The sequence below is a fragment of the Methanosarcina sp. MTP4 genome (assembly GCF_000970045.1).
GTDB lineage: Archaea > Halobacteriota > Methanosarcinia > Methanosarcinales > Methanosarcinaceae > MTP4.
Genome location: NZ_CP009505.1, coordinates 2,652,885 through 2,710,555, shown reverse-complemented (window position 1 = coordinate 2,710,555; position 57,671 = coordinate 2,652,885). Strand labels below are relative to the sequence as shown.

The following is a 57,671-nucleotide window of genomic DNA, read 5'->3' as shown; positions in this document are numbered from 1 at the left end:
GTCGGTTAATGATACCCCACAGGAAAATGTTTCTGAGTCCTGGACGGAGAATTTACAGTCGGTTTATGAGGCTACTTATAGTAAGGACTTGACAAAGATCTTATTCTGGCCAGCTCCTAGAGTGATCCTGGCGGTCGTAGTTTGTATAGCACTATTGGCCATGGTCGGCTTTTCCATGGTAAGTTATGATGTAAACCCCGATCCAGTCAGCCCGATCTCCCCTGGAAAAAGTATAGATTCAAATATTGATTCAATAACATTTCTTGATGCAATAACCGTTCTCGAACAAAGAAAAATAATAACAGTTCCCAAACAAGGAAAAATAATATCAATTCCCGAACAAACAGAAATACCTGTCGCAAATTTCAGTATCAATGTCACCGATGGTTATGTTCCCTTTCCTGTACAGTTTACAGATCTATCTGAAAATGCAACAGGATGGAATTGGGACTTTGGAGACGGAACGAATACAACCTGGAAGAATACAACCTGGAAGAATACAACCTGGAAGAATACAACGCATACTTACTCTACAGCAGGAAACTATACCGTTAACCTGACAGTATCCAATGCAAACGGTACAGATTCAAAACTTGCCAACATAACCGTTCAGAAACCGCCTCCGCCTCCGCCTCCTTCCGTCCTTCCTGTTGCAAATTTCATCAGCAATGTCACGCAGGGTAATCCTCTTTCTGTGCAGTTTACAGACCTATCTGAAAATGCAACAGAATGGAACTGGGACTTTGGAGACAAAGCGAATTCACCCGAGCAGAATCCAACGCACACTTACTCTACAGCAGGAAACTATAACGTTACGCTAACTGTAACCAATGGAATATATACAGATTCAAAGAATGCCACAATAACCGTTTCGAAACCTCCTCTGCGTCCTCCGCGTCCTCCGCGTCCTCCGCGTCCTTCCGTCCTTCCTGTTGCAAATTTCATCAGCAATGTCACGCAGGGTAATCCTCTTTCTGTGCAGTTTACAGACCTATCTGAAAATGTAAAAGAATGGAACTGGGACTTTGGAGACAAAGCGAATTCACCCGAGCAGAATCCAACGCACACTTACTCTACAGCAGGAAGCTATAACGTTACGCTAACTGTAACCAATGGAATATATACAGATTCAAAGAATGCCACAATAACCGTTTCGAAACCTCCTCCGCCTCCTTCCGTCCTTCCTGTTTCGAACTTCAGCAGCAATGTCACACAGGGTTATACTCCCCTTTCTGTACAGTTTACAGACCTCTCTGAAAATGCAACAGAATGGAACTGGGACTTTGGAGACAATGCTCCTTCAACCGAGCAGAATCCAATGCATACCTACTCTACAGCAGGAATCTATAACGTTAACCTGACAGCAATCAATAAAAACGGTACAAATTCAACACATGCCACAATAACCGTTCAGAAATTTCCCGACACTTCCGACCCCGACAAGCCATATGCCTTATATATCACTAACTCTGAAAGCAACAACGTCTCTGTAATTAACACCTCCACAAACAATGTTACAGCCACTGTGCCTGTAGGAAACTGTCCCTGGGGAGTTGCAGTCGCACCGGACGGAAAAAAAGTATATGTAGTGAACCACCGGGGCGATAACGTCTCCGTAATTGACACAGCTACAAACAAGGTTATAGCCACGGTGCCTGTCGGCAGCTATCCCTGGGGAGTTGCAATCAGCCAGGCAGGAACAATTGTGTATGTGGCAAACTCTGAAAGCAACAACGTCTCTGTAATTGATACAGCTACAAATAAGGTTATAGCCACGGTGCCTGTCGGCAGCTATCCCTGGGGAGTTGCAGTCAACCAGGCAGGAACAAAGGTATATGTGGCGAACCACCGGAGCGATAACGTCTCTGTAATTGATACAGCCACAAACACTGTTACATCCACGGTGCCTGTCGGCAGCTGTCCTGAGGGAGTTGCAGTCACGCCGGATGGAAAAGAGGTATATGTGGCGAACTCTGAAAGCAACAACGTCTCTGTAATTGATACAGCCACAAGCACTGTTACAGATAATGTGCCTGTTGGAAGCCGTCCCAGGGGGGTTGCAGTCACGCCGGATGGAAAAGAGGTATATGTGGCGAACTATGGCAGCAACAACGTCTCTGTAATTGACACAGCTACAAACACTGTTACAGCCAGGGTGCCTGTCGGCAGCTGTCCTAAAGGAGTTGCAGTCACGCCGGATGGAAAAATGGTATACGTGGCGAACTATAAAAGCAAAAATATCTCTGTAATTGATACAGAAAACAACACTGTAATAGATAATGTTCCTTTAGAAAGCAATCCTATTGCCTTCGGGCAGTTCATAGGCCCACTCCAGTACTGAACGTACTCCCTGTTGCAAATTTCAGTGGCAATGTGACAGGTGGGTCCGTTTTCCTTTCTTACCCTCTTTTTCATTAAATCTAAGTATCTCTTCTGGATCTTTTCTCGGTTTTCAGAACACTCAATTTTTTATTTGTTTTTTGGGCGGTTTTCTGCTTTCATCACTCATGACAGTAACCGAAATATACGAGTAGCTCATAAAATCCATGGGGAGAAAATGATAAGCAGGAGGAGAAAGCAGCTCACCTTAAAGGAGACTCTGAAGAGCTGGCAGTTTCTGGTTTTCGTATCTTTATCGCTTGTCCCGCACCTCCTTTATACGGTTGGGGCGGACTTTGCAGGCATGTTTTCCGTGTATCTCTGCTTCCCGGCAGGGATGGGTTTTTTTGCGCTTTTGCAGCTCTACCTGGTCTTTACTTTTTTCGGGTGGACTTCTCCTCTGGTCTACGTCTCAGCAGTTTTCTTTTCGCTTCTCTGGATTCGAATCGTGCAGAGAGTCGAACTCATTGACAGGTTTCTGGTGGTTGTTTTCTATTTCGTAGTCTTTTTTTCGGTGTGTTGGACGATACTCATGGAGGTTATGCCTCCGGACTGATTGGCTGGCTGACAAAATTGCCGATTTAGTGACTTCCAGATTTAGTGACTTACCGATTTACTGATTTATATTCAAGGACTTAAATTCTTTAACCAATCTCAAGTGAAAGTTTAACCACATAAAGCCCGGAAAACACGGAATAAAGGAAATAGGGGCACAATCCTTCCGTGCTTTCCGCGTCTTCCGTGGTTATAATGTAAGTGTAAATGTTTACGTTCGGGACTATAGTGACTTACTAATTGACTGACGTACTGATTGATTAACGGATTGAAGGCCTGAGGGAAGAAAGAATAACAGACTGTATCAGGGGATTCAAAGGGCTCCGGGGGATGCATGGGAGTACTGGAACTGAGCGAAAAGCAGGCAATGGCTGTGGCAAAGTTGATGGATCTCGACCCGGAATGTAAAATTTTCTGGGATTCCCTGGGGAAATTCCCAAAGTTCATCAAGGGGACGCTTTCGAGGCCATCCCCCGACAGCCCGGAGAGTATTGCCCGCCGCTTCCTTGAAGAATCCCGGGAGCTTCTGGAGAGGCAGGAGGGATTTGATGAAAAACTGGAACTTGTAGTCCTGGAGACCGACTTTATGGGCTTTTTTCATGTCGTTTTCCTCCAGCTTTTAAGCGGGGTCCCCGTATTTGAGGGGTCTGTACAGGTTCACATAAATCCTGCAGGAGAGGTCATTGCATACAAGGATTTTCGGCTGATGGAGCTTTCCGTTTCCCTGGAGCCGAATATCGGAGAACCCGATGCTGTGAAAACCGTTTTTGAAGACATTGGCCCCGGAAAAGGAACCGTTATCCTCAGTACCAGGCTGATGCTGTACAGGGATAGGGAAGAGCAGGTGCACCTGGTCTGGCAGGTCGAATCCCTTTCTTCAAAAGGTCTGGCAGGCAGGTTCTATTTTATCGATGCCCATACCGGGGAACTGCGGTACAAATTTTCCCAGATCAGGGCTGCCCTTTCGAGAAAAACGTATTCCGGGCACAATAAGGAAGTCCTTCCCGGAGAACTGCTGCTTGAAGACGGACAGGCCGGCCCTGACGAGGTAGCCCGGGCAGCCCATGATAATATGGCAACAGTATACTGGTATTTTAAGCACAGGTTCGGAAGGGACAGTTATGATAACCGGGGCTCGCCCCTTGTGTCCACCGTCCATTTCCAAAAGAATTTCAATAACGCTTTCTGGAGCGACCATTACAAACAGCTCGTTTTCGGGGACGGAGACGGGTACAGGTGGCTCCCCCTTGCTTTTGCCTTGGATATCGTTGCCCATGAACTGACCCATGCCCTGGCTGCCTATACTGCAAAGTTCGTGTACAGTGAAGAAGCTGGAGCCCTGGACGAGTCCTTTGCAGACGTCTTTGCGGTCCTGATCTCAAACAGAGGAAAAATAGAGGAATGGGAAATCGGGGAAGGGGTCTACACTCCCTTTTATGAGGGGGATGCCCTGCGTGACCTCTCGGACCCCCCGAAATACGGGCAGATCGACCACATGGATAACTACATGAAGCTCACTTCCGGGGAACTGCCCGATCAGTACAAAAACGACAGTGGTTACGTCCATCTAAACAGCGGGATCCCCAACAAGCTTGCATACCTGATCATAGCCGGGGGGACGCATTACGGAATCAGTGTCGAGGGAATTGCCCGTAAAAAAGCTGAGCAGATCTACTATCTCGCCCTGACCGCATACCTCTGCAGTGCAACCCTGAGCAGGTGGACTTTCAGGGAAGCCCGGTATGCCCAGTTGAATGCCTGCCGTCAGCTCTACGGGGAAGAGGGAGCCGAATACGCCGCAATCAAGAATGCCTGGGCTGCAGTGGGGCTCGGGCAGCCCTCAGGAGCCCTGCTCATAGTCAAAGGGGAAGTATCTCCCGAAACTCCGGTCCCTATCCCTGACCTGCATCCGGAAGGAGTCCTGAGTGCTATTGATGTCGAGGAGGAGGGGCTGGTAAAAGACATCCGGGTGAAGGTGAACATCGAACATCCTTATACAAGGGACCTGAGGATTACTCTTCTCACCCCTGCCGGGGGAACGGTTGTCCTGCATGACCGGAAAGGACTCCCTGGGAAAAACATATCCAGAACATACAACCTGGGCTCAGCCCCGAAGCTCAGGACCTGCATTGGTGAGCGAGTTCACGGGAAATGGCGCTTGTGGGTCGCGGACCACGCCAGGGACCACGCTGGTTCCCTGGTCGGCTGGGGGCTTAAGTTTCTGGTCCAGAAAGCCGAAAAGAAAGAGCTCCGGAGAGAACTTTTCCTGTGGCAGGAAATTCCCGATAACGATTCGAAGGGCATCGAAAGCCAGATCTATATTGAAAGGCCCGGGAAGATTGTAAACCTGGACGTCTCTCTTGGAATCACCCATCCCTGGATCGGGGACCTCAGGGTAATCCTTCTCATGCCTTCAGGGAAGAAACTGATGCTGCACAACAGGACCGGGTACAGCAGAAGGGAAATCAAAAAAGTATGCAGCACCAAATGGGATGAAGATTTACAGGCAGCCGTCAGCAAAGAAATGAAAGGCACCTGGACCCTGAAAGTTTTTGACCTGGCAGAGAGGGACACCGGCACCCTGGACAGCTGGGGGATGTGCATCGTCTATGAATGAAGACATTCCCGCTTTTTGGCTTTGTTTTTCACTTTCTTGTTTGTCATTCAGTCGAAAATCTCTTCTTTATCCTCGTCCCAGGCAGGCTGGTTTATTGCCAGGAACTCAAGGCTTGTGTTTCCCGTGTTGTAAGTGCACTGGATAGAATCTTCAGGGATGTACACCAGCTGTCCGGGCCGGAGTTTTACCGGGACCCCATCTATATAGATCACTCCCCCCCCTTCGAGTATGTAGTAGACTTCAGGGTTGCTCATCAGGTGGGGGGCATTGTTTTCCCCGGGTTCGATGATGGAATGAGCGATGCTGTAGTCCAGATCGAGTTCCCTGTCAAAGTTTTCCGGGTGTAAGAGCTCGGAAACGTAGATGCCTCCGTCGCGGGAGAGGACTTTGCATTCATCGAGGTTTCTGGAAATAAGGTAGTCATCCGCGTAAAAACCTGCTCCGACAAGGTAGTCCTGTCCGTCCCTGTTAACCTTCCTGATAAAGGAATACTTCAAGACAGGCTCGTCTTCCCCGGGTTTTGGCCAATAGTAGTCCACCCAGCCTTCCCTCTCCCCGCTAAGGGCGGTTTCAATGAAAAGTTCTCCTATGGGTTTCCCGGTGGAGTCCTGAAGCTCTTTCAGGTCTTGCCCTTCCATGCTGCTGTCCGGGGGATAGACAACAGCCGTCCCGTCGGTTTTCCAGACAAAGACATAGAAGTCATGGTGGAACCAGGAAGTGCCTTCTTCTCTGAAATCCGGAAATATTTTATCCCCTTCTTCCTCGATAAGCCCGGCTGTGGCTTTTACCCTGGCTTCGATGTACCTTTGCTGGCCTGCCATATCGCTTTTTCCTTCGCCGAACATCAGAGTTCCCGGCAGTTCAGGTTCCGAAGCTGCAGGCTCTGTCGAAGCAATATCTGCCTCCATGCCCTCTCCGGAATCATACCTTTCTCCCGGGTCTTCTGTTTCCATTTCTTCTGCCCGGGAATCTCCTCCGGTTTCGCTGGCAGTTCCGTCCAGGCTGAAGGTAGAGTTGTCCTGATTTCCATCATCCGGACTTCCACTGGTAAGAATTCCCAGGACCAGGGCGACTGCAAGCATGCCGCAAACAAATTTTATCAGATTCATGTGTTTCCCTGTTTTTTCGGCTTAAAGTCCTAACACTCGATCACTAAAAGGCAAAAATTCTGATTCCGAATACGTATAAGGTTATATAAAAAGTTAAATCATTTTTGCATAACTTTCTCAAAAAAGAGCTATTTTCATTAATTTGTAAGACCCTGATTGAATATTCAAAAAGAGATGTATTCGGGGCCTTTATTCTTCTTTAAGGGCCCCGGAGATATATTAGCGGGACTAACACGAATCCAGAGCTTTTCTCGCAGCTTTGATTTGCATCTGAATCGATCCCCCTATTAATTGTTATCTTCGCTCCTGTTACTTGTTATCTTCGGAGCACCACACTGCAAGCAACGGGGTACGTTCGCGCCTCCACTCCATATTTCGTAAAAGGAAACAAATTCGACTGAAATCAAAAAGCTTTTGATATCCGGCCTCCGAGGAAGAGATATACAGTAGCCTCAATACCTGTAATAAGAAAGGAGAAGGGAACAAAAGCTTACAAAATCTAGATCTCACTTCATCCTTCAACTGTATGTTTTATTAAGATAAGACGCATATTTAATCTGTGATATTTACCTGGATGTAAGGCAGTATTTTTATCTTCGAGTGAGGGGGTCATACTGGAGGAAGTAATGATCAAAAAATTAATTGAAAGCGCACAATCAGCAATTCCTATATTCCAACAGACCCTCACTGGCTCTTACGGAGAGAATTTTCTACTGGATACTGCCAATAAATCAACATTCCCTACGAATAACTCAACATTCTCTATTAATAACTTAATATCCTCTACTAGTAATTCAATATCCTCTATTAATGACTTAATATTCTCTATTGTTCAGTTCCTTGTAGCTATAACTCTTTTAACTTTCATGTTCAAAATGATTATATGGATGTCCAGAGAAGATGAAAAAATTGTCGTGTCACCCTTCGACATCCATATCTCCGAAAAGAAATATAATGAAAAAATAATCTCAGATTCCCTTATTCTGGAACTGCGCCGAATTGATCAGATTCACTGTAATGACTACCTCAACATAAACCCCGAAAAAATCATATTGCCAAAAGTGACCCCTAATAGGGAATGTCTTGAAGCTAAAATATCCAGTGTAGGAGAATTTAGCATCGGTGGGGTGAACCTACCGGTAGGAGACTTAGCTGTTATCCTCAAACAATTGTGGCCTCTGGGAGGCCCAGGGAGGCGAATCACAGGAAATCTGCAGGAATGTGAATCAGGTATCCGTGTAACCGCACAGATGGAGGGTAACGAGGTCTTTTATTGGGACACCAGCCGTGAAAATATTCAAAATGGTGATGGGGACCAGATTATAAGCAAAATCCGGGAACTTGCCTTCATGATAGTTTATGACATCTCAAAAGAAGAACTCCAGGCAAAAACATGGACCGGATTAAAGTATTATACAGAAGCTCTTGAAGCGTATTCTCGATACACAAAAAATCAGCAGTTTGAATTCCTTGAACTTTCTGCAAAAAATTGTATTGAAGCAAAAAAAGCTGAATCTGAATATCAGCTTCTTTACAGTTTATTTTACAACCTTGGAATCGCTTATTTTAACAAAGAAAAATATGAGTGTTCCAGAAAAATGTTTGAACATTCCACCGACCTCAACAAAAACCACGAAGGCTCATTTATTGGCCTGGGGGCCTCCCTTTCCAGTCTTGATAAGCACGAAGATGCTCTGAAGGCTTATGACAGGGCTCTGGGAATAAATCAAGAGAATGCAGACGCAATGATTAACAAAGGAAAATCTTTGTTCATAATAGGCAGGCTTGAGGACGCCTTAAAAGTTTATAACACAGTTTTGGAAACAGACCCTGACGACCAAGATGCACTCTACGACCGTGCCTGTATTTACTGTACGAACGGAAAGAAAAAAGAGGCACTTCATGATCTAAAAAACGCAATAAAAGTTAATCCGGAATGGAAGGAATATGCAAAAAACGACGAGGATTTTAAAATATTATGGAAGGACGAGTTATTCATAAAATTGATGAATGAAACTTGATTAATAGAACATATATCCTACATTCAGCACCAGGACACAATAAGGATAATATTAATGCCCAAAAATGTAAAATAGAGGAGTTGCCTCCCCTAAAATGATTCATCTGTACAGATAGATGTCTCATTTATGTATTTCTGCCGAATATGGGCATAATCATAAAAATTAATTATTTTTCATCTTGATCCTTTTCTCTTGACACAAAAAATTTTCCGAGACAAATTATTAAAAGAAACGCTGCCGGCAAAATGGGACCCTGATTCGTTAGCCCATCCGGTAGTACCTTTCCAAAGATTTCAAACCAAGAGAAACCTGGAGTTTCAGCCACAAAATAGATATAATCATCATAATCATTGACTTTTGGAGTTTTAAGAAGTTCCCATATTCCCACTGAATACCTTTCCAAATGGATATTGTCTTCGCTAATGTTGTTTTCTTCAATCGTTGCATTGCTGACCTTTGAAGTGTTAAGAAGGGAAGTGTTAAGATCTTCCCATTTTCCCTCTGAATACCTGCGCATAACGATTGTGGATTCATTAATGTTGTTTTCTTGAATCCAGCTCTTTTCAACCCTGAACTTGATTGTTACATTCTCGAAGTTTTTCTCGTCACTCGAAAATTCAGCATTACCTACCTGAATCTTCATTCCTTTGTAGACGATACCCTTAGGTGGGGCTAAAACCTCAGGGGGGATGTCTTCAAGTATCTTCACTTCAGCGGTCACGTTGTCCTCAGTCTTTCCAGGGTTGAAGGAAATGTCTTCAATACAGTTTTCCTGCTCTTGAAACTCATATTTTACAGTGATATCTTCTTGTAAATCCTCAGTAATTTTTTCAATAATGTAAGTTGAGTTTACTTCTTCAACTACTTCTTCTTCAACTACTTCTTCTTCATCTACTTCATCTACTTCGTCTTCTTCATCTACTTCGTCTTCTTCAACTACTTCTTCTTCAACTACTTCTTCTTCAACTACTTCTTCTTCAACTACTTCTTCTTCAACTACTTCTTCTTCAACTACTTCTTCTTCAACTACTTCTTCTTCAACTACTTCTTCTTCTTCACCTCCGTTATCACCACCATCAACTACTTGGGGTTTTGACGGGTCCTCAGGCTTGTAGGGTGAAGGGATGAGAAGAGGCAGATAATCAATGTTCCCTCCACCCAGGTCATAATCTAGATCACAAATGCCATCTCCATCGGTGTCATCGTGGATCTGGCTGAAGCCGTCCTCGGTTGGTGTTGCCCAGAAGTTTCCACCAAGGTAGGGGCCGCCGATGATGTTTGAGCCTGCGGTTTTGGTCGTGTTCCAGATGTTGCCGGTGTTTGTTCCTGATAAAAAAACGTTATTATTATTGTTGAAGTAGTTGTTGTAGATTAAATTGTCGCTGGAAGATTCTAGATAGATGCCCTCGTAAGTTTCCATTATACTGTTGTTTTCCAGTTTCGAGTCCGTGGTATTGTAAAGGTATATTCCTGTACCTGTTTTCTCGATCTTCAGGTCTTTAACAGTTATATTTATACAGTCAATCAAGTAGACAGTCCCTGCATTTGAAGATGAATTGATCTCAATATCTGAAACTTTAACAAGATAATAAATTGGTTTTCCATCTATGGTGTTATTGCTATGGATAATATTGGTATCCATATGTCCATACCCTGTGTAAAAATTACATGTGTTGTCCTGCATCAGGTTTCCGGATAGAATACTGCTGTTCGAAGAATCCAGCCAGATGCCATATTCGTTGTTAGTTACTGTGTTATTGATAAGTTTGTTGTTGATAAGTTTGTTGTTGTCGCTGGGATTCCATAGATAGATGCCCATTCCTCTATTCAAATCCACTGTGTTATTTTCAAGCGTATTGTTGCTCGAAGAATCCAGCCAGATTCCACTTCCGTTATCCGATGCTGTATTGTTTGAAAGAATGTTGTTGTTGCTCGAATGAGACAGCGCGATGCCGAAGAAGTTGTTCGATACTGTGTTGTTGTTCAGCGTGTTGTTACTCGAAGAAGGCAGCCAGATGCCGAAGAAGTTGTTCGATAATTCGTTATTTTCAATAAGGCAATATTCAAATCCGCCAAGGTAGATTCCGCATTCCGAGTCATTGGCTCCCGTTATGCTAAACCCGCTAATTTTCACTCCGTCTGCCTTAACGGAAAAAACGTGGTCTGAGCTACTGGCTGCCTGAACTATAGTGTCGAAAAAGTTTCCTGAGTAGGATTTTATTGTTATGTTAGCTCTATCCACGTCTACATTTTCCGTATAAGTCCCGGGGTAAACGGTGATGGTGTCTCCGGGGCTTGCAGCATTTACTGCAGCCTGGATAGTCCAGAAGAGTTCTCCTGAGTTTACGTTCTTGACAGGAGCCCACAGGGCAAGCGGGAGGGAATCCGGGCCATTTCCTGTGGAGTACTGCAAATCACAGAAACCATCCATGTCTGAATCTGGAGTTGTCTGGCTCCATTCGCTACCGTCGGGTTTTGCCCAGTAATTGCCTCCGAGGTATGGGCCGCCAACGATATTTGAGCCGGGGGTTTTTGCAGTGTTCCAGATGTTGCCGGTGTTTGTGCCTGAGAATAAAGCGTTATTAGTGTTGCTGAAATAGTTGTTGTAGATGGAATTGTAGTTGGAATCCCTTAGAAATATGCCATATTGGTTGTTCGATGCGGTATTGTTTGAAAGCTTGTTGCTACTCGAAAACTCCAGATAGATACCATCGTTGTTATTCGATGCGGTGTTATTTTCAAGCGTGTTTCTGCACGAAGCATCCAGAAAGATGCCGTACTCGTTGTTCGATGCGGCATTGTTTGAAAGCTTGTTGCTGTCTGAAGCAGCCAGATGGATGCCAAAGTGATTTTCCATTATACTGTTATTCTCCAGTTTTGAATCCGTGGTATTGTAAAGGTATATTCCATTCCCTGACTTTTCGATCTTAAGGTCTTTAACAGTGATATTTTTACAGTTAATCAGGTAGACAGTCCCTGCATTTGAATATGAATTGATTTCAAGATCTGAAACCTCTAAAAGATAATAAATATTCTTTCCGTCTACTCTGTTATTAGCATAGACAATATTTTCATTACCTGCACTCAGAGCTCCACAATCTGCGTAGAAATTATACGTGTTGTCCTGCATTAGATTTCCGGAAAGAATATTGTAGTCCGATACTTGCAGACAGATGCCGTAATCGTTGTTCGATGCTGCGTTATTTTCAAGCGTGTTGCCACTCGAAAAAGAAAGACAGATGCCGCGAGAGTTGTTCGACGCTGCGTTATTTTCAATAAGGCAATCTAGAACTGTTTCAAGGTAGATTCCGGCACAATTGGTGCCACTGGCTCCCGTTATGCTAAACCCGCTAATTTTTACTCCGTCTGCCGTAACATAAAAAACGTGGTCTGAGCTACTGGCTGCCTGAACTATAGTGTCGAAAGGGTTTCCGGATTCGGACATTATTTTTATGTTAGCTTTATCCACGTCTACATTTTCCATATAAGTCCCGGGGTAAACAAGGACAGTATCACCATCTTGTGTATCCGGGTCATCTATAGCTGTCTGGATTGTCGGGAATTCTTTTCCTGAATCTGTGTTTCTTACGTGGGATGGCAGAATTTCAAAAGGCAATGCAACCAGTGGATAATCGTCTGCATTGTCAAAATCAAGAAAGTAAGGGGCTTCTCCCACCCCATCTCCAGAAGTATCGGATCCAGAGTAGTCGGAGAAATAGTTTCCAAGATACCCGTAATGCGGGTTGTCGTCGTAGGTATACCAGACCTTTTCCGTGGTGTTCCATAAGTTACCGGTGTTTGTACCTTCAAAATAAGCGTTATTAGTATTGTTGAAATAGTTGTTGTAGATGAAATTATTGCTGGAATCCCTTAGATAAATGCCGTACTCGATGTTGTTTGATGCTATGTTATTGCTGAGTGTATTGTTGTTACTGGAATACCATAGATGGATGCCGTCGTCGTTGTTCGATGCGGTGTTATTAGAAAGCGTGTTGTTGCTCGAAAAATTCAGAAAGATGCCGCGATCGTTGTTCAAGTTTGCTGTGTTACTTTCAAGCGTATTAGAGTTGCTCGAATCTCTCAGATGGATGCCGTCGTCGTTGTTCGATGCGGTGTTATTAGAAAGCGTGTTGCTGCTCGAATAAACCAGCCAGATGCCATTGGTGTTGTTCAATGCTTTGTTATTAGAAAGCGTGTTGCTGCTTGAACAGGCCAGATCGATGCCGCAGGCGTTGTTCGATGCTATGTTATTAGAAAGCGTGTTGCTGCTCGAAGATTCCAGATCGATGCCGTACTCGTTGTTCGATGCTATGTTATTAGAAAGCGTGTTGCTGCTCGAAACATAGAGATAGATGCCTAGGAAGTTGTTCGATGCGGTATTGTTTGAAAGCGTGTTGTTGCTCGAATAAGACAGATATATACCGATGCCGTCCCCGTTGGCCGATACATTGTTGCTGGTCAGCGTGTTGCCGCTGGAAGAAGACAGATAGATGCCTAAGTAGTTGTTCGATGCGGTGTTATTTTCCAGTTTCGAATCCGTGGTGTTACGAAGGTATATTCCGTTCCCTGTCTTTTCAATAGTCAGGTCTTTAACAGTGATATTTTTGCAGTCAATCAGGTGAACAGTCCCTGCATTTGAAGATGAATTGATTTCAAGATCTGAAGCCTCAACAAGATAATAAATTGGCTTCCCATCTACACTGTTATTAGTATAGACAACGTTGGGATCCAGTTCACCATCTGCGTAGAAATTGTACCTGTTGTCCTGCATCCAGTTTCCGGAAAGAATACTGCTGCCAGAAAAAGTCAAATAGATGCCGTAGGAGTTGTTCGATGCGGTGTTATTTTCAAGCGTGTTATCGTTGCTCGAATAACAAAGAGCAATGCCTTCCTCGTTGTTCGAGTCCGCGGTGTTATTAGAAAGCGTGTTGCTGCTCGAAGAATAAAGAGAGATGCCGTCGTTGGTGTTCGAGTCCGCGGTGTTATTAGAAAGCGTGTTGTTGCTCGAAGACCTCAGAAAGATGCCGTAGTCGTTTTTCGATAATGTGTTATTTTCAATAAGGCAATATTCAACTCCTTCAAGGTAGATTCCGGCGCGCTCGGTGCCACTGGCTCCCGTTATGTTAAACCCGCTAATTTTTACTTCGTCTGCCGTAACATGAAAAACGTGGTCTGAGCTACTGTCTGCCTTAACTACAGTGTCGAAAGGGTTTCCGGATTCGGATCTTATTGTTATGTTATCTTTATTCACGTCTACATTTTCCATATACGTGCCTGATTTGACGACGATTTCATCTTCGGAACTTGCGTTATTCAGGGCTTCTTGAATTGTCGTGAAATTTGCCGGTCCGTCGTCATCCACAGAAAACGTTTCAGCAGCTACATTGCCTGTGATTGTCAGGTTGATTGCAAGCATCAATGCAAAAAAGAGTATAACGATTCTTTCTATCTTCCACATAACAAACACTACAATAAAAGTTATTATTCGTATCAGGCAATTTGTATCTACTGTCTGGATTATGGTTAGCTGCGAACTTATTTTTGATTTTGAACTTTATCTGACTGTGTTTCGAGACATTGAGTACGTACAGGTAATTTCTGGATTGCTATCTTGCCCTTTCTGTTTCAAGGGGTACGGTTATGTACAATCCACTAATGAATAGTACATTCTCAAGAAATTCAATACACAGTGAGACTTTAAATCTTACTAAAAACTTACGATTTTATTTAATAGGTTCTAAATAAATAATTAGAGATATCAATACAAAATTATAACTAATTTAAAAATGATGATCCCTGTTGACTTTCCGGTTTGCAACCTTAGTTCATAGCTGAGATCTTGGTTTTTTTATCCTGTGAGACATCACAAATATTACTGAGTTGCCAGATATATTGAGATACATTGAGATAGTAAACATTGAGGAAACTTGAGGACACAAAAATGCCAGGCAAGTACAAAATCATCTCCTGGAACGTAAACGGGCTTCGGGCTGCTATGAAAAAGGGCTTTCTGGAGCTTTTGCTGGAGCAGAAATTCGACATCATCGGAATCCAGGAAACCAAAGCTTCTCCTGACAAGCTCCCGAGGGAAGCTAAGAACATCCCGGGATACCACAACTACTTCGTTTCCGCCGAGCGGAAGGGCTACAGCGGGGTAGGTCTCTTTTCCAGGGAAAAGCCCCTTAACATTGAGACTGGCATGGGGATCGAAGATTTTGACAGTGAGGGCCGCTTCATCAGGGCCGACTACGAGGACTTCACCCTTATGAACATCTACTTCCCGAACGGCAAAGCTTCCCGGGAGCGCCTGGACTACAAAATGGCATTTTACGACGCTTTCCTGGACTACGCAAACGCCCTGACAGCCGAAGGCAAAAAACTCGTAATCTGCGGGGACGTCAACACCGCCCATAAAGAAATCGACCTGGCAAGGCCGAAGGAAAACGAGACCAACTCCGGCTTCCTCCCCGAAGAACGGGCCTGGATGGATAGATTTCTTGATGCCGGCTACATCGACACCTTCCGGATGTTCAACCAGGAAGATAAGAATTATACCTGGTGGTCGATGCGCACCCGCGCAAGGGAAAGGAATGTTGGCTGGCGTCTAGATTACTTCTTCGTCAGTGAGAACATGAAGGAAAATGTAAAATCTGCCTCGATACTTTCGGAGATTATGGGTTCAGACCACTGTCCTGTGGGGCTTGAACTTGAGTTCTAAAGTTGGAACAGTTCTCTTTTTTCTTTTTAAATCCTTTCTTTTTTATCCCAAAATGATTTTCCTTTTCCAATTTTTTTGTCATGGCTAGATATCGGGTACAGGTGGCCAACTATCTTACTTCAGCTTCAAATTTATTTCACATTATATGATCGTTCCATAGTACCACAATGGAATTGCAATTGCCTCAATGATTAACCTTTGGAGCTGTTCGATGTTGTATCTTGTATTGAACTATCCAGGGGTCTTGAAACTGAGGAATCATTTTGGGATACAACATTCTCTTCATTTCTACGTTAAATATATAAACATCTTCATAATAATTGAGGCAGTTCTTTTTAAAAAAACGGTGTTCAGCATGCCTAATGGAAAAACTCATACAAAAATAAATATCATACTACTGTTTGTTATTTTGTTAAGCTTACATACAAAATTTATGCAAACGTATATTCCTCCCGAGTATCTTGAATTTGATGCTACAACAATATTCTCACTTGCACTCATATTTGGAACATATTATCTTAGTCCCGATTTAGATATTCAAAGTGAACCTTTTAAAAGATGGGGTATTTTGAGATATATATGGTGGCCATACCAAAAAATATTCAAACATCGTGGCAAACTACATCACCCGTTGTTGGGCCCAATCATAATTATTTCTACAGTAGGATTGCTCATCATAGCACCAATTGTCATATTATTCAATTTCAACATCGCATACGTCCCAACAAAATATATTATCTCATTACTAACCGGAATTATCATTTCTATTGAAGCTCACATCATTGCAGATCTAATTTGGACAAAAGTAAAAAGAAAATCCAATAAAATAAAAAAGAAATTAAACAATTCTCACACAACAAAATCATAACAAGGGCTGTCAAAACAAATTAACTCAAAAATAACAAAGATCAAACAAAGTCAACATTATTCACTATTTATTCAAAATCTTTTATATTATTTTTAATAATCAAAGTACTCCTAATGAATCCAGGCCCAATTTAATAAAAGTTAATCCGAATACAATCTGCGCAATTCCCAGAATGCGAATGATAGAAAAATAATATTTACTGTTAATAAAAGATTTCGACCTTTCTACAATTAACGCAATAACTACCTTTGACCCTACAAGAAAAACATAGAAACCGAATACAAACAGGACCATAGCCCAGATATGGGTACTTAAACTCTTGAAAATAATTGGCCCGCCTATTGAGATCCAGAATATGTAAGGGTGCGGATTCCCGAAGTTGACAATAACTCCTTTTTTAAGGGCATCTTTCTTTTCTAAATTTAGTTCAAGGTTACCTTTTTTGATTTTCATCGATTCCATTCCTGAATATATCAGGTACGATGCCCCTAAAAATGCTATAATTCCGATAATGGAATTATAGCTTGTCAGATGTGACAGAATGAACAATACGGATAAAATTATTGGCAAGTCTGTAATCAAAGGAGATATTGCAACCTTTATCCCTTCCCATTTGCCGTGCTGTAGAGTTTCAGAGATAGTTATAGCCAGTAGCGGACCCGGAGACATTCCTGAAGCAAGGCCAAGAAAAGACCCTAAGATTAAAAACTCAATAATATCTAACATGCCCAACTCTTCTACCTCAGCTTTATGCCATTTTTAACTCAGCTTTCTACCTCAGTTTTTTTTGCGTTGTTAATTCAATGAACCTGTCGCCAAATCTGCTGAGTAGGCAGCTAATTCCAGATCAATGAATTCGGCACACACGACCAAATTGTGTATAATTATCCCCTATGGTGCAAATTACTACAGAATAGTATATAATCATACACTATTTCCTTATTTCGTAAGAAATGTTAAACACTTACGCTTCAATCTTCGAGAACAGCAAAGCCCCTATCGTACAGATGAAAGCCGAAAGTGCTGCGATTGCAGCCAGGTCGTAGTACACTCCAAAGGTGCTGACCCCGGTAAGCGCTCCTCTGAGGCCGTCTACGCCGTAGGTAAGGGGATCGATCCTGCTGATGAAGTAGATTGCAGGGGGAAGGTCATTCAGGGGGAAAAGGGCTCCCGAGAGGAAGAATATGGGCATGATCAGGAAGTTCATGATCAGCTGGAAACCGTGCATGTCTTTCATTTTCGAGGCTATGGTCAGGCCCATGCCTGTGAAGAAGAGGGCGATCAGGAACATGAAGAGCAGGCCGAGGGCAAGGCTTCCGAAACCCGAGGCCCTGAAGCCAAGAAGGTAGGTAAGGGCAAAGACTACCAGGCCCTGGATCATGGCGATGGTTGCCCCACCGAGGGTTTTTCCGATCATGATTTCCGTCCTGGTGATCGGGGCTACCAGGGTCTCTTTCAAAAAGCCGAACTGCCGGTCCCAGATGACTTCCAGGCCGGAAAAGACGGCTGTAAAAAGGATTGACATGGAAACAATTCCCGGGGCCAGGAAGTCCATGTAGTTTGCCCCACCGCTGGCCCGGGCGTACATGGGGCCGAAACCGAAGCCGAAGGCGACCATGAAGAGGAGAGGCTGTCCCAGGGAGCCGATCAGCCGGGCTTTGGAGCGCCAGTAGCGTTTGAGCTGCCGCAGCCACAGGATGTAGATTACCTCGATCAATGTCTCCGCCTCCTGTGCATGCCTCCCATAAGCCGCATTTTACTCATCGATGCTCCATTTTCATCTCTTATGTCCCTCCCGGTCAGGTTCAGGAAAGCCTCTTCCAGGGTTCCGGTCCCGTTTCTCTCCTTAATTTCCTCCAGGGTGCCGGTCTCTATGATTTTCCCGTGGTCTATGATTGCGATTTTGTCTGCGATTGCTTCAGCCTCTTCCATGTAGTGCGTTGTCAGGAAAATTGTCATGCCTCTTTCTTTGTTAAGGGTCTGGATATGGCTCCAGATGGCTTTTCGCGTCTGGGGGTCCAGGCCGACCGTGGGCTCGTCCAGGAAAAGGATTTTTGGGTAGTGGACAAGCGACCTCGCAATCTCAAGCCTGCGTTTCATCCCGCCTGAGTAAGTTTTCACGAAATCTTTGCGCCTGTCCCAGAGCCCCACAATTTCAAGGGCTTTTCGGATCCTTTCGTCTCTTTCTTTTTTCGGGACCTTGTAGATCACCGCATGGTAGGTCATATTTTCATAAGCCGTAAGCTCGTCGTCCAGGCTCTGGTCCTGGAAAACGATCCCGAAAGAAGCCCTGGCTTCGTCCTGTTCTTTTAGCACGTTGAAGCCGTTAATCCGGATCTCGCCGTTTGTTGGCTTCAGGACGGTTGTGAGCATTTTGATAGTCGTGGACTTCCCTGCGCCGTTCGGCCCGAGGAATGCAAAGATCGAGCCGGCTTCGACGTCGAAGCTAATGCTGTTCACGGCGGTGAAGTCGTCGAATTTTTTTGTAAGGGACTGGACTGAGAGGATGTTTTGCATGGCTTGGACCTTTAATCAATTTTTTATTATCAGAAAAACAAAGGTATTCGAATTTTTTCCTGAATCTTTTGAATTCCTTTATGATAAAAAAGATATCGGTGTTTTCATTGATTGGGGGGTTGGATCGCCGGGTATGACTTGATTCTGGTAATTGCGATTACAGCTCATTTATATACACATTGATATTGCGATTACAGCTCATTTATATACACATTGACATTGCGATTACAGCTCATTTATATACACATTGACATTGCGATTACAGCTTACTTATATGAACATTGGTATTGCGGTTACAACTTGTTTACCTGACCCTCCTGAGGTTCTGGTTCAAATAAGATGAAGAATAAAATATAAGCAAAAATATAACGAAAAACTGGATCCGCAAAATTGCGGATGCACGAAAATAACCGGGGGGAAATCCATGAAACGGAAATGGGAACAGGACTGGGGTTTACAGGGCAGGATGCTTTTTACAATGTTTCTTCTGGCGGCAGTTTATCTTTTTTTCCTGGTTTTTCTCTCTTACTACGGGGCACCGCCCACGTTCATGCTGCTCTTTATAGGGGCTTTCATGGCAATCCAGTACTTTTACTCGGACAGGATGGTACTCTGGACGACAGGGGCTCATATTGTTTCCGAAATTGAGGCTCCACGCCTGCACGAGACAATCACGAGGCTCTGTGCTATTGCCGATATCCCTAAGCCAAGGGTTGCCATTGTGGATACTCCGGTCCCAAACGCCTTTGCCACAGGCAGAAGCCCCAGTAATGCCGTGGTTGCAGTCACCACCGGGATCCTGGATAAACTGACTCCTGCCGAACTCGAAGCCGTGCTTGCCCACGAACTGAGCCATGTCAAGAACCGGGACGTGATGGTTATGACCATTGCCAGTTTTATTTCTACCATAGCGTTCTATTTTGTCCGCTACAGCCTCTACTTCGGAAGTGGGGGGCAGAGGCGGAACGGTGGGAGCATTCTTCTGGTCTGGCTCGTCTCCCTGGGAGTCTGGCTGCTCAGTTTCCTTTTGATCCGTGCTCTTTCCCGCTACCGGGAGTTTTCCGCAGACCGGGGCTCGGCAGTTATCACGGGGCAGCCTTCGAACCTGGCTTCCGCCCTGATGAAAATCAGCGGGGTGATGCAAAAAGTCCCCACGGAAGACCTCCGGAAGGTCGAGGGGATGAATGCCTTTTTCATTATCCCGGCCCTTTCCGGCTCTTCGTTCATGAACCTCTTTTCCACCCATCCTCCGGTGGAACAGCGGCTTGCAGCCCTTGAGAAGATCCAGAAGGAGTTGGCCTGAATAAGCGAAAGAGGGAAGATGGGAAAGGCGAGGAGAGGAGAAGAAGGTGAGGAAGATGAGGAAGAGGTGGAAGATGGGAGAGTTGAACTAAAATGGGGCTAAAGGATTTCGTGGATGCCGTCCTTGGTAGGAGCAGCCTTCCTAAATCACGGCCTGACAAGCTTTTTGCGGTCTCCACGGCCAGCATCACCCTGGAAACCAGTATGGGCCTGGAACCTTCAGGAAAGGCGGGGATTTGCTTTAAGCCCATCGAAGCTTCCGCCTACACCAGCGCCCGGAAAGAGATTGAGGAACTTCTGGAATACGGCGCAAAAGAAACCGGGACCGAATTCCGGCTTGAAAAAGACGAATACAATTTTCTCTGGGCAATTTTCAAAGACCCTGACTTCGAAGACCTGGTCGCAAACATCCACCTGGTAAGCCAGACCCTTGAGGAACAAGGGTTTGGGAAGCAGCTTCTCTGTGCAATCTACCGTTTTGAGGGTGAGAGTGAGGGTGAAGGTAAGGTCGAAGGTCCGGAAGCCGGGAGGCATACCGGCAAAAAAGTGGTTTACTGGATCTACAATTTCAAGCAGGGCAGTTATTATCCTTTTGTGCCGCTTGCGGGAAAGAAAAGGGATACTCCAATGGAATTCAGGCTCAGGACAGGGATGGAGCGGGAACTCCCCATTGAAAAAGATGTGGAAAAATGGTATCCTCTGTGGGGAATTCCCTTCTAATTTTCCATATCCTGAAATTTCCTGCTCCTTAGCTCCTTTTTGACCTTTCAAATCCTGAAATTTCCTTTTCCTTAGTTCCCGACGGTTTTCTATCGGTTTTTTGGTGCTTATACGCGTTCAACCGTCACGTCCATATTTACCGTGTCCTGGTCGGTGGGTACACCGTTGTGCATCGTGGTTACGTAGTCTCCCTTTGAGACTTTCCCGTCTCCGTCAACATCTACATGGACATAGAGTGAATACGTCCTGTTTGCCACAAGTTCCGGGAAGCCAAGGGTGAAAGGAACTTTATTTTCTTCCGGGCTCACCGACACATTTTCAATAACGTTCTCCGAGATCACTGTAGAAGGGGCATCCGCAAGACTTACATCATCAAGCCGGATGTAAACAGTAACTTCTTCGATCGTTTCTTCAAGGTCTTCAAAGAGGATGTTTCCTTCAATAAGCCCGTAAGTTTCCGCATCTTCACCTGAAACACTCTCTGAGGGTTTGGATGGCTCGGATGGCTCGGATAGCTCTGAAGGAACTCCGTAATCACCCAGGACAAAGGTGCCGTTTACCCCGTTTACCGAGACTGTGTATTCTCCCGGTTCAAGGCCCTCGATGTTGATAGGGATGTACTCCGTAAAGGGTACCAGGTTCATGGTGCAGGGAGCGTTTGTCAGGCTCAGGGTTGGAAGCTCCACGAGGATTACCCGGTCCTGCTTTTCGATTGATATGTTTCCGACATCGATCCTTTCACAGTTTCCGGCAAGCATCCCGGAGACCACTGCCCTTACATGCGGAGGAATGGACCTTGTCATTATTACCGTTACGTCCTCAACAGCCGCTTTTCCGGGAGCGTAGGTTTCGTCCGGGGTCACGATGTCGTAAGCAGTAAGTTCAAAGCTTGTTTCGATCCCATTTACGGATACCGTATAGTTGCCGACCTCAAAGCCTTCAACATCAAGCGGGATCTTTTCTTCGAAAGGCACCAGGGCTTCGGTACAGACCGTATCGGCAGGCCTTATAGTGGGTATTCCGATTGTGATGTTCCCGTTTTCCTTTTCCATCGTGATGTTCTTCAGGTCAATCCCGGTGCAGCCGTCGGGCAGGTTACCTTTTACGGAGATGCTTATTTCGGGCGGGATTACCGTCTTTTTCATCTCGACATGCACTTCTTCCACGGGGGCAGTTCCGTATACGAAAGCTTCGACAGGTTCTCTGTTTTCATTTTCCAGTGTATCTTCCTCTTCATTGGTATCAACGCAACCGCTGAAGGAAAGCAGGACTAAAATCAGTGTCAATGTAAACAATTTTGTCAGGAATCTGTAATTCATGTCATCCTCCTTTATTGACCTTCGCTTGTCCCCGAATGAATATATTTCTTGCCTAAACTTCAATTCAATTCGTAGTTTTACGGTACTGTTTTTATGTATTAATTTTACATGTGTCTCATTTTTTATTATCAATTGTTTGAGTCCTTTATTGCAGAAATCAGACCCTCCGGGATGAAATTTTAATAGTAATAACTCCATATTTTATATTACATAATTAGGTGGAGTTGATATACGATGGGGAATCTTTTCAAAAAAATCCTGATTGCAACTGATGGTTCGGAAAACGCCAGAAGAGCTGTTTCTCATGGAATAGATATTGCGAAGGTAAGCGGTGCTGAAGTGTACGCTGTGTACGTCGTTTCCGATGAGCATGCAAAAGTTTCGGGAAAAGTTATGGGCTGGGCCGAACCTTTTGAGGAATATCTGACTGATAGAGGGGAACTTGCGACTGCAGATGTTGAAAAAGCCGGAAAAGGAGCTGAAGTCAAGGTGGAGCTGGTATTGCTGAAAGGTAGCCCTGCCGAACAAATCCTTGACTATGCAGAGAAAAACGGTATTGACCTGATAGTGATGGGCACACAGGGTTTGACAGGAATTAAAAGGTTCCTTATCGGCAGTGTGGCAGAGAATGTTGTTCGGCACTCAAAAGTTCCGGTAATTGTTGTGCGTTGACTGTGGACTCCTGAAGCCTTCTAATTTTCTCTTTCTCTATTTTTCTTTCTCTATTTTTCTTTCTCTATTTTTCTTTCTCTATTTTTCTTTCTCTATTTTTCTATCCCTATTTGTTTTGATTCCTGAGGAGCAGCAGCTTGATTTTTAAAGTTGCTTCCACATCATTAGCAGTTGCCCACGTGTCATTGGCAACTGCTCCTGTGGTGTATATATCTAAAGTATTCTGGAAGCTGCACCTCTAAGGGCTGTACCTCTGAGATCCATAATCCTGAAAGCCGAATCAGAAGATGCTGTGTTTCAATCCTCGAAAATCCCGGTCCCCGTAAACACTTCTTTTGCTTCTTCAAGGCTGAGGTCTTCCGGGGGCACGATGATGTCCGATTCCACGATTTCTTCCGCCGCTACTTCGGTTCCTTTTGCCCTGATCATGGCGACCAGCTTTTCAAGTTCGCTTCTGAACTCTCCGGCTTTCCCTTCGGCCACAAAGTCCACTATGCGATTGTCCAACATGTTCAGTTCGTCGTAGAGGGCTGCAGGCACCCGGAACTGTCCCTCGCCCATAATCCTGATTATCATTTCTCTGCCCCCTTGCCTGCTTCTTTGCCTTCTGGTTTTTCGGGTTCTTTGCCTGCTTCGGCTTTGAGCCTGGCGAGTTCGGACTCAATGCTTGTCTGGGCACTGATTTTTGCAAGTTCCCGTTCGATATCGTCCTGAGGGCCTGTAAGGTCTTCCAGGGTCCCGATTTCCATGAGCTCGTCGATGGCCTCTGCCCGGGCTTTCATTTCTTCTGTCTTGTTTTCGGCCCTCTCGATTGCAAGCCCCACGTCCGCCATCTCTTCGCTGATCCCGGTTACGGACTCGTTGATCCGGACCTGGGCTTCAGCTGCGGAATACCCGGCTTTTATGGACTCTTTCCGGGTCCTGAAGATCTCGACCTTGGTGGAGAGGCGCTTTTCGGAGGCAATGAGCTTTTCTTGCTGCTTCTCAAGCTCGGCGATTTCAATGTCAATACCCTCTACCTGCTGCATGAGGGCGGCTTTCCTTTCAAGGGCCATCCTTGCAAGGTCTTCCCTGTCAGCCGTGACCGCGTCTTTTGCCTGAGAGTCAAGTTTGCCCACGCTCTGCATCAGTTTTGCCCGCTGGAGCTGGAGGCGCTTTTTTGAGGTGGTCACCTCGGCAACTCCCCGTTTTACGTCTTGAAGCATTTCGAGTTGTTTTTCATAGGAATAGTCCAGTGTTTCCCTGGGATCTTCCATCCTGTTGAGCACTTTGTTCATCTTCGACTTGAAGACCGTTTCCATTCGGTTGATTAACCCCATGTTTTCCCCCCGATTTTTTCTTGCTACCTGTTAATTGGAGAGGCTGGTATTTTTATTTTTTTGCCGGGGGATTCATCCTATCCGGGGGAGGATCTTTCTTTGGAAGGGGACCTGAAGCTTCACAATTTATAACTTCATATTTATATATTAATATCGATTATTCGCAACCCTGCGAACGTTTTATATATCCAAAAAACAACTTATATAAAGATATTATGGGAAGGCTTGAGAATAAAACAGAATTTTTTTACACGGAATCCGGGCTTGTTGCGGTGGACAGTCCGGTAAAGTTGCAAATTCTCAATCTCCTCAGGGAAGATTCGAGGTCATTTGATGAAATCGTAAAATACACGGCAAAGGCAAAGTCCACGATTTCCGTACACCTCAACAACCTCAGGACCACCGAACTCGTAGAGGAAATGGTTGATCCTGCCGACCGCCGCCGGAAAATATATTCCCTCACCTCTCATTACATGGGCTGCTCCCAGAAACCTGTCCATGAACACTATAACAGTCTGCTGCAAAAGGTTGCCAGAAACGGGAAAAAAGACCGTTTTTCCTTTATGGAATCCGTCTACCATGCTTTACGCTTCGGGTTCGAAGCCTACGGGATTGATAATGTCCCTATTGTAAAAAAGATCGGATGTGACATTGGTGTCCACCTTTCATCCGCTTTTGAGTCCGAAACCCTCGAAGGGCTCCTGGAAGAAATCGGATACTTCCTGGAATCCGGGGGAAACGGAAGGCTTTCCATGCTCAAAACCGAACCTCTTTCCCTCCTAATTGAAGACCCTTTCAAGGCCGAGTCGATGCCCGTTATCGGGAAGCCTTTCTGTGCCCTGAGTGAAGGCCTCATCGAAGGCATCCTCTGTGGTAAGCTGGGCAGGGAATTCCGGGTCCGGGAAAAATAATGCTATGGGACCGGGCACGGACACTGCATGTTCGAGATTACGGTGCCCTGAATATGGTTTCTGATTAAGATCGCTGATCCCGTTTTCTTATTACAGAATCCCTACTATGTTTCCTTATTAAGATTGCTGATTGCCGTATCCTGATTAAGGTTCTTGCTTACACCAGCAAAGTACGGTTCTGGATTCCAGTCAAAATTATTTTCTGAAAATTTCTTTATAACATTCACTCTTTTTTAAACGCTATTTATATAATTATGTTTCAATTTATCTCTCCAGTCTTTCGTTATCTGGAAAAACAATTATTAATATTTCGGGGCTGTTAGGATGCCGATCAATCGGCGCTTCCTATCACGACTCCCATTTCCGATTTCAGGAGCGGGCCTATTGCGGCTACGATCCCCGGTCCGTCTGTCTTTTCCCTGCAGACGATTGCGTGTTCCAGGAGCCCCAGGCGTTCGATCTCGTAAATGTCCTTGCCGTGTCCGGTCTTTTTGATTGCGCTTTTTATCTCCGAACGGGTGGCAGCATTTATTGTTACTCTGTCCGTGCCTGCCTTTTTCCACTCCCACCAGAGGTCAAGCTGCTGCTTGCTGAACCTTGCCCTGTGACGGTTGCCTTTGCTTTCAATGATTTCGATTTCTGCCGGAAGGTGGGGAATCAGCCCGAACCTTGCAGCAAGCTGTTTTGCTTTCCCACTACCCAGGGCCTTTAGCTCTCTGGCTTCGACCCTCACAGGGAAACCGATATTGACCACGAGTAAATCTTCCTCGACGGCCAGGATAAAACCCCTGTATACTTTTCCAGGTTCGGCTTTATTGGCAGGGGTTCCGTATTTCGAAACCAGGAAGTTTCTGGAAACATCTTCGTCTTCCCCTTCAAGGCTTATCTCCGCCCACTGGTCAGAGGCAACTGATATTTCAAACTCCACTTCAAGTTCTTTCAATTCGTTTTCAATAAGGGCTTTAAGGGAATTAATTGCCCTTTCCCGGTTTCCATATAGGGGTTGCAGTATGACTACTTTTTTCATGTTCTTCCTGCCGTATCAACTTTGAATTTTAAATTCCGTTGAGTTAAATGAAAATGGTTCCCGATTTTAAGGAGAGTATGAATGCTAAAGCTGGATATAAACGTATAAGGCGGGTACCAAAAGTGCAATGTATTCCAATGTTAAAGCTGGGTGTCGTTTGTGAAGTTGAGTTTCAACCTTCGGGGCTTTTATTAATTTATGATGTGGATTTCAATGTTTAAGGTATCATACGTTTAAGGTATCATACGTTTAAAGTATCTACTTTTAAGGATCTACTTTTAAGGATCTACTTTTAAGGTACCTATGTTTAAAGGTATCATACGTTTAAGGTACTCAAATCTAGTAATCAACGTTTAAGGTAAGATTCAAGGAGGCTGGAACTTTCTTCCAGGGATCCCGTAACAATTTCATCAATGGGGCTTTCAGCTGTTTCAATCATGTTCCTGAGTTTTTTGATGTCCCGGCTGTAGGGGCCCAGCTTTCGGGAAATCATATCCCTGCTGTCTCCCTGTTCCAGAGCTTCCCGGTGGATGTTCTTGATTTTTTCCCTGAAGTTCCTGATTTTCTCTAGGATTTCCTTATTTATCGTGTCGAGTTCCTTTATTTTTTCGGCTTCTCCTGCTTCTTCTGCCGCTTTTCCAGCCGCATACTCGGCGCTTCCTTCTCTAACGCTCCCCGCAGCTGCCGCTTCTCCGGCTTCTCCGGCTTCTTCGGCTTCTTCCGGGGGGGCTGCTTCCCGGATGACATTCCGGAACTCCTTGAGGGCGATTTCGACATCCTTTCCGTATTCCGTAAGTTCAACAAATTTGATCCGCCCCTCGAATGTGAATCTGATAAGTCCGCACTGTTCCATTTTGGTGAGGATCCTCGTGGTATGGGCAAAAGTGGAATCTATCTCTTTTGAAATCACGGAGGCGTAGGTCTTTTCCATCGAGCCTATAATAAGCAGTGCAAGAGTGGGTTTTTCCTGCAAAAACAATTTTTCTGCATCATCGTCGGACATAATATCACATTGGAGTGCCTTATGGCGGGTTGCCTCTGGATCTTACAGACCCAAATATTTTTTATCATTTAATAATTTTTGCATAATATTTTGACAGTTAATCTTCTAATACTTCGTTTTGATTTTATCTTCCTTATTTTTCTCTGAGCTTCAGCTTTCCTGAATCTTTTAAGATTTTTGAGCTCTCCTGAAACTTTTGAGATTTTTGGACTTTTTTGAAGTTTTAAGTTTTTGGACTTTTGAGAGGGTTTCAGGCTTTTTGGATGCTTGAAATTTTTGAGATTTTTTACAGGGAACGGATTATTTCCTTAATTTCCGGAAGCGTGGCGTCCGTCTTGAATGAAGTTCCGCTGAAATGGGTACGTGAGGCTTCAAACCCGTTTGCTCTCAGGGCTTCGAGAAAACCTTCGATGCCTGTAGCCGAAACTCCCAGTTCCTTGCAGATTACGTGCTGGTCGTAGAACATTGGTATGTCGAGTTCGTCTCTGCAGAAGCTGATTATCTTCATGGCTTTTTCTTTTGTCCTGAGAGGGCGCTTTTCCATTTCGGCAAGCACCTCATTGCAAAATGCAGGCTCCCTCAAGGGGCCGAGCCAGAGCGGACCTGCAATATTCGTGCCGGCCCCGCAGACAGGGCATTCCCGGTCGATGTGCACGGCCAGTCCTTCTACGGGTTGCCTGAAACCGCATTTCGGACAGTGGGCGAGGAAGCCTACGGATTTAAGGGTTCTGTCCGCCTGTTTTGCTCCCTGACGCACTTCAAGGTAACTGCGGACGTAGTGCCGGGTGACATGGGAGAGCAGGGGGTCCATTGATTTTTCGTGTTTTGCAAGTTCCCGGGCGCAGGACCCGAGCAGGACCCGCATTCCCATCTCACTGTGGAATTCCGTGTTAAGGGGCACGGCCGCATACTTCCTGATTCCCGAATTCAGGTGGGCTCCGCAAAGAGGTGCGGTATCAGTTGCCGTAACCGAAAGCAGGTTCATGACCGATGAGGAAGCCGCGTCCAGAAAGGGAGAGGGGGTCCCGAAGGGGTCGATGTCCACGATGTGGAATCTCTGCTCGTGGAGCAGTACGTTTGCATTCTTCCGGCATCCCTCTGCTTTTTCCTCCAGCCCGTTGAGTTTGATGTTCTGCTGAATGAGCTCAAATGCCTCCTGGCTCCAGTCGTTCAGGGTAGCGTGGATTCCTACTTCCCCTGCGACCCGGAGCCCCCTGATTCCCGATGCGGAAAAGGCATCCACGTAACGGACCTCTTCCCTTTGCATATCCCTCTTTCCGAGCAGTCTGTCCACGAAAGCTGCAGTTGCTGCAACATTGATGTCGCGGTTGAGTTCCATCTCCGGGTTATAAAATACCGGTGCTGCAGAGGGAGGGAAGGCCGCATCCTGAGGCGGGACTGGGACTGAAACCCCTGTCGTGCCTTCCATAATTGTTTTAAGGGTCATCTGCAATGCTATTCTTTGATATCGTATTTTACAGTAATGGTCATTTTTATCCATAGCTGCCCGAACAAACCGGAATTACGCATCCGGATTGATTTTTTTCAGCTCTTCTGGGCAGGGAATTTGAAGAATTCCCGTTGAGGGGGCCTGAAAGGTTGTTAGTTTGATGTCCTGAAAGTTTTTCATTGGAGATTTGAAAGGGATAGTACATCAGTTTTTGAATCCGGATCAAGTTGTTTTGATCCAATTATCTGATTTAATCACACCCCCTTTCTCTGGCAGTTCCTTTCCTTTACTCCCATTTAATATAAGCCTTTTATAAATAATAACATTTTCGTGAATATATTTCAAATGAGATCAGAAAATTTCCAGATATCCTGGTCCGGACAATGGAACCGGTCATCTCACATTTAAAAACAGATGTGTGAGTAATCAGGGATAATCAAAAAAAGATTTTTTTGGAAGAGGATTTACCCCCTTCCGGTTGAATTTCAGTTAGGTGGCTGGAATATATTTCCTGTGCTTCCGGTTAAAAGTAATGTTTTTTGGGGTCTGGAAAATATTCCGGAGAGCTGTTTCCTTTTCAGGGCTCTTCTACGGTTATGGTAACGTCCATCCTACCCTGCCCGAGGACGCTGAAGTTATAGGTGCCAGCTTCTTCAAAGGTATAAGGGTAGCTGCGCCTGTATACCAGGTTTTTATTCTCAAAAAGTCCTTCTTCGCTGACCAGGGTGAAGAGTCTGTCCTGGAAATTAATCCAAGCAACGGTATCTCCTTCCTCGATCACAAGGCTTGAAGGGGAAGCTCTGAAGTTCTCTATTCTTACGGTGTAAGTTTTTGTACTAGTTTCAGGACTTATGATTGTTGGTCCCTCGGAAGTCACTTCCTCTTCAGGAGCTTCTTCTTCAGAAGTTTCGTTTTCTTCTGGTGTTACTTCTTCTTCAGGAATCATTTCCTCTTCAGAAGTTTCGTTTTCTTCTGGTGGTATTTCTTCTTCAGGAATCATTTCCTCTTCAGAAGTTTCGTTTTCTTCAGGAGCCACTTCCTCTTCAGGGATTTCTTCTTCCTCAGCAGGCTGTTCGTCTCCCACACATCCTGAAAGGAGCACGGCGCTTAATACGAGGAGCAAAACAATGATCTTTGCTTTCATCAATAAATTCCCCACGTCTATTTTATATGGAAATTCCGGGAGCTTGGCTCTTGTCCGGAATTTTGTGTCTTTTCTGTTTCTATTTGTTTTGAGTTTGCTTGAATGAATTTTCAGGTTTTGAGGTTGCTTTGATTATTCGTATTTCAACCAACCTTTTCTTTTCTTGAGATTGGTGTATGAAGGTCCGGTATAAGGTTTGGTATGAAGTCTGATAAGGTTTGGTATAAAATATGGTTAAGGTATGATATAAGTTATGTAAGTGCGCTCTTACACATAAATATGCTTAAAGTACATAATTCATAATTCAAGTATATAAGAGATATTTCATGGTGGAATTCCGGATTTTGCTTTCCGGAACTAGATTTTTAGCTCTCTATTCTACTTTTCACATGCCGCTTACATAACTCCATAAGAACAATGCGGCAACTCCTGTGAAGGTTATCATCCCGAAAACTGTCTTTGAAATAGAATACAGTTCGTTTGAGCCGGATATCTTGCTGAGCAGGATCTTGTTTACCGTGCTGATCAGGCTTGCCAGCACGGCCGTGTTTGCTGCGGTCATGTATGAGATGTTCCCGCTTACGGCAAGCAGGGTGATGGATACGATTACCCCCGAGCTGCTGACAAAAGCCCCGAGGGCGGTTGCGTAGATCCCGGCAGTGCCTGCCACTTCATTGGCGGTGCTGCCTATAATAAGGATCAGGGTGAAAGCGGCTCCGAACTTGAAAGCAGGGCCAAGGGAAAAAGGAGACTTGATCTCAAGGGTTTCCGCGCCGATCGGGCAGAGGTTTTTGTTCTTCCTGAGCACAAAGAGGGCTGAGAGGAGGATTACTGCAAGCTGGGGCGGTAACATTAAAAGGGTTGTCTTCCCGCTCGGGTCAACTATGAACGCCACTACCAGGTTCCGGATAAGCATTGAGGTGTTGCAGAGCAATATTCCGACAAGTACGGGTTCTGCCATCCCGGAACTTTTTTTTGAGATCCCGGCAAGGGCTCCGGTGGTAGCTTCGCTGTTCACGAATCCTCCTAGAAAACCGGAATAACAGAGCCCCTTTTTTGCCCCGAATTTTCTCAGGAGCACGTAGCTCAGGAAACTTATCAGGGATACCAGGACAACGATCAGGATTGCGGTTTTCAGGTCTACAAGCCCGAAAATCTTTTTTTCAGGCATCACGGGATAAAGGATGAAAGCCACGGCCAGGAACTGCATGGCGTTCAGGAGCTCCTCCCTTGTTAGGTTCCCGGCAAACTCGTGAAGGGGCTTTTTCTGTATCAGGAGGAAGCTCACCACAACTGCGGAAACGATTGCAAAGAGGCCGTACCCGTACCCCACAAGCACTCCCTGGATGAATATGAAAAAAAGGGTGATGGGACTGGTCACGCCTATCCTCTGGTACATGGTGATTTTGGTGTAGGTGATTATGCAGCAGACTGCTGCAAAGAAAAGCGCAGCTATGTACACGATTCCTGATCCCGTTGAGGCTGTCAGGAGGGCGGTAAGCATCCCTGTAATGCAGGTTATACTGTAGGTCCTTACTCCTGCAAAGATCTCGTGAGTCTGGCTGCGGTGTTCCCTTTCGATCCCGATAAGTATCCCTATAAGGAAAGCTATGGCCAATTTTTGGAGGAAATCGATAAAAACCGGGTCAAACCCAAAATCCTGGATTACGTCCGTCGTTCAACCTCAGAAAATTCCATATGTAAAGTTTGGAATTTAATTTATTTTAAACATTCCCTTTTGATATTTCCGCAAGGGATAAAGGGATAAATCCAGGTAGAAACAGGAGGTAAATAAAACAAAAAAGTATCCCTGAAAGCCCGGCCGATATTCCGGCAAACGGGGGTCAGGGATTCGGGATTGAAGCAGGTTCAGACTTCTATAAGCTCGACTTCTATGGTTTTGTCCTCTTCGGCTTCCTCAATGGTTATCAGGGCGCAGGAGCCCTTGCAGGCTTCTCCGGGGTTCACCACTGTGGTTTTTCCGACCTTTTCTAAACCTTTGGCTTCGTGGATATGCCCGCAGACTATAAGGTCTACCCTGTCAAGGAACTTCCGGATGGCAGTACTGCCCACGTGCCCGCAGGGGATTTCGTCGCAGGTCCCCTGAGGTGGGGCATGGGTCAGGAGCACGACCTTCCCGCAGTTCCCGGCGGCTTCTGCGGAGCAGACCATTCCTTCAAGGGTGCTTTCGATTTCTTCTTCCGGAATTTCGAAGGGGGTGTTGAAGGGGGTGGGGTTCGAGCCTCCGAGTCCGATGAATCGGATTTTTCCGATCTGTTTGGCTTTTCCGTGGAGGTTGGTCGCCTTTGAGGCGTCCAGGGCTTCCAGAATGCTCTTCTGGTCACAGTTCCCTGGAATCGCGAGCACGGGTTTGTCGAACAGTTCCATGAGTTCTTCGACCTTCTCATCGGGGCCGAAATTGGTCAGGTCTCCTGCGATGACTGCAAGGTCGAAGTCTCCTGCCCGTTCCATGATTGCTTTCATTTTCGAATAGTCCCCGTGGGGGTCGGAAATTGCGAGTATCTTCATCCTTATCCCTTTCTGGATCTTGATTTTTAATTATTATAACTGTTCTCTGTGTGTTTTATTCATCCAGTTTGATTTACTCTTTCCAGTCTGATTTATTCTTTCCAGTTTGATTTATTTTTTCCAGTCTGATTTATTCATCCAGTATGAGCTTATCCGGGCTATGCCAGTGAACATGCATACATCTTTTATATCCCTTACGTAAATATAGTGCCTCCATGCGCGATATCGTTATCATAGGGCACAAGGCAATGACAAGCGGAGATTTTCCTTTAAACGACCTTCCGGGTTCGGCGGGTCGGATGGACATCCTCTGCCGCTGTGTGAGTTCTGCCCTCTTTCTCTCTTTCGGGATGCGAAGAGACGTAAATGTACACCTGCTCCTCCTCGGGGAACCCGATCCCGGGAAAATCGTGCGCTTCGACGGCATGACCCTGAGGTACCTGAACCCGGACGAGCGCAGTAGCGGCTCTTTAATCCAGAAAGCCCTCAAAAAGGAGGCGTCTGAGTATGAGGTCCGTTCCACACCAGGTGTCTGGGTCTGTAGGGGTGACCTGAAAACCCTGCTGGAACAATTTAAGGGGCGCACCCTGCTCTACCTCCGGGAAGACGGGGCAGATATAAGGGAAGTTGCCCGGGAAATTACGGACCCTGTTTTTATCCTCGGGGACCACACCGGGGTCACCGAAGAAGAGGAAGAAGAAATCCTTGGGGCAGGAGCGAAAATTATCTCCGTGGGTCCTATTTCCCTGCACTCCAACCACTGCATAACCCTTATCCACAACGAACTTGACAGGCTGGAAGCTGAAGTCGAGCCTGCCGTTGAGAGCGAATGTGCAGCCGACAGGGTTGAAAATTAAGTTGCAGCCGATTGGGTTGAACCCAAGGTTTCAGCTTGAAGGGCTGAAACTGAAGCAGGCGGGTCCTGGGAGTGAAAACTCCCATAAAGCCTGTCTTTTCGGAAGGCGAATAAAAAACGTTATATCACAGTTCCCTGTATCAGGATAGACGCTTACCTGATTATTTACCCCTTATCTTTAATTCCACCTATTCACCGATCATCTTTCAATCATTTATTGTGTAATCATTTATTGTGTAATCATTTATTGTGTAATCATTTACCAATCATTTACTAATCATTTATCGTGTTACTCATTTCCCTGCTACCCCGAAAGAGCTCTCAAGAAAGTGAAACCAAATGGATGTACTGGAAATTTCAAAAAAGATACTTCAGGAAGGCCCTGTCTGTGACCACTGCATGGGCCGCCAGTTTGCAAAATTATCCACAGGCCTCAGCAATATGGAGCGGGGTCAGGCTGTTAAGCTGACCCTTGCCCTGGAAGGGGACCGTGTCTATAAAACTGAAAACGACGACACCCTTCTCAGGGAACTTGCTTCCTGCAGTGCTTACGCAAGAAAGACGCTTGGAATCGAAGGCGAGGATGAGCAGTGTTGTGTCTGCCTTGACCTGTTCCGGAAACTGGACACCTGGGCCGATGAAGCGGTCAGGCAGCTTGAAGGCATTGATTATTCCACTTTCCTCGTGGGTACGAAGGTGAGCGGGCTTCTGAGTGAAAACGAAGAAATCCTCTGGGCAGAGACAGGGACCTCTTATGCCGAGCAGCTGAAGACCGAAGTCAACAGGGAGGTTGGGAAGCTGATCTCTGGAAAGGTAGGAAAGGACGTTGATTTCCAAAACCCGGACATAGTGATTACCCTTGACCTTACAAAGGAGGAGCTGGAGCTTCAGGTCAGGTCTGTCTATGTCTACGGCAGGTACAGGAAAATGGTCCGCGGCATCCCACAGACCCGCTGGCCCTGCCGGAAATGTCGGGGAAAAGGCTGCGAGATCTGCGATTTCACGGGCAAGCAGTACCCCGAATCCGTGGACGAACTGATCAAGGACCCTGTGGTGGAAGCTTTCCTGGCTGTGGATACGGCTTTCCACGGTTCGGGCAGGGAGGATATCGACGCCCTGATGCTCGGGAGCGGAAGGCCTTTTGTGGTGGAAGCAAAATCCCCGAAAAAACGCTCGGCAGACCTTGAGGAACTGATGGCGGAGATTAACGAGCAGGCAGCAGGAAAAGTCGAGGTAAGGGACCTGAAATTCGTTGCAAAGGGCATGATTGAAACCCTGAAAAACTCAAAGGCGGATAAAGCTTATAAGCTTAAAGTTACATTTAAAGAGCCTGTTTCAGAGGAAAAGCTTAAATCCTGCCTCGAAACTCTAAGTGGCACTGAGATAGCCCAGCAAACCCCCACGCGTGTTGCGCACCGAAGGGCCGATCTGATCCGGAAAAGGCGCGTGCATGAAATGGAACTTAAAGAGCTTACCGATTCCGGCTATGCTTTTATCACGGTGCACTGCGAAGGCGGGCTCTACGTGAAAGAGCTGGTCTCAGGGGACGAGGGCAGGACAAACCCAAGCCTCAGCGGGCTTTTAGGATTCCCTGCGCATGTGGAAGAGCTTGACGTAATCAACGTCGATATCTGAACCCGACCAGATGTTTGAATCAAGTTTATATCTGACTCCGGCTTTATAGCCGAATCGGATTCATATCTGAATCAGACCAGATGTTCGAATCAGACTCATATATCTGTATCGGGCAATGGCTGAATCGGGGTCACATCTGAATCGAACTTGCATCCGACCAAATTTTCACGGTATGGCAGGTTTATTTAAATAATATTTATCTTATTAGATAGAAGATCTTATTAGAGAGAATTGACATTAATCGAGCATTCTAAAGGAGGAACATGCGATGACAAATTCCCACGGTGAGAGACGTTGCACAAGGTACAAGTTAAAAAAGACAATTCGTGAGAGGGGAATCTCCCCTGTAATCAAGGTAATCCAGAAGTTCGACGAAGGGCAGATGGTCCACATCGATATTGACCCGAGTGTCCAGAAGGGCATGCCCAATGCCAAGTTTCAGGGTTCTACCGGCAAGATTGTCGGGCAGCGCGGAAGAGCATATCTGCTCCAGGTCCGCAGCGGCAACGCTATGAAGGAAGTTCTGTCCCTGCCTCAGCACCTGAAACCGCAGAAATACAATTAAGCACAGTGTAGATGTTAGGTTTCATATAACCTAACCCACTTTTATCCCCTGCCGTTTACCTGTAGCATTTTTGCGTAGCGTTTAAGCTCCCTACTTAGCAGTTTTAAAAATAATAGCCCAATCTTTGAGTGGTTTTTTCAGGTAGGAAGCCTTCAGGATAGGAAACGGATCTGTGCAAAAAAATATTTTCAAGAGGGGATGTGCCAGAGTTGCTTTTGAAAATATCAGGTTTCAGCTTATTCAGAATCATCTATAATTGCAGATATGGAGACATTTGATGTCCGTTGACATTTGATGTCCAGATACATTGTAGCTCCAGATATATTGGATGTCCAGAGACATCTATAATTATATATCGTTTGTCAAACATACAAATGACTTATCTCCGGATGGTCGAATTAGTCGACAGGTTGAAGCTTAAGAAAAGTTAACAGGTGGAAATTAATAGCAGCTTATTAGGGGAAGGACAGAAGATAAATCGAAGTAGATGCCCCGAAAAGCGGTAACTACCTGAAATTCTAGCCCAACAAGAGTGTATTCCAATGATAGTTAAGGAAGTCCTGAATGAAGAGTTATTGACGCTGGCTGAAGTCAAGGAAATGCTGTCCGAGATCGCGGACGAGCGCAGAGAGAGAAATCTGGAAGTGGCATACGAGTTCCGAAAAGCCCTGCACCACGCGGAGGTGTTTGCAAAAACCACTTCTGAAAAATCCAGAGGGCTGGTCAACAAGTTGCTTGAACTTGAAAAAATGAAGCCTGTTATCGCGGTCCGGATTGCAGATCTCATGCCACAGTCCAGGGATGAACTCAGGGCTGTTTACGCTAAAGAAAAGTATACCCTCAGCAATGAGGAACTGGACCAGATACTCGAGTTAGTAGCCGAGGCAATGGACTGAATTAGGGGCAGGGAATAAGAGAAATAGAATAGAATAAGCTATATAGAAGTTTTCATCTTGTTATTCATGAGGGTAGTCCTGGATACCTGGGAAAATTTACTTAAGTCTCTGGGAACATCTTGACCTGAGGGATTATCCTGAAGGTTAAGGAATCCCCCTGACCGGAGGATATCTGCATAGCTCGGGTAATCATTTAATACCGGGGAATCTGACATCACCGGGGGATTGCATAGGTTGCCTGAAGGCTGGAGAATTCTCCATCCGGAAGACGATCATTAAAAGTTGGGAATATCCCGGTCATGCAGTAAAGGAATATTCCATAAGAGGAATGTTTCCATAAGAGGAATGTTTCCATAAGAGGAATGTTTCCATAAGAGGAATGTTTCCATAAGAGGAATGTTTCCATAAGAGGAATGTTTCCATAAGAGGAATATTCTGTTCATGTTATGATAAGTTGGGAATCTTCCGAGATCATAGATAGCCGGGAGTATCCTGGTTGTAAATACGTTCTGGGGTTAATTTATATATAGGATGGGTGCTGATGAGAGACGAAAAATCACAATCAGGTGGACCGCAAAAGGGCAGAAATTCCACTGGTAAATCTTTTTCTGACAGACGTTCGGCAGGTAGGCCTCACCCTGAAAGAGGCTCTCGCTCATCAGGTCCTCGACCTTCCGGGAAAGGCGGGGAGAATTCCGGTGAAAGGGAAGAATACGTATGGGTGCTTGATTACCTCCCTTACGGGAAAGCAGTGAATGCAAGGTCCTTGTCCCAGAAAAAGCCTCTGGTCCAGGCGGTTGGCGACAAGAAGTTCACCCTGATGGAGCTTGTCCCCAAGAACGGCGTGATCCCGGAAATCCAGGCAAGGGTCTACATCGGATCCGGCGACCGGGACACCATCGACCACGTAAAGCAGCGCATTGGCTACCCCGACCTGACCCACGGTGCAAACCTTGAACTCCCGTACATCCTTGAAGCCTGTGTCCGGCACCAGGAAGAGAGATTCGTAAAGTTCTTCAATGAAGCTCATTCCATCACCACCCGCCTTCACATGCTCGAACTCCTTCCGGGGATCGGGAAAAAGCTTATGTGGTCTATCATCGATGAGCACAAGAAAGGGGATTTTAAGAGTTTTCAGGATATCCACGAGAGGATCCCGAGTCTTCATGACCCGGCAAAGGTCTTAGCTCACAGGATCGAAGAAGAACTCAAGGACGACTTTATCAAGTACAGGCTCTTTACTACTCCGCCGCGCCGCCAGAGGCCGGCATGAGGGGGATCTTTTGAAGGGCCTCTTAGCTTTTATTCCTTTTTTAGATCGATTTTATTCATCCAATCCGTTATTTCGTGCAGATAATACGCTATCTTATTCACTCTACTCGCTATCTTATTCAGTCTATCCGTTATTTCGATCAGTCAATCAGCTATCATATTCAATTTATCCATTCAGGAGTTTTCATCTTTGGTTCGTTCTATTCTAAGGAAATACCGCATAAAAGGCGGCGTCTTCGACCAGCACTTCCTGATCGATGCCGGTTACCTCGACCGGATTGTTGCGGCCGCCGAACTGACCTCCGAGGACACGGTACTCGAGATCGGGGCCGGCATCGGGAACCTTACCGAAAAGCTTGCAAGAAAGGCGAAAAAAGTTATCGCAATCGAACTTGACCCTGCCCTTGTAGCAGTCCTCCATGACCGCTTCGATTCCGTGGAAAACATCGAGATCATCCCCGGCGACGCCCTGAAGCTCGACTTCCCCGAGTTCGACAAGGTCGTCTCGAACCTCCCCTACTCTATCTCCTCGGAAATCACTTTCAAGCTCCTTCACCGGAACTTCAAAACGGGCATCCTCATGTACCAGTACGAGTTCGCAAAACGCATGGTTTCTCCCCCTAACTGCAAGGACTACTCCCGCCTCACGGTCGACACCCAATACTTTGCCGAGGCCTCAATCCTCATGAAGGTCCCGAAAGACGCCTTCCAGCCCGCTCCTGAAGTCGACTCTGCCGTGATCAAACTGGTCCCCCGCCCGGCTCCCTTCGAAGTCCGGGATGAAGCCTTTTTCCTGGAGTTCGTGGCAGCCGTCTTCAGCCAGCGGCGAAAGAAACTGCGAAACTCCATTCTTAACACAAATCACCTCCTTAAAATCCCTGAGGTCAAGGAAATCGTAACCCAGCTCCCTGAAGATTTCATGGGCAAACGGGCCGAAAACCTGACTCCCGGGGAACTTGCGGAAGTCGCGAACATGATCCTTGATCTGAAATCAGATCTGAAATCTGCCTGAAATTCGAGCTGAAATCCTGCTTAAATCCTTATCTAAAACCTGAACCTGAGAATGCATGGTGGAAATCGAATATAATAATGCCCGGGTAAAGCTCGGGGAAACCGATCTCGTCTACGAACCCGCCGAAGACTCTTTTTTACTTGCCGATGCCGCCCTTGAGGAGGCAGAGCCCGGAATGCGCGTCCTGGAAGTCGGAGCAGGAAGCGGTTTTGTATCTGCCGTGCTCCGGGCAAACCTCGAAAACGTCCGTATAATTGCAACAGAAATCAACCCCCATGCAGCCCGTTGTGCTAAGGAAAACGGAGTCGAGGTCATCCGCACCGACCTTTTCAGGGGAATTGAACCCCAGAGTCCGGAAACCCGCTTTGACCTGATCCTTTTCAACCCCCCGTATCTCCCGACCTCTGAAATGGAAAAAGTGCCCGGCTGGCTTAATTACGCTTTTGACGGCGGGACAAGCGGGAGGGAGACCCTGGACAGGTTTTTGGACAAGGTGAGGGTTTACCTCAGGCCGGGAGGGAAAATTCTGGTTCTCATCTCTTCGATAACGGGAGTTGAGGCTGTGCAGGAAAAGATGGAAGGGCTCGGGTTTGCCGTGGATATTGTAGGGAGGAAAAAGGTTTCTTTTGAGGAGCTGGTAGTTGTCAGGGGGAGGCTTTCATGATATTTCAAACTTTAGTGATATTTCAGACAAATGTTTTTCAGAGTTCGTTTCTCCCCGAGCTCGAAGTTGTCGGCTTTTTCAGTCCCTTTAGCCTTCCGGCTGCTTGCTCCGAAATCTTTACAAGAACGTAATTTATTTTATCAGTTAAAAGCGCGACCTGAAACGCTCCATCCAGTCCTTTTAATTGCTTTTCCAGGCCCTCATTTTCCTCTTCAAGTATCTCCAGCTCATTTTCCAGCTCCTGCAGGGCCTCGAAAATAGCATTCTTTTCCCGTTTTGCATCGTTATATTCCAGTATGAATTCTCTGAACTTTTCATCTATGCTTTCCAGGCAGGCCCGGTATTCCCTGATGGTCCGGAGCAGGTCTTCGGGCAAACCTTCAACATCCTTTATTTTTTCAGCTCTTGTGATGTATTCTTCGAACGGGCTTTCTTCAGGACCTGAGAGTTCGATTGCGGGATTGAGCATTTCCCTTATTTCCGCACTCACAGCTCCGGACCGGATCATTTGTTCCTTCCGGACGATGATTTTTACTTTTTCCCGGATTTCGGTGCGGGCTTCTTTAAACTCTACTGAGAATTCGGCTTTCAACTGCCTAAGTAAAGTGTTTTTCTCTTCGAGTTCCGATAATTCACCCTCTTTTTTTTCCTGAATTTCAAGGATCTCTCCCTCATTTTTTTCCCATTGAGCTTCCAGCTCCTCAATCTTTATCGAACGCAGCGTGAGCACTACCAGGTACAGAAGCCCACATGAAAAGAAAAGGATATACACAATCGATATGGTGGAAAAGGTCCATACCCAGTGAAAATAGCTTAGTGAGGGAAAGAGCTTTGCAAGTATGTGGAGCTGGCTTACGGGTTTTCCCCCGTTCATTATGTAAAGAATGTATGCATTATAAGCCATGTCAAAAAAAGCGGTAACAGATAATGCCGTAAAATGAATGAGTACTTTTCTGATCCCTTCCCCATTTTTATCCAGACGCCTGACCGAGGGGATCGTAAAAGCAACGAGGACCGTGTACATCGTCCCGACTACGGCGAGGAAGATGGCGGGGAGTGTGTGGGCACTATCCATACTTAGTAATTAGATTCTAAATATATTAATTTTTAGGGGGTACGAGGTTAAAAAATAACTTAAGTGGTAAAAATTCCGGAATATTTTAATATAGAAATCTGGTTTTTATAAAAAATAAATCTCCGGAATCCAATCCCTTTTACTCGCTGGCTTTGGGTTATGGAAAAATGTTTCCCCTTAGCGTCCGAGTTTTACTAACTCACTTTTGGGTTTTTATCCCGGTGATTTTTACTCTCTTTGTGCGCGTTTTTCCGGACTATCTCAATGTCCGGTCAATTTCATTTTGTGATTGGTAGTTACCACTATCATATTCAGGATATCCGAGTTTTTTGTTGAAATGGAAGTTATCAATTATTCCATCTTCATAGTTTTCCCAGTCGCTGTTTTCATAATCTGCCCAATCTTCTGCGGTAGAACTCGCATCATCAAGAAGGTCTTCCCATCCGGCGCTTGCGGTTGGGATGTCTATAATTAATAAGAAAAGTAATGTCAGTATAGCTTTAGTATATCCCAAAATAACCCCCCTTCCAGGTATTTTCCATTAATTATTCATATTATATTATAATTTTCAGTATTCTTTTCATTATATAGAAACGTCTTTCATATCTTCTCGTCTTCTCCACTAAATTTTCAAGATTAAAAGTGCTGAAATATCCCGTTCAGAATCTTGCTCACAGCAGTATCTACGGAAACTGTTTATGGAAATCGGTTCAAAAAAAGTATTCTTCTCCGGGGTAAATGAGAAAAATCCCTGTATTTTGGAGTTTTAAAAAGAAGGAAATTGAGCTACACCTATATTTGTAGCTGCAAAAAGTAAAAATAGTGTTGAATCTCCCGGATTTCGAGAAAAAATATCTTAAGGTGAGTTCCTCACTCAGTGGTTCACCGTTTGATTGATTATATTCTCGTCCAGGTCCGGGAATTCACTGTTCAGGATTTCTCTGACCCTTTTGATATAGGCTTTTTCTATCATGTAGGGGTCTTTGATCGAATCTGCAAGTTTCAGGGGCCTGTCTTTAAGGGCTCCGAGGGTGCCTTTTTCAGCTTTGCGGGAATAGACCAGCGCTCCTCCTTCAAAGAGTGTTATGACAAATTTCTGGATTGCTTTTCTGGAGATCTTCCGGCTTGAGCCCATTCTGGAATAGAGGTGATCGGTTACGCTCTGCATGGAGTGTTCGGCGTCCCCTCTGTAATGTTTGTAGATGTTTCTGCACAGGGTAGACCTCCGGCTGTTTGCTTTCTGGTACTTCAGGGTTTTGAGGTACTTTTTGGCTTTCTGGGTTGCGTCTACGCTGGTGGTCTTTATATCTCCGGCATCGACCAGGTGGACTTCGTAGACGCTTTTTTCGTTGCGGTTTATCCTCTCGACGAGGTCTCCTTCAAGAGATTCCACGTATTTTTTAAAGGAGGAAAATCCGAATTTTTTTTCCGAAAAAGAGGGGTCTATGCGTTTCAGGCCAACCTTGAGGTTCGACATCAGGACCGGCTCTTCGTCCGACCGGTTCTTTATATACCGGATCATAACATCCCTGCCGGCGGCATCTATGCTTTTGCCCCCTGTTCCGGAGGCCTCTTCTTCCTCTTCTTCCCCCTCATCTCCCTCCTCTTCTTCTTCTTCTTCGCCGATTTCCGGCGGGCCTATCATCTCGGATTCCGTTTCCGTTTCCGTTTCAGGTTCTCCCAGTAGTTCGTTAAGGGACTTGAATTCCGTGCAGTTGCTCTTGACGAGACTGCCCACTGAGTGCTCAAAACCGACCACAATTACGCTCTTGCCCCTTGCCCGGATTTTTTGCAGGAGAGGGATGAAATCCGTATCTCCTGACCCTATTACAATCATGTCGATGGACGGAAACAGTTCAAGGTTCTCCATCACGTCCACCGCCAGGCGGACATCCACGCCGTTCTTTCCCTGGGCTGAAGTTAAGGGGAGGTGGACCAGCTCAAACCCGTTGTTAAGCAGGGCTCTTTCATACTGGCTGAAATGGTAAGGCTGCCAGTTAGCATAAGCTCTCTTTATGGAGATGTTGCCTCTGCTTGCTGCAAAATCCACTATAGGTCCCAGCGAAAGGGGCTTTTCCTTGGAAATGTACACTTCCTCGGAAGAAATCACAAGGTTTTCAAAATCAAGATAAATAGCTATGTTGTTATCTTTGTTCTCAGTCAAATCAAAACTCCCCTCAAGGCAAATCTCACATGGCTTAATTCTGTGGAAAGCCGAAAGGACCAGAAGAACCCCTGCCTCCCTTATATCACTATTCTTCTTTCAAGCAGATTAATATTTAAAATTATTCCAGAAGGATCTTCAAAATGAAAATCAATCACCTCAAAAACAAATTCCCGGATCTATTGCAAAAGCAAAAATAAAATAAGTGAGATATAAATATCGGATAGTAACGTAATATAGAATAAAACCCAAAAAGTATGAGCACCATGACTTCCTCAACCACGAACACTTCTTCAATCACGAACACTTCTTCAATCACGAAAACTTCCTCAATCACGAAAATGAATCCGGACCCGAAATTTCTTATAGGTGTCGAAGGCCCCGCTGACAGGCAGGAGCCTGCGCTCTGGTTTGCATTTCGGGGTCGGGACATTCTTCTCAAAGTGAAGAAAAACCCGACAGCTGTCCCGAGGCTACAGGACTTCGGAGAGCTCGGGCTTTCGGCTGTCAGGGAACAGTACATGGGTACGCTTGAAGGGGTCCACTGCTATTCCGTAGAGCTTGAAGAGGGTATAGAGGTTCCGGAAGGAATGGAATTTCTGGACCTCAAGCAGGCACATGCGAAGCTCAGTGAAAGGTGCTTTTCGCTCGTGAACAAGGCGGTCCAGGTAATGGAATGGGACCGGGTCAACCAGTTTTGCAGCCGCTGCGGGACAGGAACTCTCCCTATGGTCGGGGAAAGGGGAAAGAAATGCCCCAAATGCGGGGAACTTTTCTACCCCCGGATCTCGCCTGCGGTAATCGTGCTCATCAAAAAAGGAAAGGAAATCCTGCTTGCCAGGTCCCCGAATTTCCCTCCCGGCCTCTACGGCCTGGTCGCAGGCTTTGTCGAACCCGGAGAATCGGCTGAAGCTGCCGTTGTCCGGGAAATCAGAGAGGAAGTCGGAATTGAAGTCAGAAAGATCAGCTATTTCGGGACCCAGGCCTGGCCGTTTCCAAACTCCCTGATGATCGGGTTCACTGCGGAATACGAATCCGGAGAAATCCGGCCAGACGGTGTGGAGATCGAGGATGCTGGCTGGTTTTCGGCTGAGAAACTTCCGGTCCTGCCTGGAAAAATCAGCATCTCAAGGAAGCTAATCGATTATTTCCTGCAAGAAGAAGGGTTGGATAAATAAGATCAGACATTGTGGGGGTATCGCTCTGGAGCAGGGGCTGCTTTTTTGCTTTCAGAGCTTGAGGCGGAGGAGGACGTTGTTGTATTTCTTTCTGCTCCTTTTTCTTTTTCATTTTCAGGAAAAAGCCGGCCGCCTTTGGCGCCCGGTGAGAGTCCCGGCTTCCTATTGGGTTCAGAATATGGTTTCCTTGTTTTTTGATATCATGTGGATGGAAAATGCCTCCTTGTTTTTGATACTATGTGGATGGAAAATGCCTCCTTTTTTGATATTATGTGGATGAAATAGCTTTCCCGGTTTTTGGAAAGCGCAATGCCTAAAAGGAAACAGGACTTTCTTGATTACGTAGTTTAAGGATAAAACAAGGACAAAATCCAGGATAAAATAAAACTAAAATAGACATTAGAAGAATAAAAGGTCATAAAGGGACATCAATTTGATTCTTTTTCATAAGGAGGGACTCATACGGCAAGCAAGGTATATTTTACAGGCCTGAGGGCACAAAACCCCAGGGATAACACGATCAGTAAGATTCAGCGGCTTTTTGATGCTGCAGGTTTTGTCGAACTTTTAGGGGTAGACGACCTGACGGCAATCAAGGTCCATTTTGGGGAATACGGAAACGACGGGTACATCAACCCTGTCTTCGTCCGGCAGGTTGTCGACAAAATCCGGGCTTCAGGGGGAAAACCTTTTGTCACGGACACAAACACCCTCTATTCGGGGAGCCGGCACAATGCAGTTGACCACCTGACAACGGCAATCGAACATGGGTTTGATTACTCCGTGGTCCGGGCTCCGCTGATCATTTCCGACGGGCTGAAGAGCCAGAACATAGCCGAGGTCGAAATCAGGCAAAAGCACTTCAAGTCCGTAAAAATCGGGTCCGATATCGTGGCAGCCGATTCCATGGTCGTGATGTCGCATTTCAAGGGGCACATCGTTGCAGGTTTCGGAGGGGCGATCAAGAACCTGGCTATGGGCTGTGCCCCTGCTGCCGGGAAAAAGGACCAGCATTACCCTACAAGTCCTCACGTGGTTGAAGAAAGGTGCATAGCCTGCGGGAAATGCGTGGAAATCTGCCCTGTGGGTGCCGCTTCAATCGAGGGAGATTCCTCGAAGCTCGACCCTTCCATCTGCATAAGCTGCGGACAGTGCATGGAAGTCTGCCCTGAAGAAGCCATCGACCTGAACTGGGAAACGGACATCCCCGAATTCCTCGAATGTCTGACCGAATACGCCTATGGGGCAGTAAAGGACAAGCAGGAAAGGGTCGGGTACATCAACTTCCTGCTCAATATAACTCCTGACTGCGACTGCGTGCCCTGGAGTGATGCCCCTATCGTGCCTGACATAGGGATTCTCGCCTCAACGGACCCGGTTGCCCTGGACCAGGCAAGCTACGACCTCGTGAACAAACAGGTCGGATTCAAGGGCTCTTCCCTGCAGTGCAACCACGAAGCCGGGGCTGACAAGTTCAAAGGGGCCTGGCCAAAAGTGGACGGCACCCACCAGCTCGAATACGGGGAAAAGATCGGGCTTGGGAACAGGGATTATGAACTGGTTGAGATTTGAATGGGGTGCCTTTCAGGCCCCTCCCATTTCAATATTTTCTATTAAGCTGAATATTGAACAAAATTTCAATTTTTGAACGTTTTTTCAGGATTTTTTTGGTTTATGAATGTTTTTTCAGGATTTTTGTGACTTGTGAACATTTCTCAGGAAATTAGCTATTAATCCGTTAAGAACCATCATCTGTATAGGGTCTTTCCATGATTCACGAAGCGATGTTTTACGAAAAACTCAGGGAAAATAAGGTCCGCTGCTCCCTCTGCGCCCACCGGTGCAAAATAGCTCCCGGTAAAAGGGGTATCTGCGGAGTCCGGGAAAACTGCGAAGGCAGCCTTTTTTCCCTTGTCTACGGAACCGTCTCAAGCGAAGGGGTGGAGCATATCGAAAAAAAACCGCTTTTTCACTTCTATCCGGGGTCTTTTGCGTACTCGGTAGGGACTATAGGCTGCAATTTCCGCTGTAAGCACTGCCAGAACTGGACTCTTTCCCAGGTTCCTCTGGAAGAAGCTTATACGGCAAGTCTCAGCCCACAGCAGCTTGTCCAGCAGACAAAGATGGCAGGGTGCCAGTCGGTTTCCTTTACTTACAATGAACCTACAGTCTGGTACGAGTACACTTATGATGGGGCGAAGCTGGCAAAGGAAGCAGGACTTATGACCAGCTACGTTACAAACGGCTACATTAGCCCCGAAGCCCTTGAAAAAATAGCCCCATACCTTGACGCCTTTAGTGTGGACATCAAGGCTTTTACCGAAGAGTTCTACAGGGATATCTGCAGTGCAAAACTTGCTCCTGTGCTCGAAACAACGCTTCTTGCAAAAAAACTCGGGATACATGTGGAGGTTGTTAACCTTATCATCCCCACCCACAACGATTCTTCCGACGAAATCCGGGAACTCTCCCGCTGGGTCTGTAAAAACCTGGGGAAAGATACCCCGCTTCATTTCAACCGTTTTTATCCCCATTATATGATGAAAGACCTGTTTCCGACACCTGTGGAAACTCTTGACAGGGCGCGTTCGATTGCTCTTGAGGAAGGGATGCGCTTCGTGTACGTGGGAAATGTAGCCGGGCACCCGCATGAGAATACATATTGTCCGGAATGCGGCACCCTTCTGATTGACAGGGGATTCATGGAAGTCCAGGAATACAACATAAGTCCCGAAAAGACCTGCCCGAAATGCGGGGAGCACATCCCGATTGTCGGGGAATATCCGGGGTTTTCAAAAGCTTAATCAGGCAGATTACAGTTTTTTGAGCAAATTACAGTCCTGGCTCAATTTGATTTCGATTTACTTCCCTTTAATTTCCTGCCTTATTGAACCTGATCTTGAATTCGGTTCCGTTGTTCCTTTTGAGTTCGACACTTCCATCTATCTGTTCAACGAGAATGTTTACAAGCTGGAGGCCGAGGGAATCCGTATTCTTAAAATCCATTTTTTCAGGAAAGCCCTTCCCGTTGTCGACTACTCTCAGGGCATACTGCATGTCATTTTCACTTTTGCAGCCTTTTTTGGTTTCGGAACTACTGTCTTCCCTTTCATTTTCATAATTCTCCGATTTTGACAGGTTTATCCGGATTTCTCCTCCTTTTCCTTCAGGAAAGGCGTGCTTCAGGGAATTCGAAACGAGCTCGTTTACAATAATCCCCAGGGGGACAGCAGTATCCATTTCCATATAAATCGGCTCAATGTCCAGTTTCAGGCTAACGCCCTCATTTCCTATGCTATAAGAACTTAGAAGTTCCGAAGTCAGCTTCCGGAGATAAACTGCAAAATCAAGGGTTTCCATATCCTTTCCCTGGTACAGTTCTTCATGAATCAGGGCCATGGAAACTACACGGTTCTGGCTTTCCCTAAATGCTTCAAGGATTTCCTTATCGCTGAACTTTTCCGCCTGGAGGCTGAGTAGTGATGAGATCACCTGCAGGTTATTTTTAATCCTGTGATGGATCTCTTTTATTCGGGCTTCCTCTGTCCTGGTAAGGGTTTCTTCAGCCATTCTACGTTTGGTAATGTCATGAACAAAACCCTGGAATTTTCCGGAGCTTCCGGAATCTCCGGGAATGCGCTGCATAATTTCCCTTACCCACCTTATTTCTCCGTCTTTTCTCCGTATTCTGTATTCCAGCTCGAGAGCGGAATCCGGGTTAGATTCCACCATTTTCATGTTTTCAAAAATTAGCGGCTGGTCTTCGGGTAAGACTATTTCGGCCCACTTCAATTTCCCGGAAATAAAGTCCTTTTTGCTGTAAGCCGTGATCTCTTCCACAGCCCCGTCGATGAATACCGGATTGCCTTTTTCGCTAAATTGAAAGCCGATAAGTCCCTGGAGGTTCTGTACTAATGAGCTGTATTGTTCGGTTTTTGCCTGCAGGTCTTCCACTGTAAGCTCACTGGCAGCTTTGGTTTTCTCCACTCCGAGCATCCTGTAGATTCGGCCCTGGTCGTCCTTAAGGAAAGTAGTTTCTCTCCTCAGGGCTTCTTCTCTGAATTTAAGTTCCCTGAAAAGAAGGTTGAAGGGTTCGTCAAAGCCTGTTTCCACGATCGCTATGTAGATCAGGTAAAAAGACAGGACATTAAAAATGTGCCCTATAAAGTTGAAAATCTCTTCTGTGTATGTGTAGTAGGTAAGAGCCAGCTCCGCGAAGATAGACACTGTTATGGCTGCCGTAAGTATCCTGAAAACATGTTTTTCGAATCTGTCTCTTTTTTGATGCAGAAGAACCAGCGAACTGATCAGCAGGAAAGAGATAATATATTCGCTTAAGATTTTAAAAGGAGTAAGCCCGACCCCTTTCACATAACAGTCCGGAAAGTTCCTGTAATGGAAGATCGAAAGCAGGAGAGTTGCCGTAATTACGGCATATACGAGAAACACTTTCCAGGCAAACTGTTCATTTCCATTAGTTTTTGTATGTCGGTTTCCATCCTCTACAAAGCCTGTCAAAAGCAGCGGGGCTACAAAAAAGGAGACTCCTCCCAGGTACCTTATAGCTATCCAGAGCTGTGCCGGAAGGTTTGCCCCATACCCGGGAAAAACGTTTATTCCTTCATATGTAAATGCGCGTAAAAACCCAAGACATGCTATGAAAAAAAGTGCTGTCCCGATGAATGTAAGGTATCGGTTTTCCGAAACAACTTTTGATTTCCATACTATTATGAAAACCATGTAAGCTATTATGACGTTAAACTGGTTTACCACAATGCGAAAGAACAGGTAGTTATTAAGGCTGATCGTATAGAGTATGCCTGTTCCGATCAGGAATAACCCCAGCTTAATAAGAGATGGCTTAAGGGTTATGTTAAATTTCATCTCCCCGCATTGCATCCTGAAAATGTATCTGTTAAATGTAGTATAAAATATTTTTGAAATTTTATATATTGTATATATATGAATCCGGATAAACACCCCCGATTTCACACAAAACAATCGAAGCACAATTAACCCTGTTAGTAATAGAAACCATATAGGCGGGTGCTTTCTATTGCAGTATTTTAACCTTTAAACGAATGCCTGCAACGTTGACATCAAAATTTTTGCCGAAAAATCCTATCAATATGTCGCAAGTGCAAAGCTTGTCCCTGGCGCTTGAATTTTCCATCCCTGCAAAAAAATTCGGTCTCCATATGGGAATACTGCCCCGGATCAATGCAGGAACAATAAATATGTGAATGCGTAAAAATATTCACATAAAAATATTTGGAAATCTCCAATACGCAATTTTACTTGATTTCATCGCAAATCTATTTTTTAAAAAGTTACATATAGCATGTATTCCCTGTTAATATATGAACTAATATTATCCAACTTTACTGGAGATGCTGGTGTATGAATGTTTGGGAATACGATATAAAAGCGCTTAGATACAGTGATCTGTCGAAAACAAAAGAGGACCTTAATAATCTGGGAATTGAAGGCTGGGAACTGATCAAGTTCGCTGACGAAATGGATGAGAATGGTGTAATAAGGGCTGTTTTCAAGCGACCTGTTGATTATGTTGATTCAGCATTCTGAAACTATTTTTTTACAATTTCTATTCCTTTTAAGTTGTTTTCCTATTCTTTGATCTGATTTTCTATTCCTTTTAACTTTCTAGTTTCCTGCTTTCTTGCTTTTTGTTCCTATCTCTTTAACTTGCTGGTTTTCCGTTTTCTTGCTTTTTGTTCCTACCCCTTTTAACTTGCTGGTTCTGGCTTTGATCTGCCCTTTTGGTCCCGAATCTCTTTTCTAAGGAAATTCCCTTTCGGGTCCTCTTTATCTCCTTCTTTTTTGACCTATATGTCTGACTATCTTTGATTTATATGTCTGCGCATATTCTATAATATTTTTATTAAGTTTTCTTTGATTGATCCATTTCGAAACTTTTATCACTATGAACTATTTTTCTCTATTGTGCATAAAAAAATAAAAAATAATATGATCTTGTATTAATTTATTTAATATTATGTTAAATTAGTATTCATATTATTTATGAAAATATGTTAAGATCATATTTTTCTTTGTTTTATTGCTAAGTTTGCTTGCTATGGAGTAAAAGGTGAAAAAATGAAAATTCTGGTTTGCGGAAAAGGAGGAAGCGGCAAGAGCACGGTTACTGCTCTGCTTGCAAAGTCGATGGCTGATAAAGGCTACAATGTCCTTGTGGTGGACAGTGACGAGTCGAATTTCGGGCTTCACAGGCAGCTTGGGCTTGAACTACCTGAAGATTTCATGAACTTTCTGGGAGGCAAGAAGACCCTTATTGAGAAGATGATGGGTGCGATGAAAAAAGGTGAGAAACCCGAATTGTTTGAAGAAAACTGGAATATCGCCGATATCCCCCGGCCTTACGTGGCTACTAACGGGAACATAAAAATGGTTTCAGTGGGCAAGATTCATGATTTCGGGGAGGGTTGTGCCTGTCCCATGGGTGCGCTTGCAAAACACTTCCTGAAAAATATCTCCACCGGAAGCCGGGACTTCGTGCTTGTGGACACGGAAGCCGGGGTTGAACATTTCGGAAGGGGGGTAGAGGAAGGGTGCGACCTCATTTTAATGGTACTGGACCCCTCTTACGAATCCATCAGGCTTTCGGAAAAGGTCGCGGAGTTGTGCGACAGAGCTGGCAAAAAACTGCATTTTATCTTTAACAAAGTTGATGGAAGTGGCAGGACTGCAATGCTGGGGGCTGTGGGAGAGGAGCGCGTGTTGAGTATCATTCCTCCGAGCGATGAGCTTTTTCAGGCAGGGCTTGCAGGCAGGGAGTTCGAGGTCTTCCTCCCTGAAATTGAATTCATTGTCGGGTCCCTTATTTCCGGGGAGTCCAGCTGAAGCGGGTATCCGTTGCTGTTCAAGTTAGTATCCGTTGCAATGAAGGGTGTCATTTTTAATCCGTTTAATGGGGTAAAATGTTGACGAGGGTGCATATGATAAGAAAAGAAAGAATAAGAGCAGGAGTTTCGCTGTCTTTCCTGCTGCTTCTGGCCATTTTCGTGCTGTTGCCTGCAGGGGTAAGCGCTGCCAGTTATGAGGAAATAAAATCCGTAACCAGGGTGGCTCCGGAAGCTTTCGGAGCCGACGAGGAAGTTGAAATCGTACTGAATATCGAGGGGGAAGCCCCTCTTGCGGTCGGAATTGTTGAAAAGATTCCGGAAGGTTTCCGTTTTCCTGATAAAGATGCCGACGTTTCGGATGCAGCCCATTTCGAAGTGGACCGGGAAGCCGGGATGATCGCTTTTTCCGTGCTTGATGAAACGGAAATAAGGTACAGGGTAATAGCCTCACCTGCCGGAGGAAAGGACAGTTTTACGGGAGAATGGGTTGACCTGCTCGTGCAGACCCCTGAACTGAACGAGGGAAAGGAAAGGTGGGAAAGCGTAAGCGACCCTAATTCTATCCTGCCTGCCAGCGGAAGCAAAAGCCAGACAGGGTCTTCAACAGCCTCTGATTCAAGTAAAGCCGGTTCCGAGGAATCTGGCAGTTCCGCTCCCGGGTTTGGGATTGGTATTGCTTCCCTTGGTTTGCTTATCTGTGCTTCTCTATTTAAAATGAAAATAAGCGGAGGAAGAGAGATAGGTGGAGGGAGAAAGATATCAGGAGGGAGAAAGTGATGAAGTTGTCATCCGCGATGAAATTGCCATCGGTGCCTAAACCATCATCCGGTTTGCTTGCCGGACTTTTGCTTTTCATATGTATCGGGCTGCTTTTCGTGAACCCTGTGGCTGCCTCTGCTGCCGAACTTCCCTGCGGGGGAGGGGACGGGGAGATTTCCGAAGAAGAACTGGCAGATGCGGTCTGCGCCTACATGCTCGGGGAAGGGAGCTATTCCCTTGACGATGTAGGGGATGCGGCTTTCATCTACAGCTTCTGGGACGGAAAAGCAAAGACGATCACAGATATGCACGACCGCCAGGTAACTTTTTACAGGCCTGTGGAAAGGATCATAACCACAAACCCGGATAATTCCAGGATTATCATAGCTTTCGGTGACCTTGACAAATTTGTTGCAACGGACGAGTGCACGCGGGGAGGCTGCGTACTTCCCAGGGACGTCAATGACAACAAAATTGCCCTGGGTGCTTGGGAAGGCCTGCAGGTTTATGGAGGAGGGCAGCTTGATGAGCTTCCCGAGACCAATACGCGCAAGGAAATTGATTACGAAACCATGGCCCTTTTGAAACCTGACGTGGTCTTCGACGCCCTCTGGTACAGCCGCGGAGACCTGATTGAGGAAAAGGTTGGCTGTCCCTGCGTGGATGCAGGTACCGGGTTTACCTTTGAGGAAGACTATGCCCTCATGAGGCTTTTAGGAGAGGTGCTTGACCGGGGAGAGGAAGCCGAAGACCTAGAGAACTTTGTCCAGTCAAAGGTCGACATGGTAAAATCGGTCACTGACCAGCTTGATGAAAGTGAAATCCCTACCGTTTATTTTGCTCCCAGGGGTGCGAAGAAAGGGTTTTACGATTCCGTGGAAGGCCGGGACTTTACTAGGACCGAGGCAGTGTACGAACCTCTCACCCTTGCAGGCGGGGATAACCTTGCGAAAGAGTGCGAGGGGGAAGAGATAAACGTGGCTCCGGAACAGATCGTTGCCTGGAACCCTGAATACATTTTCGTTGCCTGGAGCACCTGGGATGGCCAGACCGGAAAGGACTTCGTAATGGAAACCCCCGAACTGTCAGAAATCCCGGCAGTGAAAAACGGGCATGTCTACGACTGCTTCTACCCGTACTGCAGGGGAAGGCCGATCGACCGCAGCCTCCTGAACATGATGTATATGGCAAAATGCCTGCACCCCGAGGAATTCAAGGACCTTGACCTGGAAAAGGAAGGCAACGAGATCTACAGGAAACTGTTCGGAGTAGACGGGGTTTATACAGCTATTGCCGAATACCAGCAGTTTGCCGAAGAGGTGTCCTGAAGTCCGAACTTGCTGAGGTTTGCATTTGCTGAGGTCTGCACTTTTGGAATTCGTGAAGAAAATGCCCGGAACTTATACTCGGAACCCCGGAAATAAGACACGGAGCCCCGGAAATTTTGGACTTCGTAGAGAAATGCCCGGAAATACAGAAATATCGAGATGGTAAAGCATGGCAGGAATACTTGAAAACCCCATCAAGGGTGCACTGAAATCCCGAACCGGAAATAATGCCGTTCGGGCAGCATACCACAGGTATAAGTGGAGAAAGCTCTGTTTCATGGTTTTTCTCCTGCTGATGGTTGCATTCCTTGCAGGGTACATAATAACGATCGGACCGCTTGATATTACCGTGCTTGATGTTTACCGTATTTTGCTCGACAGGTTTTTCCCGGGCCATTTCGGGACTTTTGAGCTTCCCTCCCAGGTTGTGTGGAACATCCGCTTTCCCAGGATTGTGGGCGGCATCCTTGCAGGTTTCGGGCTTGGGATTTGTGGCTGCGTAATGCAGGCAGTGCTTAAAAATCCCCTTGCAAGCCCTTTTACCCTCGGGATCTCGGCAGGAGCTCATTTCGGGGTTGCGGTTGCGGCGGTCATGGGGGTCGGGATCGTAAGTGGGCCCTATCTGCTTGTAGGGAACGCTTTTTTGTTTGCAATGCTCTGCGCCTTTTTCATTATCGCGCTTGCAAGCCTTAAAGGGGCAAGTTCCGAAACCCTGATCCTTGCAGGCATAGCCGTAAACTACCTTTTCAATGCCCTTAGCAGCCTTTTCCAGTATTTTGCAACGGATGAGCAGCTCAGGGTTATGGTAAGCTGGGGTATGGGAGACCTTTCAGCCTTCTCCTGGAAGAATTTCCCTTTGCTTCTGGGACTTTTTGCCATCTGCATACCCCTGCTCTACCTGAAGGCTAATGACCTGAACCTGATGGCAGTGGGGGATGAAAACGCGAAAAGCCTGGGAATCGACGCAAATAAAGTCCGGATGTTCAGCATGGTGCTTGCAAGCCTCCTTGTTGCGACAATAGTATGCTTTACGGGCACCATCGCCTTTATCGGGCTCGTTGCACCCCACATGGCCAGGATGATCATAGGTTCCGACCACAAATACCTGCTCCCTTCTTCCGGGATCCTGGGCGCTTTGATCCTTATCTCGGCAGACGCCATCGGTATGAACATCGTAAGGCCGACAATCATTCCCACAGGCATCACAAGTTCGCTTCTTGGGGTGCCGTTTTTCATGTATCTGATCCTGAAGAGGAAAAGGAAGGAGTTCTGGTAAGGAGGGAGCTTGGTAAAAGGGGATTATGATAAGTAAGAAGTTCTGGTGAGGAAGGAGTTTGGTGAGGAAGGAGTTTGGTGAGGAAGGAGTTTGGTGAGGAAGGAGTTTGGTGAGGAAGGAGTTTGGTGAGGAAGGAGTTCTGGTAAGTAAAGTAAAATGAGGGGAGCAGCACTGAAGCAAATAGTGGACCACTAGTGGGAAATGAATTCCGGTCTGAAAAGGAGTTCTGATAGGATGGTAAAAATACAGGTAAAGGATATGGCGTTTGGGTATTCAAACGTGAATATTTTTGAAAATGTCTCATTTGACATTCGGGCTTCAAGCCTGGTAAGCATTGTTGGGCCTAACGGGGCGGGGAAGTCCACACTTTTAAAGTGTATTGACAGGATCCTTTCTCCCAGGGCAGGAAATATCACTGTGGAAGGAAAAGATCTCAGTCAAATGAAAAGGCTTGAAGTGGCAAGGACGCTCTCCTACGTCCCCCAGAGTTCCAACAGGGTATTTTCAAGCACTGTTTTCGAAACCGTGCTTATGGGAAGACGTCCGCACCTGGGCTGGTTCAGCGGTGAAAAGGACGAGGAAAGAGTCTGGGAAGCACTCGAAAGGCTTGGAATCGAAGACCTTGCCCTTTGCATTTTCAATGAGCTTAGCGGGGGGCAGCAACAAAAAGTCCTGATCGCAAGAGCCCTCGTGCAGGATACCGGGGTTATGCTTCTTGACGAACCTACAAGCAACCTGGACATCTGGCACCAGCTCGATGTCATGGAACTGGTAAGAGGGCTTGTAAAAGAAAAGAAGGTCGCTGCTCTCATGGCTGTCCATGACCTGAACCTTGCTGCCAAGTATTCGGACGGCATGATTATGATGAAACAGGGTAAAATAGTTGCCATGGGAGACCCTTTTTCAGTCCTGACCCCTGAAAACATCGCTTCTGTTTACGGGGTCGAGGCTAGCGTAAGTACCCATGCCGAAGTCCCCTACGTACTGCCTTTGAAGCAGCTTGAAGTAGCCTGAGATTAAGATTTACCCTTGATTTAAATTTACTCGGATTTCCTGAAATTTCAGGTCATCTTCGTAGACTTTTTCCTGATAGCGAGGATAGCTCATTTTTTTTATTTTTCTCTGTTTCTTTTAAATAATTTTTCTGAAAATGAGGTGCTACTTTTTGTTAACACTGTTTACTATTTGTTCATATAAGAAAACTCTTTTATCATATTGAGTATTACAATATTTTGACAAATTAACATTTATAGAAATAAAATGTCTCTAATAATAAATATGTTAAGTGAATGTTTTGAAAAAAATTATGTTGGATTGTGCCTGAACAGGGTGTTTTGATTTTACATCTCGTTTGGGGCTCCAGGCTCAGTCTGTCTTTCTTTAACTAGTTCCTTTAACGATGGACTGAATCGGAGTTTTGGGAATTATATCTCTCCAGAACTGCTCTACCCGGAACTGCTCTACCCGGAACTGCTCTATCCAGAAGAGGATCTTCCATGAATCAAAAACTCAAGCTTATCACGCTCACTTTAATGCTGCTGGCCGTAATCAGTGCCAGTGCCTGCATAGGTGGGGAAGAGGACGGAACTGCTAAAGGGGCAGGTTCCGAAGTCTCTTCCCAGGAACTGACCGTGGGAATCAGTACGGATGTCAACAACTGGTACCTGGACAAATTTCCGGACGGAGATGGACGTTTTGTCTGGTCCCAGATCTATGAGACTCTTGTCAGGCTTGACCCTGACCTGAACATCGTCCCCGGCCTCGCCGAGTCCTGGGAAACGCCGGATGACGGTACTACATGGATCTTCCACCTCCGGGAAGGGGTAAGCTTCCATGACGGGACACCTTTTGATGCGGATGCGGTTGTTTTTTCCTACTCCACGCAGTCCTATGTCACCCAGGCCGTGCTCAGGCCCATTGAGAGCGTGGAAGCCCTTGACAACCACACCGTGAAGTTCGTGCTGGCAAAACCCATGCCTTTGCCTTTCTACCTGACCCACGTAGCCTGGCCGGTAATGAGCCCGAGCTCTGTTGATGCCGAAGGAAACTTCATAAGCCCTGTGGGTACCGGTCCTTTCAAGTTCGAAAGCCGGGCAAAGGACCAGGAAATCGTAGTTTCTCGCAACGAGGAGTACTGGGGAGAAAAGCCCGAGCTTGAAAAGGTCACTTTCAAGGTGATTCCCGAAGCTTCCACCAGGGTTATGGCACTCGAGACCGGGGAAGTGGACATGATCATCAAGGTTCCCGAATATGACGTTTCGAGGCTCGAAAACGAAGAGGGAATCGAAGTACACAGAAAACTTACTACCTTCACCGACTTCCTGCAGTTTAACTGCGAAAAAGCTCCTTTCAGCGATAAGGCGGTCAGGCAGAGTGTTGCCTATGCCGTGGATACGGAAATGATTACCAGCGAGGTGCTTGAAGGCATAGGAGAAGCCGCAAACGGAAGGGCTTACTCCCCTGTCATGATGTACTCCAACCCTGACCTTGAGACCTATTCCCGGGACCCTGAGAGGGCAAGAGCCCTGCTTTCGGAAGCCGGGTGGGGAGATTCAGACGGGGACGGTATAGTGGAAAAGGACGGGGAACCCCTGTGTGTGACCCTCCTGGTCAGCAATGGGGTCTGGGCGTCCAGGCACAACCCCATGGCCCAGGCAATTCAGGGTGAACTTGCGGAAGTGGGAATTGATGTGGAAATCAAGCTCCTGGAAGGAGGGGCTGTTACCCAGCTTGAAAATTCCGGGGACTTTGACATAATCCTGCGCACCGGCCACTTTGTCTGGGGCCCGTATCCGAAACATTTCTTCGTGCACCATTCCGCGTCTCCGTTTTCCCATTACAGGAACGCTACTTACGATGAGCTCGTAAACGCAGCTGACATGACTGCGGATGAGGAAAAGCAGAAGGAACTTTACTATTCCCTGCAGGACTTTATCATCGAAGAAGTCCCGGCCTTCTACCTGGTCCACGAGGAAAAAATCGTAGCTTCCAACTCCTGTGTTAAAGGGTACACGATTACCTCGGAGGACCCCTGGCTGAACCTTGATGGAGTGTATCTGGAAAATGAATAATTCATAAAAAACGAATTGCTGTGGATAAAAAACGAATTGCTGTGGAAAGGAGTGAAAATCCCGAACCCTTTCCACTTTCGTTTTTATTTTAGGCTCCCTTGTTTCTATTCATATCTGAGGAAAAACCGGACCGAGAAAAATGTGGAACTACATAGCAAAACGCCTGCTCCTGATTTCTGTAGTCATCTTTGGGGTGACACTCGTTACCTTCTCTGCGATGTACCTTGCTCCCGGGGACCCTGCCGAGGTCATTGCTTTTGCCAGGTACGGGCAGGACCTGAGCTTCGAGCAGATCGAAGCCGTCAGGGAAGCTGAAGGCCTGGACTCACCTGCCCATGTCCAGTACCTTAACTGGCTCGGACATGTCCTGCACTTGGATTTTGGAAAGTCAGTTATAAATTCCGATGATATCCTTGAAGAGATCTTGCGCTGTCTGCCAGCTACTGCCGAACTTGCCCTTGCAAGCCTTTTGCTTTCCCTGGCTATAGCTATTCCCGCAGGCATAGTGAGTGCGCTAAGGCAAAACACCTTGCTTGACAGTGCCTGCGTTTTCACGTCTCTGCTAGGGGTTTCCATCCCCAATTTCTGGCTGGGACTCCTTTTGATCTGGCTTTTTGCCCTGAAACTCCACATGCTCCCAAGTTTCGGTTACGGTACTCTGGATAACCTGGTCCTCCCGACTCTTACCCTCGGCACTTCTATGGCTGGGGTAACCACAAGGCTTACCCGCTCAAGTATGCTGGAGGTGCTGAAACAGGAATATATCGTGGCTGCCAGGGCAAAAGGGCTCGATGAAAGGACAATCCTTATCAGGCATGCTCTAAAAAACGCGCTTCTCCCTGTCCTTACTTTTTCA

At 46.0% G+C, this 57,671-nt stretch carries 47 protein-coding genes (2 of these 47 cut by a window edge); 29 read left to right on the top strand and 18 right to left on the bottom strand.

Annotated elements, in window-relative coordinates:
* From MSMTP_RS19985 to MSMTP_RS18040, 3 genes are all read left to right on the top strand, one after another.
* On the top strand, positions 1 to 2,341 hold the 3' portion of the coding sequence (locus MSMTP_RS19985) for a PKD domain-containing protein (protein ID WP_052718383.1). It extends 221 nt beyond the left edge of the window; only the last 2,341 of its 2,562 coding nucleotides appear in the window; its start codon lies beyond the left edge, outside the window; it ends in the stop codon at positions 2,339 to 2,341.
* 216 nt (positions 2,342 to 2,557) lie between these two features.
* Complete coding sequence (locus tag MSMTP_RS11200; protein ID WP_048179359.1) at positions 2,558 to 2,935, top strand: hypothetical protein; 378 nt, start codon at positions 2,558 to 2,560, stop codon at positions 2,933 to 2,935.
* A 333-nt stretch (positions 2,936 to 3,268) separates the two neighbouring features.
* Positions 3,269 to 5,551: a M4 family metallopeptidase gene (locus MSMTP_RS18040; RefSeq protein WP_052718382.1), complete on the top strand. Its 2,283-nt coding sequence runs from the start codon at positions 3,269 to 3,271 to the stop codon at positions 5,549 to 5,551.
* A gap of 47 nt (positions 5,552 to 5,598) precedes the next feature.
* Here MSMTP_RS18040 and MSMTP_RS11190 read toward each other — a convergent pair whose 3' ends face one another.
* Positions 5,599 to 6,660, bottom strand: coding sequence for a cache domain-containing protein (locus tag MSMTP_RS11190; RefSeq protein WP_048179356.1), 1,062 nt, complete (start codon positions 6,658 to 6,660; stop codon positions 5,599 to 5,601).
* A gap of 626 nt (positions 6,661 to 7,286) precedes the next feature.
* On the opposite strand from MSMTP_RS11190, the gene MSMTP_RS11185 reads away from it, so the two are divergent.
* Positions 7,287 to 8,681, top strand: coding sequence for a tetratricopeptide repeat protein (locus MSMTP_RS11185; protein ID WP_048179353.1), 1,395 nt, complete (start codon positions 7,287 to 7,289; stop codon positions 8,679 to 8,681).
* Positions 8,682 to 8,847: 166 nt separating this feature from the next.
* Here the strand turns inward: MSMTP_RS11185 and MSMTP_RS11180 are convergent, their stop codons facing one another.
* Positions 8,848 to 14,139 (bottom strand): NosD domain-containing protein, encoded by a 5,292-nt coding sequence (locus tag MSMTP_RS11180; RefSeq protein WP_082090595.1) that lies wholly within the window; start codon positions 14,137 to 14,139, stop codon positions 8,848 to 8,850.
* Between the two features lie 483 nt (positions 14,140 to 14,622).
* Between MSMTP_RS11180 and MSMTP_RS11175 the strand changes: the two genes are divergently transcribed.
* The gene (locus MSMTP_RS11175) at positions 14,623 to 15,399 is read left to right on the top strand and encodes an exodeoxyribonuclease III (protein ID WP_048183417.1); all 777 of its coding nucleotides are present in this window, start codon (positions 14,623 to 14,625) and stop codon (positions 15,397 to 15,399) included.
* A 355-nt stretch (positions 15,400 to 15,754) separates the two neighbouring features.
* Complete coding sequence (locus MSMTP_RS11170) at positions 15,755 to 16,267, top strand: DUF2227 family putative metal-binding protein (RefSeq protein ID WP_048183411.1); 513 nt, start codon at positions 15,755 to 15,757, stop codon at positions 16,265 to 16,267.
* 99 nt (positions 16,268 to 16,366) lie between these two features.
* Here MSMTP_RS11170 and MSMTP_RS11165 read toward each other — a convergent pair whose 3' ends face one another.
* From MSMTP_RS11165 to MSMTP_RS11155, 3 genes are all read right to left on the bottom strand, one after another.
* The gene (locus tag MSMTP_RS11165; RefSeq protein WP_048179346.1) at positions 16,367 to 16,993 is read right to left on the bottom strand and encodes a LysE family transporter; all 627 of its coding nucleotides are present in this window, start codon (positions 16,991 to 16,993) and stop codon (positions 16,367 to 16,369) included.
* Positions 16,994 to 17,231: 238 nt separating this feature from the next.
* A complete protein-coding gene (locus MSMTP_RS11160) occupies positions 17,232 to 17,984 on the bottom strand; it encodes an ABC transporter permease (protein ID WP_048179343.1) in 753 nt (250 codons plus the stop codon).
* The gene (locus MSMTP_RS11155; protein WP_048179340.1) at positions 17,981 to 18,784 is read right to left on the bottom strand and encodes an ABC transporter ATP-binding protein; all 804 of its coding nucleotides are present in this window, start codon (positions 18,782 to 18,784) and stop codon (positions 17,981 to 17,983) included. The genes MSMTP_RS11160 and MSMTP_RS11155 overlap by 4 nt, the downstream gene beginning before the upstream one ends.
* Positions 18,785 to 19,208: 424 nt before the next feature.
* On the opposite strand from MSMTP_RS11155, the gene htpX reads away from it, so the two are divergent.
* The gene (gene htpX / locus MSMTP_RS11150; protein WP_048179338.1) at positions 19,209 to 20,087 is read left to right on the top strand and encodes a zinc metalloprotease HtpX; all 879 of its coding nucleotides are present in this window, start codon (positions 19,209 to 19,211) and stop codon (positions 20,085 to 20,087) included.
* Between the two features lie 92 nt (positions 20,088 to 20,179).
* The gene (locus tag MSMTP_RS11145) at positions 20,180 to 20,806 is read left to right on the top strand and encodes a hypothetical protein (protein ID WP_048179335.1); all 627 of its coding nucleotides are present in this window, start codon (positions 20,180 to 20,182) and stop codon (positions 20,804 to 20,806) included.
* A 107-nt stretch (positions 20,807 to 20,913) separates the two neighbouring features.
* Here the strand turns inward: MSMTP_RS11145 and MSMTP_RS18035 are convergent, their stop codons facing one another.
* Entirely contained in the window at positions 20,914 to 22,125 is a 1,212-nt protein-coding gene (locus MSMTP_RS18035; protein ID WP_052718380.1) for a hypothetical protein, read from the bottom strand.
* Positions 22,126 to 22,359: 234 nt separating this feature from the next.
* On the opposite strand from MSMTP_RS18035, the gene MSMTP_RS11135 reads away from it, so the two are divergent.
* The gene (locus MSMTP_RS11135; RefSeq protein WP_048179333.1) at positions 22,360 to 22,797 is read left to right on the top strand and encodes a universal stress protein; all 438 of its coding nucleotides are present in this window, start codon (positions 22,360 to 22,362) and stop codon (positions 22,795 to 22,797) included.
* Positions 22,798 to 23,094: 297 nt separating this feature from the next.
* On the opposite strand, the gene MSMTP_RS11130 is transcribed toward MSMTP_RS11135, so the two are convergent.
* Both MSMTP_RS11130 and MSMTP_RS11125 read right to left on the bottom strand, forming a co-directional pair.
* The gene (locus MSMTP_RS11130) at positions 23,095 to 23,373 is read right to left on the bottom strand and encodes a hypothetical protein (protein ID WP_048179330.1); all 279 of its coding nucleotides are present in this window, start codon (positions 23,371 to 23,373) and stop codon (positions 23,095 to 23,097) included.
* Entirely contained in the window at positions 23,370 to 24,116 is a 747-nt protein-coding gene (locus tag MSMTP_RS11125) for a PspA/IM30 family protein (protein WP_048179328.1), read from the bottom strand. The genes MSMTP_RS11130 and MSMTP_RS11125 overlap by 4 nt, the downstream gene beginning before the upstream one ends.
* 215 nt (positions 24,117 to 24,331) lie before the next feature.
* On the opposite strand from MSMTP_RS11125, the gene MSMTP_RS11120 reads away from it, so the two are divergent.
* On the top strand, positions 24,332 to 25,027 hold the full coding sequence (locus MSMTP_RS11120; RefSeq protein WP_048179325.1) for an ArsR family transcriptional regulator: 696 nt from the start codon (positions 24,332 to 24,334) through the stop codon (positions 25,025 to 25,027).
* A gap of 331 nt (positions 25,028 to 25,358) precedes the next feature.
* Here the strand turns inward: MSMTP_RS11120 and MSMTP_RS11115 are convergent, their stop codons facing one another.
* The 6 genes from MSMTP_RS11115 to MSMTP_RS11090 form a co-directional block, all read right to left on the bottom strand.
* Positions 25,359 to 26,054 carry a DUF2110 family protein gene (locus MSMTP_RS11115; protein ID WP_048179323.1) on the bottom strand — a complete coding sequence of 232 codons (696 nt, stop codon included), beginning with the start codon at positions 26,052 to 26,054 and terminating at the stop codon, positions 25,359 to 25,361.
* Positions 26,055 to 26,400: 346 nt separating this feature from the next.
* A complete protein-coding gene (locus MSMTP_RS11110) occupies positions 26,401 to 27,057 on the bottom strand; it encodes a hypothetical protein (RefSeq protein ID WP_048179322.1) in 657 nt (218 codons plus the stop codon).
* Between the two features lie 286 nt (positions 27,058 to 27,343).
* Positions 27,344 to 28,504 carry a tRNA (guanine(10)-N(2))-dimethyltransferase gene (locus tag MSMTP_RS11105; protein WP_048179319.1) on the bottom strand — a complete coding sequence of 387 codons (1,161 nt, stop codon included), beginning with the start codon at positions 28,502 to 28,504 and terminating at the stop codon, positions 27,344 to 27,346.
* Positions 28,505 to 29,084: 580 nt separating this feature from the next.
* Complete coding sequence (locus tag MSMTP_RS11100; protein WP_048179317.1) at positions 29,085 to 29,651, bottom strand: hypothetical protein; 567 nt, start codon at positions 29,649 to 29,651, stop codon at positions 29,085 to 29,087.
* Between the two features lie 385 nt (positions 29,652 to 30,036).
* Positions 30,037 to 31,269, bottom strand: a complete 1,233-nt coding sequence (locus MSMTP_RS11095) for an MgtC/SapB family protein (RefSeq protein ID WP_369799589.1) — start codon at positions 31,267 to 31,269, stop codon at positions 30,037 to 30,039.
* Positions 31,270 to 31,520: 251 nt separating this feature from the next.
* On the bottom strand, positions 31,521 to 32,180 hold the full coding sequence (locus MSMTP_RS11090) for a metallophosphoesterase (protein WP_048179312.1): 660 nt from the start codon (positions 32,178 to 32,180) through the stop codon (positions 31,521 to 31,523).
* Positions 32,181 to 32,395: 215 nt separating this feature from the next.
* Here MSMTP_RS11090 and trmY point away from each other — a divergent pair, with 215 nt between their 5' ends.
* The 7 genes from trmY (at position 32,396) to MSMTP_RS11050 (ending at position 39,080) form a co-directional block, all read left to right on the top strand.
* The gene (gene trmY, locus MSMTP_RS11085) at positions 32,396 to 33,037 is read left to right on the top strand and encodes a tRNA (pseudouridine(54)-N(1))-methyltransferase TrmY (protein WP_048179308.1); all 642 of its coding nucleotides are present in this window, start codon (positions 32,396 to 32,398) and stop codon (positions 33,035 to 33,037) included.
* A 338-nt stretch (positions 33,038 to 33,375) separates the two neighbouring features.
* Entirely contained in the window at positions 33,376 to 34,671 is a 1,296-nt protein-coding gene (locus MSMTP_RS11080; RefSeq protein WP_048179305.1) for a tRNA pseudouridine(54/55) synthase Pus10, read from the top strand.
* Between the two features lie 268 nt (positions 34,672 to 34,939).
* Positions 34,940 to 35,236, top strand: a complete 297-nt coding sequence (locus tag MSMTP_RS11075; protein ID WP_048179303.1) for a 50S ribosomal protein L21e — start codon at positions 34,940 to 34,942, stop codon at positions 35,234 to 35,236.
* 542 nt (positions 35,237 to 35,778) lie between these two features.
* Positions 35,779 to 36,132: an RNA polymerase Rpb4 family protein gene (locus tag MSMTP_RS11070; RefSeq protein ID WP_048179300.1), complete on the top strand. Its 354-nt coding sequence runs from the start codon at positions 35,779 to 35,781 to the stop codon at positions 36,130 to 36,132.
* Positions 36,133 to 36,673: 541 nt separating this feature from the next.
* Positions 36,674 to 37,405, top strand: coding sequence for a DUF655 domain-containing protein (locus MSMTP_RS11060; protein WP_048179289.1), 732 nt, complete (start codon positions 36,674 to 36,676; stop codon positions 37,403 to 37,405).
* Positions 37,406 to 37,594: 189 nt separating this feature from the next.
* Complete coding sequence (gene rsmA / locus MSMTP_RS11055; RefSeq protein ID WP_197076074.1) at positions 37,595 to 38,416, top strand: 16S rRNA (adenine(1518)-N(6)/adenine(1519)-N(6))-dimethyltransferase RsmA; 822 nt, start codon at positions 37,595 to 37,597, stop codon at positions 38,414 to 38,416.
* Between the two features lie 55 nt (positions 38,417 to 38,471).
* Positions 38,472 to 39,080, top strand: coding sequence for a HemK2/MTQ2 family protein methyltransferase (locus tag MSMTP_RS11050; protein ID WP_048179287.1), 609 nt, complete (start codon positions 38,472 to 38,474; stop codon positions 39,078 to 39,080).
* A 37-nt stretch (positions 39,081 to 39,117) separates the two neighbouring features.
* On the opposite strand, the gene MSMTP_RS11045 is transcribed toward MSMTP_RS11050, so the two are convergent.
* The 3 genes from MSMTP_RS11045 to MSMTP_RS11035 form a co-directional block, all read right to left on the bottom strand.
* Entirely contained in the window at positions 39,118 to 40,155 is a 1,038-nt protein-coding gene (locus tag MSMTP_RS11045) for a hypothetical protein (RefSeq protein WP_048179285.1), read from the bottom strand.
* 256 nt (positions 40,156 to 40,411) lie between these two features.
* Complete coding sequence (locus MSMTP_RS11040; protein ID WP_048179283.1) at positions 40,412 to 40,669, bottom strand: hypothetical protein; 258 nt, start codon at positions 40,667 to 40,669, stop codon at positions 40,412 to 40,414.
* A 360-nt stretch (positions 40,670 to 41,029) separates the two neighbouring features.
* Entirely contained in the window at positions 41,030 to 42,319 is a 1,290-nt protein-coding gene (locus MSMTP_RS11035) for an NYN domain-containing protein (RefSeq protein WP_048179280.1), read from the bottom strand.
* A 266-nt stretch (positions 42,320 to 42,585) separates the two neighbouring features.
* On the opposite strand from MSMTP_RS11035, the gene nudC reads away from it, so the two are divergent.
* The 4 genes from nudC to amrS all read left to right on the top strand — a co-directional run bounded on the left by nudC (position 42,586) and on the right by amrS (position 46,301).
* Positions 42,586 to 43,497 carry an NAD(+) diphosphatase gene (nudC, locus tag MSMTP_RS11030; RefSeq protein ID WP_082090740.1) on the top strand — a complete coding sequence of 304 codons (912 nt, stop codon included), beginning with the start codon at positions 42,586 to 42,588 and terminating at the stop codon, positions 43,495 to 43,497.
* Between the two features lie 45 nt (positions 43,498 to 43,542).
* Positions 43,543 to 43,695 (top strand): hypothetical protein, encoded by a 153-nt coding sequence (locus MSMTP_RS19305; protein ID WP_156153800.1) that lies wholly within the window; start codon positions 43,543 to 43,545, stop codon positions 43,693 to 43,695.
* A 291-nt stretch (positions 43,696 to 43,986) separates the two neighbouring features.
* Complete coding sequence (locus tag MSMTP_RS11025) at positions 43,987 to 45,069, top strand: DUF362 domain-containing protein (protein WP_048179277.1); 1,083 nt, start codon at positions 43,987 to 43,989, stop codon at positions 45,067 to 45,069.
* Positions 45,070 to 45,266: 197 nt separating this feature from the next.
* A complete protein-coding gene (gene amrS / locus MSMTP_RS11020; protein WP_048179274.1) occupies positions 45,267 to 46,301 on the top strand; it encodes an AmmeMemoRadiSam system radical SAM enzyme in 1,035 nt (344 codons plus the stop codon).
* 67 nt (positions 46,302 to 46,368) lie between these two features.
* On the opposite strand, the gene MSMTP_RS11015 is transcribed toward amrS, so the two are convergent.
* A complete protein-coding gene (locus MSMTP_RS11015; protein WP_231582760.1) occupies positions 46,369 to 48,381 on the bottom strand; it encodes an MASE3 domain-containing protein in 2,013 nt (670 codons plus the stop codon).
* Between the two features lie 516 nt (positions 48,382 to 48,897).
* Here MSMTP_RS11015 and MSMTP_RS11010 point away from each other — a divergent pair.
* From MSMTP_RS11010 to nikB, 8 genes are all read left to right on the top strand, one after another.
* A complete protein-coding gene (locus tag MSMTP_RS11010) occupies positions 48,898 to 49,083 on the top strand; it encodes a hypothetical protein (protein ID WP_048179269.1) in 186 nt (61 codons plus the stop codon).
* A gap of 531 nt (positions 49,084 to 49,614) precedes the next feature.
* On the top strand, positions 49,615 to 50,379 hold the full coding sequence (locus MSMTP_RS11005) for a P-loop NTPase (RefSeq protein WP_048179267.1): 765 nt from the start codon (positions 49,615 to 49,617) through the stop codon (positions 50,377 to 50,379).
* Positions 50,380 to 50,474: 95 nt separating this feature from the next.
* Positions 50,475 to 51,158: a hypothetical protein gene (locus MSMTP_RS11000; protein ID WP_052718379.1), complete on the top strand. Its 684-nt coding sequence runs from the start codon at positions 50,475 to 50,477 to the stop codon at positions 51,156 to 51,158.
* The gene (locus MSMTP_RS10995) at positions 51,158 to 52,468 is read left to right on the top strand and encodes an ABC transporter substrate-binding protein (protein WP_231582759.1); all 1,311 of its coding nucleotides are present in this window, start codon (positions 51,158 to 51,160) and stop codon (positions 52,466 to 52,468) included. Before MSMTP_RS11000 ends, MSMTP_RS10995 begins: the two co-directional genes overlap by 1 nt.
* A gap of 169 nt (positions 52,469 to 52,637) precedes the next feature.
* Positions 52,638 to 53,744: an iron ABC transporter permease gene (locus MSMTP_RS10990; protein ID WP_048179262.1), complete on the top strand. Its 1,107-nt coding sequence runs from the start codon at positions 52,638 to 52,640 to the stop codon at positions 53,742 to 53,744.
* 234 nt (positions 53,745 to 53,978) lie between these two features.
* Positions 53,979 to 54,758, top strand: a complete 780-nt coding sequence (locus MSMTP_RS10985) for an ABC transporter ATP-binding protein (RefSeq protein WP_048179260.1) — start codon at positions 53,979 to 53,981, stop codon at positions 54,756 to 54,758.
* A gap of 482 nt (positions 54,759 to 55,240) precedes the next feature.
* A complete protein-coding gene (locus MSMTP_RS10980; protein WP_048179257.1) occupies positions 55,241 to 56,815 on the top strand; it encodes an ABC transporter substrate-binding protein in 1,575 nt (524 codons plus the stop codon).
* A gap of 139 nt (positions 56,816 to 56,954) precedes the next feature.
* Positions 56,955 to 57,671 carry the 5' portion of a nickel ABC transporter permease gene (nikB, locus tag MSMTP_RS10975; RefSeq protein ID WP_048179255.1) on the top strand. Its footprint extends 225 nt past the window's final position, so the window shows 717 of its 942 coding nt (coding positions 1-717); it begins with the start codon at positions 56,955 to 56,957; its stop codon lies beyond the right edge, outside the window.

What these genes read in the sequence shown, in the direction of transcription:
- htpX (WP_048179338.1), top strand. Translation starts at nt 19,209, where the DNA reads ATGAAACGGAAATGGGAACAGGACTGGGGTTTACAGGGCAGGATGCTT.
- MSMTP_RS11120 (WP_048179325.1), top strand. Translation starts at nt 24,332, where the DNA reads ATGGGAAGGCTTGAGAATAAAACAGAATTTTTTTACACGGAATCCGGG.
- MSMTP_RS11050 (WP_048179287.1), top strand. Translation starts at nt 38,472, where the DNA reads ATGGTGGAAATCGAATATAATAATGCCCGGGTAAAGCTCGGGGAAACC.
- MSMTP_RS11075 (WP_048179303.1), top strand. Translation starts at nt 34,940, where the DNA reads ATGACAAATTCCCACGGTGAGAGACGTTGCACAAGGTACAAGTTAAAA.
- MSMTP_RS11185 (WP_048179353.1), top strand. Translation starts at nt 7,287, where the DNA reads ATGATCAAAAAATTAATTGAAAGCGCACAATCAGCAATTCCTATATTC.
- MSMTP_RS10990 (WP_048179262.1), top strand. Translation starts at nt 52,638, where the DNA reads ATGGCAGGAATACTTGAAAACCCCATCAAGGGTGCACTGAAATCCCGA.
- MSMTP_RS11115 (WP_048179323.1), bottom strand. Translation starts at nt 26,054, where the DNA reads ATGAAAAAAGTAGTCATACTGCAACCCCTATATGGAAACCGGGAAAGG.
- MSMTP_RS11200 (WP_048179359.1), top strand. Translation starts at nt 2,558, where the DNA reads ATGATAAGCAGGAGGAGAAAGCAGCTCACCTTAAAGGAGACTCTGAAG.
- MSMTP_RS11060 (WP_048179289.1), top strand. Translation starts at nt 36,674, where the DNA reads ATGAGAGACGAAAAATCACAATCAGGTGGACCGCAAAAGGGCAGAAAT.
- MSMTP_RS11125 (WP_048179328.1), bottom strand. Translation starts at nt 24,116, where the DNA reads ATGGGGTTAATCAACCGAATGGAAACGGTCTTCAAGTCGAAGATGAAC.
- trmY (WP_048179308.1), top strand. Translation starts at nt 32,396, where the DNA reads ATGCGCGATATCGTTATCATAGGGCACAAGGCAATGACAAGCGGAGAT.
- MSMTP_RS11070 (WP_048179300.1), top strand. Translation starts at nt 35,779, where the DNA reads ATGATAGTTAAGGAAGTCCTGAATGAAGAGTTATTGACGCTGGCTGAA.
- MSMTP_RS11180 (WP_082090595.1), bottom strand. Translation starts at nt 14,139, where the DNA reads ATGTGGAAGATAGAAAGAATCGTTATACTCTTTTTTGCATTGATGCTT.
- MSMTP_RS10985 (WP_048179260.1), top strand. Translation starts at nt 53,979, where the DNA reads ATGGTAAAAATACAGGTAAAGGATATGGCGTTTGGGTATTCAAACGTG.
- MSMTP_RS11135 (WP_048179333.1), top strand. Translation starts at nt 22,360, where the DNA reads ATGGGGAATCTTTTCAAAAAAATCCTGATTGCAACTGATGGTTCGGAA.
- MSMTP_RS11165 (WP_048179346.1), bottom strand. Translation starts at nt 16,993, where the DNA reads ATGTTAGATATTATTGAGTTTTTAATCTTAGGGTCTTTTCTTGGCCTT.
- MSMTP_RS11010 (WP_048179269.1), top strand. Translation starts at nt 48,898, where the DNA reads ATGAATGTTTGGGAATACGATATAAAAGCGCTTAGATACAGTGATCTG.
- MSMTP_RS11100 (WP_048179317.1), bottom strand. Translation starts at nt 29,651, where the DNA reads ATGAAAGCAAAGATCATTGTTTTGCTCCTCGTATTAAGCGCCGTGCTC.
- MSMTP_RS11090 (WP_048179312.1), bottom strand. Translation starts at nt 32,180, where the DNA reads ATGAAGATACTCGCAATTTCCGACCCCCACGGGGACTATTCGAAAATG.
- MSMTP_RS11145 (WP_048179335.1), top strand. Translation starts at nt 20,180, where the DNA reads ATGGGGCTAAAGGATTTCGTGGATGCCGTCCTTGGTAGGAGCAGCCTT.
- amrS (WP_048179274.1), top strand. Translation starts at nt 45,267, where the DNA reads ATGATTCACGAAGCGATGTTTTACGAAAAACTCAGGGAAAATAAGGTC.
- nudC (WP_082090740.1), top strand. Translation starts at nt 42,586, where the DNA reads ATGACTTCCTCAACCACGAACACTTCTTCAATCACGAACACTTCTTCA.
- MSMTP_RS11170 (WP_048183411.1), top strand. Translation starts at nt 15,755, where the DNA reads ATGCCTAATGGAAAAACTCATACAAAAATAAATATCATACTACTGTTT.
- MSMTP_RS10980 (WP_048179257.1), top strand. Translation starts at nt 55,241, where the DNA reads ATGAATCAAAAACTCAAGCTTATCACGCTCACTTTAATGCTGCTGGCC.
- MSMTP_RS18035 (WP_052718380.1), bottom strand. Translation starts at nt 22,125, where the DNA reads ATGAATTACAGATTCCTGACAAAATTGTTTACATTGACACTGATTTTA.
- MSMTP_RS11045 (WP_048179285.1), bottom strand. Translation starts at nt 40,155, where the DNA reads ATGGATAGTGCCCACACACTCCCCGCCATCTTCCTCGCCGTAGTCGGG.
- MSMTP_RS11005 (WP_048179267.1), top strand. Translation starts at nt 49,615, where the DNA reads ATGAAAATTCTGGTTTGCGGAAAAGGAGGAAGCGGCAAGAGCACGGTT.
- MSMTP_RS11155 (WP_048179340.1), bottom strand. Translation starts at nt 18,784, where the DNA reads ATGCAAAACATCCTCTCAGTCCAGTCCCTTACAAAAAAATTCGACGAC.
- MSMTP_RS11190 (WP_048179356.1), bottom strand. Translation starts at nt 6,660, where the DNA reads ATGAATCTGATAAAATTTGTTTGCGGCATGCTTGCAGTCGCCCTGGTC.
- MSMTP_RS11175 (WP_048183417.1), top strand. Translation starts at nt 14,623, where the DNA reads ATGCCAGGCAAGTACAAAATCATCTCCTGGAACGTAAACGGGCTTCGG.
- MSMTP_RS11110 (WP_048179322.1), bottom strand. Translation starts at nt 27,057, where the DNA reads ATGTCCGACGATGATGCAGAAAAATTGTTTTTGCAGGAAAAACCCACT.
- MSMTP_RS11015 (WP_231582760.1), bottom strand. Translation starts at nt 48,381, where the DNA reads ATGAAATTTAACATAACCCTTAAGCCATCTCTTATTAAGCTGGGGTTA.
- MSMTP_RS18040 (WP_052718382.1), top strand. Translation starts at nt 3,269, where the DNA reads ATGGGAGTACTGGAACTGAGCGAAAAGCAGGCAATGGCTGTGGCAAAG.
- MSMTP_RS11080 (WP_048179305.1), top strand. Translation starts at nt 33,376, where the DNA reads ATGGATGTACTGGAAATTTCAAAAAAGATACTTCAGGAAGGCCCTGTC.
- MSMTP_RS11000 (WP_052718379.1), top strand. Translation starts at nt 50,475, where the DNA reads ATGATAAGAAAAGAAAGAATAAGAGCAGGAGTTTCGCTGTCTTTCCTG.
- MSMTP_RS11105 (WP_048179319.1), bottom strand. Translation starts at nt 28,504, where the DNA reads ATGACCCTTAAAACAATTATGGAAGGCACGACAGGGGTTTCAGTCCCA.
- MSMTP_RS10995 (WP_231582759.1), top strand. Translation starts at nt 51,158, where the DNA reads ATGAAGTTGTCATCCGCGATGAAATTGCCATCGGTGCCTAAACCATCA.
- MSMTP_RS11130 (WP_048179330.1), bottom strand. Translation starts at nt 23,373, where the DNA reads ATGATAATCAGGATTATGGGCGAGGGACAGTTCCGGGTGCCTGCAGCC.